Genomic DNA, 55,061 nt, shown 5'->3' with positions numbered 1-55,061 from the left:
ACCTGTCCCTGATCCCGGCCACCGTGGCGGGGCTGTTTGGCTACACTTTGCTGGGGATAGCCCTTTCAACGCTGGCCGCCCGCAGGAACAAGTCCTGGACCCTTAAGACCCTGAAACCGGAGATTGCCGTATGAGCACGCTGGAGGCGGACCAGGAACCCGTTGCGCCGCGGAAGCTCCGCCCCGGGCGGACCAACGCCACGAAGCAGAAACTGTTCGAGGCATCCATGGACCTGATCGGGGAACGCGGCGCGTCAGGGGTGACGGTGGACGAGATTGCCGCCGCGGCGGGCGTCTCCAAGGGGACTGTCTACTACAACTTCGGCAGCAAATCCGACCTGATTGCCCAGCTGTTGCGGCACGGTGTGGACATCCTCGAGGCCAGGCTGCTCAGCGTGAAGGGCGGCACCGCGGACCCGCTGGCCGGCATGGAGGCGATGATCGGCCAGGCCATGGACTTCATGGCCGAGTATCCGTCCTTCGCCCGGTTGTGGGTGGGCGAACAGTGGCGCACCCCGAGCGAATGGCAGGACACCTTCGCAGAGCTCCGGACCCGCCTGCTGCAGGTGATCGGCACGGCAATCGAGGGCGTTGCCGCGCAGTACCCGGTGGACGACACGATTTCCCGGGGAAGCCTGGAAGCTGCCGTGTTTGGTGCGTGCTTTGTGGTGGGCCTGGACCGCCAGACGTACAAACCGGAACGGAGCCGTGACCAAAGCGTTGCAGCCATCATGACAATCATGCGCGGCTACGTGCTGAAGGGACCCGATCCTCAGGGATGATTAGTCCCATGCGCCACATGGGTAACAGCGGAAAGACAGCGATCGGTGCGTTTGCCGCAGCAGCAGGGCTGCTGGTGCTGACGGCCGTCACGCTGGAGGAGGCCGCATTGCTCGCCTTCCTGGGCGCCCTGGCCGTGGGGTATCTGGCGTCCGTGGCGGAAGCCTTTGCCCGGCGCCGCTACCTTGCCCTGTTGGCAGGCGGCGCCGGAACCAGCCTGTTCATCGGCTGCAGCATTGCCTTCCTGCGCATGTGGGGGCTGGCCTTCAACCAGGACGCAGCAGCCCTGGGCAAGGCCGTGACCACCCGGGATTCGGACATCTACTTCTACCTGGCCGCGGCTTCGGGATGCGTGACCCTGCTGGTGTTGTTCTGCGCCGCGGTCTGGCCGTCCCGCCAGCGGCTCCGGCACGAGGAACCCACGCGGCCCACCGGCACTCCCAGGCCTGCCGGCACCGCCAAGGCCCGGAGCACCAGCCCGGCCCGCACCACCAAAAGGCCGGCATCCGCATCCACAACCCGGGCGCCGCAAGCCCCGGCACGTCCTGCGGCACGGCTTCCCGCAGGCGCCCGGCAGTCAACCCAGCGGACAGGCCAGCAGAAGCCGGCCCAGCGGACAGCCGCACCAAGGCCTGCCGCGCCACGTCCGTCCGGCACGCGTACGAACAGCACCGGGAAACCGGACGGCAGCAAACCCCGCCGCTGAATCCGGCAACACGCAGTCCGCGCCCGTCAGCGGAAGATGTTAAACGACTGCCAGCCCGGCCCGACGGAGCGGATACCCGTGAACTGGCTGTTGCCCAGGCTGTAGTAGACGAGCCGCCCGTCAGTGCTCTTCGCGGCAAGTCCGCGGGTCCCCGGCCCCTGGAACCCGAACGACGCGTGCGACTGGACCAGCGCATTCCAGCCTGTCCCCACCCGGCGGCGGGATTCCGCGGTGAACTTTCCGGCGCCGTCGGACCTGTACAGCAGGAGTTCGCCGGACGCCCGGGTGACCAGCAGATCCTGGCGGCGGTCATTGTCGAAGTCGGCCATGGCCAGTTTCATGCCCTGGAATCCCTGCCCGAGCCGCAGCCGCGCGCTGAGCGCCCCACCCGTGGCGTTCGGGTAGAAATACATGGCGCCATCCGCTGCGGCGCCCACCACGCCCGGGTAGCGGCTGCCACTGTGCCACTTGCCCACGGTGATGTTCATGGACTGCCAACCGGCGCTGCCCACGCGTATCGGGCTGAGGAATCCGCCGGAGAGCTTGCCGCGGTACACGGAGAGCGTCCCGGTCTTCCACTGGGCCACGGTGTCGTTCACGCCGTCGGCATTCCAGTCAGCGACGAAGCCGGCCTTCAGGCCGGACCAGCCCGGCCCGATCCGAACGCGGGTGCCGAAGCCGCCCCGGCCGTTGGCAGGATAGGACCAGAGCACGCCGCTGGAATCGGCAGCGAGCACGTCGGCCCCGCTCCTGATGGTGGGGCGGGCGGAAAAGAACTGTTCCATGGTGGCGATGGCCCGGCTCTTCATGTCCGCGGCCAGCGGAACGCCGACGAATCTCAGGTGCCACGGTTCATACGTGTAGCCGGTGATGCCGGAGTATCCCTGCGGGTAACGGACGATGAAGCCATAGCGGTGGGCGTTCGCCGCCACCCACCGCCCCCCCGGCGTGGTCCCGAAGCACGCGGTCAGGCCACAGGCGCCGCCCGCGTTGCCGATGTCCGCCGCCAGCCCGGTCTGATGCTCACTGTAGCCGGGCTTTGCCGAAATCTGGTCGGCATAGGCCTGCCCGTACATCTGCACGTAGGAGCTGTACAGGGCACTCTGGGACGCGTAGGACCGGTAGCCGCTGATGACCTCCAGCGAATGTCCTGCGGCACGCGCCCCCGCGAACAGCTGGCCCAGGGCACCTGCGACCTGCCGGCGCAGCAGGTGACCGGTGCCGTTCCAGCTGACTAGGTCTGACGGCGCGAACTGCCGGGGGTTCAGCGGGCGGGACTTGTTCACCAGGACCCACGCATGGCCGGGGTTCGACACCACCTGTGTGGACAGCGGCTCGCCGGAAGGTGCCGCGGTTGCCTGCTGTGCCCCGGCGGCAAGCATGATCAGAACAACGACGGCGGCAGCGCACCGCCGGGCACCGGCCCGCCACCGGGCGGATACGGAATTCAGCATGGCGGCCCTTCCCCACTAGACGACGCTGGGGACAAGCCTACTCGCAGTCGCAAACGCCGGCGCAAATGTGCAGGGCTAGTGTGCGCGCGGGACCTTGAAGTGCGTGAGCTTGGCGTCCTGGCCATCCAGTTCGGCCCAGGGCTTATCTGTCTCCAGCACCGTCAGCCCGCTCGTGGGAAACCGCGTGGCGGCATCCATATAGGCGTCGTGGTTGGAATCCCGCGATGCCAGATGCATGGCCAGGTCCTGCACGCCGGGCATGTGGGAGATCACCATCAGCGTGGTCACGGTGTCCGGCACATGGTTGATGACCGCAAGCATGCGCAGCGCGGAGGCGGCGTAGAGGCCGTCCTCAAGTTTCGGCGTCGGGGCTTTCTCACCGAGTTCACTGCACACCCACGTGCACGTCTGCCGTGTCCGCAGCGAACTCGAGCACAGGATGAAATCCGGGACGATGTTGTGCTTCAGCAGCCATTTGCCGGCAAGCGGAGCCTCGCGGTGGCCGCGTTCCTCCAAGGGACGCTCGTGGTCCGCTACCCCGCCCGGCCAGTCGGCCTTGGCGTGGCGCATAAGGACCAACCGCTTCTTATGGTGCGCACTCATGGCCCAAGCCTAACGCCAGCAGCCTGGCCTGGCCGGGAAGCCAGCAATCGTGCTGAGGAGGCTAGATCGAGTACTCCGGAGCGGCCCAGACAACGACCTCAGGGTGCTCGTAGAAGCGGTAGCCCTGGCCGCGGACCGTGCGGACGGTGTTGGCGAGACGGCCGAGCTTGGAGCGGAGGCGCCGGATGTGGACGTCGATGGTGCGCTCGTTCGGCACTTCTTCGGCGTTGCGCCACAGGCCCTCGAGCAGTTCGTCGCGGCCCACGGTGCGGGTGCCGTTCTCCACGAGGTAGTTGAGCAGCTCGAATTCCTTGAATGTCAGGTTCAGGGACTCGCCGTCGAGGTGCACTTCGCGGCGGGCGAGGTCGATCAGGACACCGGAGGGACGGGGATCCTGGGCCGGCTGCACGCGGGCAGTCTCGGTGCGCTGCCGGGCATTGACGGTGGGGTCACCAAAGGTGGAACGGACCACGTCGAGCGCCGAACCAGGTGCGCTGGCCGGTGCGACGGCGACGGCGGCGTAGCTCTCGGCACCGGTCACCAGCGACTGGGCGTAGGCCCGGATCTCTTGGGCAAGCTTGGCTATCGAGGTGCCGGCGGCAGCCGCGGTTTCCTCGTCAATGCCCATGTACAGGACGAACCCGCGGGCGACGTTTTCGTTCGGCACCGGGCGGACCGGGGCGGTGGCAGCCGGGGCCACAAGAGGCGTGGGCGCGGTCAACGGCGCGGCTTCCTCAGCCGGCACGGCGCGCAGCTGGCCGTACGAATTGGGGTTGTAGCCCTGCGGTGCGTAGCCCGGGGCCGCGGGAACGGCATTGGCCTGGCCTGCGGGGGCGAAAGCGGGGCGGGCGCCGAATCCCTGGCGCAGTCCCTGCGCCTGGCCTGCCTTGTTGGCGTTACGGACGGAGATGTGGACGTATCCGGATGCAACTGACATGAATGCTTACCTCAATGTGAATGGCCGTCATCGCGGCTCGAATGCTTGGGTCCCCGCAATGATTCTGGGGAGGGGCGCCCTACGCTGGGCTGGGGGCGAATGCCTAAAAACTTCGTGGGGTGGTGAAAGTTAGGCGTGCATTCGACAACAGCGCATGTCGGCAGCAACGGGTGTGCTGGGCCAGTATTCTGCGGCTGCAGGTGCTGTTGAGTTCTTGTTCACATTTGAAAGTGTGCAACGTAACAATGAAAACTTGCAAGTAACAATGGACCGAACCGTCCGCATGCTGAGACAAACGGCTCTTTTGTGTGGTAAATCACAGTTTTGCAAGTGGCCATTTTTTTGATTTATTTTCCTGAACGGACGGTCGGAAAGCTGCCCCTACAGAATCTTCTTCGATTTTTCCAGAAATACGCGCTGAATATTCAATGACATCTGAATTGCCGGAAACCAGCAGCCCCGATACGCCGATTGTCCAGCTATGACGCAGGCGGGACGGAACTTTTTTGCCCAAGCGCACGTAGCGCCCGGGGTCAAATCCGCAGGACTGCGGCGTCAGCGCCAGGTTCGGCCAGGCGCTGCGCCCTCCAGCACTAAGCTGCGCCGTCCAGCACTGATCAGCTGGACTGGCTCGAGCCGCTGGTTCCCGCTTGCGCTGTAGTCCCGCTCACCTGCACGTTCTCCGCTGCGAAGGCCGAGCCATCCTTGCCGGCCACAATCCGCACAGTGGCCCCGGAAACGATGTCGGCCACTGTCAGGTCGCCGGTGGCTGACTGCTGCCGCCTCTGCAGCAGGTTGCTCACCACCGTTTCGTCGCTGAGTGTGTAGGTGCGCGTGATGCCCCAACCGGCGCCCGCGGCGCCGTCGGCGGGAGCCTGGGCGCCGCCGGCACCCCAGCCGGCGTACGGAGTGGCGGAGGCCGGAGAGTTCGCGGCCAGGAAGTTGGGGTCGCCGCCCGGGGCGGCTGGGTTCGGTGCGGCGGCGTGCGGTGCGGCACCTGAATGCGTACCTGGGCCCTTCCAGCTCGCTAGGCTGGGATTCACAGCCCGCGCACAGGGTTGCCAAAGCGGCGGCTAAACACCAGTACGGAGAGTTGTCACATGGCCACTTCGCACTCCATGACCAACAACCTTCCCCACTTGACCCACCCGGACGGCTCCCCTATCCGCGCCCTTGTGGTTGACGACGAGCCGAGCCTCTCCGAGCTCATGAGCATGGGCCTGCGCATGGCCGGCTGGTCGGTCGCCGTCGCTGCCGACGGCCCCGAGGCCGTAAAACTCTCCAAGGAGTTCCGCCCGGACGTGCTGGTGCTTGACGTGATGCTTCCCGGGTTCGACGGCGTCGAACTCCTGGGCAGGATCCGCGCCTTCGCGCCGGAAGTCCCGGCCCTCTTCCTCACCGCCAAGGACGCGGTGCAGGACCGCATCGTAGGTCTCGCCGCGGGCGGCGACGACTACGTCACCAAGCCGTTCAGCATGGAGGAAGTCCTGCTGCGCCTGCACCGGCTGGTCCAGCGCTCCGGCGTGGCCGCCATGGATTCCGCTGAGCTCGTGGTGGGCGACCTGGTCCTGAACCTCGACACCCGCGAAGTCACCCGCGCCGGCGACGAGCTGCAACTGACCGCCACCCAGTTTGAACTGCTGCGCTATCTCGTGGAGAACCCCAAGCGTGTGGTCAGCAAGGCGCAGATCCTGGACCGGGTGTGGAACTACGACTTTGGAGGCCAGGCCAACATCGTCGAACTGTACATCTCGTACCTCCGCAAGAAGGTGGATGCCGTGCATCCGCCGATGATCCACACGGTCCGCGGCGCGGGCTACGTCATCAAACCGGCAGAGTAGGCCGTGGCAAACCTTTCCGTGGCAGTCCGTTCCCAGCGCCGAAGCTGGCTGAAGCCGGGTACCTGGCATCTGCGCACCCGCCTGGTCCTGGTGGCCATGGCGCTACTGGTGGCGATCTGCGGAGCCATCGGCCTGTTCAGCTACGCCTCGATGGACTCGTTCCTTACCCAGCAGCTGGACAAGCAGCTCACGGAGGCGGCCCGCCGGTCAAGCGACTTCGGCCGGCCGCCGTTGGCAAATCCCGACACCAGGCCCGACCCCCTGGGCGCCCGCGGCCAGCGCGTCGGCACGGTAACGGCCAGGATCGAAGACGGCACAGTCATCAGCGCCGGTTTCATTACCCCCGACGCCACGGTCGCCTCGCTGTCTGCGGACGACGACCAGGTTCTCCTGGAGCTCCGCCGCGACGGCGTACCGATCGAACGCACACTGTCCTCCGGCACCTACCGGCTGGTGGCGGCACAGGCGCCCTACGGGGATGTCATCGTCACCGGGCTGCCCCTGGCGGAAAAGCAAAACACCCTGACATCGCTCGTGTGGACCATCACGATAGTCTCGCTGGGCGGACTCGTGCTGATCGGCCTGGCGGGGACGGTGCTCATCCGCCGCACCATGAAACCGCTGGAACAGCTCTCCGAGGTGGCCACCCAGGTCTCGCGCCTGCCGCTGGACGCCGGCGAGGTGGCACTTGCCGTCCGCGTCCCGCCGTCGAACGCCCATCCCGGAACGGAAGTGGGCAGCGTGGGGCACGCCCTGAACCAGATGCTGGACAACGTCTCCAACGCGCTGGAAGCGCGGCAGGAGAGCGAAATGAAGGTGCGGCAGTTCGTGGCGGACGCCTCCCACGAGCTCCGGACACCGCTCACCGCCATCCGCGGCTACACCGAGCTGATGCGCATGACCGAAAAGTTCACCCCGGACGGCCAGCGGTCCCTTGCGCGCGTGCAGAGCCAGTCAGAGCGCATGACCGCCCTGGTGGAGGACCTCCTGCTGCTCGCCCGGCTCGATGAGGGACAGCCGCTCAAGCTCAGCGACGTTGACCTCACGCAGCTCGTCATCGAGACGGTCAGCGACGAAAAAGTCATGGCACCGGACCGGGCGTGGCACCTCGACCTTCCGGAGGAACCTGTGACAGTCCGGGGCGACGCCTCACAGCTGCACCAGGTCCTCGTGAACCTGGTCTCCAACGCCCGCAAGCACACGCCGTCCGGCACCACTGTGACCACCGGGGTGATGCGGTCCGCCGACGGCAGCGCGGTGATTTCAGTCACAGACGATGGCGCCGGCATCCCGCCCGAATTCGTGGACAAGGTGTTCGCGCGCTTCGCCCGCGCAGACGCGTCGCGGGCGACGCCGGTGCAGCCGCCCCTGACGCCGGCAGGCACCGCGGCGAAGGATTCTGCGGCCGATGGCCAAAGCGCCGGAACGGCCCTGCGTACCGCGGCAGCACAGGGAGAACGGGGGGTTGCCTCGGCGGAGGGAACCAGTGGCCTGGGCCTGTCCATTGTGCAGTCCATCGTGGAGGCGCACGGCGGCACGGTGGAGGTCACGTCCCGGCCCGGTCGGACGGAATTTGCTGTCCGGCTGCCCATGCAAGGCGCCGCGCCGGCGTCATGATGTCCGTTACCTAAATGTGACTTAATCAAAAGCCTCCTGTACGGTCGATAACGTGCGGCCGCCACTAGAGTCGCATGTCCGGATTGACGCCCAGCTCTGCCGCTTCCCGGATTCCGCTAGATCAGGCAGAGGCGGGGGAACCAGAGTCCCGGGCTTTCCGCATTAGCCCTTGGGGTGAAGCCGACACGTGCATTTTCCGTGCGGCCGGATGACCTCATCCGAACCCGACAGCTAACTCCGCAGGTGTTGAGAGGCAATCCACCATGTCTGAATTTAAGCCACAGGTGCGCCCTGAGCGCGCCTCGCATAAGTCTGGCCGCACGATTTCCCGGCACCGCGCCGACGATGCCCAGCCTAAGACTGCATTTGGCCGTTTCGCTGCTGGCCTTCCGTCCTTCGGGCGCCGGGCAGCCGTCCTGACCACCGCCGCCGCCGTACTCGTTGGCGTCGGCGCCGCAGGCCAGGCGGCAGACCAGGCCGCGCCGTCCGCGTCTTACACCTCCGCGTCTTACACATCCGCGGCCACGGCTGACGCGGGGCAGACGCTGAGCTTCGATAAAACGCTGATTTCCGCCCTCCCGGCCCCGTCCGCGGCGTCCATCGCTCCGCAGTCCGCCGACAAGGAGGCCACGGCCAAGGCTGCTGCGGCAAACAAGGCCGCCGCTGCCAAGGCGGCCGCTGCGAAGGCCGCCGCTGCCAAGACTGCCGCCACCAAGGCCGCTGCCGCACAGGCTGCCGCCGCGAAGGCCGCAGCTGCACAGGCTGCCGCCACCAAAGCCGCAGCCGCCAAGGCTGCCATCACCAAGGCCGCCGCTGCCAAGGCTGCCGCTGCCAAGGCCAGGGCCGCTGCGCCCGTGGCCCTGAACGATCCCGCCGGAGCCCAGGCCTACGCGGCCAGCAAGCTGGGGTCCTTCGGCTGGTCCGCCGACCAGATGCAGTGCCTGAAGCGGCTCTGGACCAAGGAATCGGAGTGGCGCACCACGGCCACGAACGCCAGCAGCGGTGCCTATGGCATCGTCCAGTCTCTGCCCGCCGAGAAGATGGCGAGCGCCGGGGCGGACTACCGCACCAACTACCGCACTCAGATCAACTGGGGCCTGGACTACATCAAGGAACGCTACGGCTCCCCGTGCGGTGCGCTGAACTTCCACCTCGCCAACAACTGGTACTGACCGGTTGCCGCGGCCGAACCGGTTGACGCCGCGCATTTCTGCACCGCTCTAGGGTGTCCGGTATACGGGCGAGAGGCCCCGGATCCACCAGGATCCGGGGCCTTTCTGCTGTCCCCGCCATGCCCGCGGGGCCAAAGTGGCGCAGAAATGCGAACTCCACAGCCCCCGCACAGCTTCGCCCCAAAAGCCTCATAACAGCGGAACGAGTGCGGGAACGTATCGCGCAAGTAGGCGTGCAACCGGCGCAGGCACTCCTCCAGGTCGCGTTCCTCGTTGTAGACCGGGATGGTCACGTCCAGGACCGGTACCGCGGCGGCGGTATCGATGGGGAGCCTGGTCCACAGCGGCGCACTGCCGGGAGGCACGACGCCGCACCGGCGGGTGCGGCTGTGGTCCGGAGGCCTGGTCAGTGATGGTTATGCATCCAACAGTGGCCGCCGCCGCGTGTGCCTGATGAGGGTCTGCGCCGGGGCGTGTCCGTGTGCTGGTCTTCGCGTTGTTGGCCGTGATTCTGCTTTTGCCCCCGCTCGCACCCGGCGCCGGACCCGGCAGGGCTCCACGGCGTACGCCGGCGCTGCCGCGGTTGCGGCGGCGCTCGCCGCGCCGCTGGCCTGCTCCCTCACCACCGCGGCGACCACCCATTCCGGCGCGATCGTCAGTGCCGGACCGTCCGCGACCGGAGCCCGCGGCAACCTCGCCGGACTGGGCAACTTCGGCCGCCAGGGCACTCCCGCCGGACCGGGTATCCTAGCGAATCCGGGCGCCCTGGCGAATCCGGGCACGGTTAATTCCGGCGTCCGGTTACCAGCTTGCCGCCGAACTGCCGGTCATGGCCGTCGGAGGCTTCAACGGGACCGATCCCGCCCCCACGCTGGAGGAGTTCCAGCAGCTCGTGGCGGACGGCAGGATCCATTACTTCATCGGCGGAAGCATGATGCAGGGTGAAACCGGGTCCGACGCGGCGGTGCGGATCTCGGAGTGGGTGGCGGCCAGCTTCCAGGCCCAAACCATCGGCGGCGCCACCGTGTACGACTTGTCCTGACGGGAACATGCTTTTGGACCCATGCCGTTGGCCCAGGGACAGCTGGCCCAGCGACAGGTCAGGCGCGCTACAGCCGCAGCGAGATAGCCGGGCGCCCGTCCTCACCGGTCTCCACGGACGCGGAAACGGCAGTGTAGTCCGGAATGTGCAGCACGCCGTCGGGAAGGACGCCGGTGTTCGGGCCCACCGCTACGGTCCGGATGCCGGCCGCAACTCCTGCCGCGATGCCGGCGGGAGCGTCCTCGAACACCACCGCCTCCGAGGGGTCGGCCCCCAGCAGGGACGCCCCGAGCAGGTAACCCTCCGGATGCGGCTTGCCGCGGGAGACGTTCTCGGAGGTGACAACCGCCGCCGGCATCGCCACCCCGGCCGCCGCCATCCGGACGGTGGCGAGGTCGCGGGACGCCGAGGTCACCAGTGCCACGGCGCCGGCCGGCAGGGAGTCGAGCAGCTGCAGGGCACCCCGCACCGCGACGATGCCGTCGGTCTCGGTCAGCTCCATGTGTCCCAGCTCGGCGGCCAGGGCGTGGATGTCGGCACCCTCGGGAGCGAAGCGGCGGACGGTATCCAGCGCCCGCACTCCGTGGGAGGTGCGGAGGATTTCCGCGATATCAAGGCCGTAGCGTCCGGCAAATTCTGTCCACACGCGCTCCACGATGGCCGTGGAATCCACCAGGGTGCCGTCCATGTCGAACAGGACGGCACGGGCTGTCAGCGTGATGGTGGCGGAGTCGGCAGGAAGGCTCATGGCTTCCATCCTGCCTCATCCGGTCTGCAGGCGCGCCCTTTGTGACTCAGCCGTTCGGCCGGTTGGGGAGGTACTGCACCGCCCACTTGTTGCCGTCCGGGTCGGCGAAGTAGACGAAGTGGCCCCAGTCCTGGACGTCCACGTCACTCACGTCCACGCCGTTCGCCTTGAGCTGGTCGTGGGCGGCGTTGATGTCGCTCACCACCAGCTGGAGGCTGGGTGCCGTGCCCGGAGGAGCATCGTTGAGGCCCTCCCCAATGGCGATCGAGCAGCCCGAACCAGGCGGGGTCAGCTGGACGAAGCGAATGCCATCCATGGGCCGCTCGTCATAGTCGGCGTTGAAACCGACCTTGTTGACGTAGAAGTCCTTGGCGCGGTCCACGTCGGACACGGGTACGAAGACGAGTTCAAGTTTCCAGTCCATGGTGCACAGGCTAGCCGGGGCGCCCTGCGCTCCGGAAGGCCTCCGCCGGTGAACTTTGCCGGTGGAATTAAGGTCTAACCGGCGATGCCGTAGAGCCGGTCGCCCGCGTCACCCAGGCCCGGCACGATGTAGGCCTTCTCGTTCAGCTTCTCGTCGATGGAGGCGAGGACGATGGTGACGTTGGCGTCCTTGTGTTCCTCCTCCAGTTTGGCCAGGCCCTCCGGCGCGGCCAGCAGGCAGATGCAGGTGACATCAGCGGCGCCGCGCTTGAACAGGAACTTGATGGCTTCACGCAGGGTGCCGCCTGTAGCGAGCATGGGGTCCAGGACAAAGATCTGGCGGTCGGAAAGATTCTCCGGCAGTCGCTCCGCGTAGGTGATGATATCCAGGGTTTCCTCGTCGCGGGCCATGCCCAGGAATCCCACTTCGGCGGTGGGGACCAGCTTGGTCATGCCCTCGAGCATGCCCAGCCCGGCGCGCAGGATGGGGACCACCAGCGGCGTGGGCTTGGTGAACGCGGTGCCTACCGTCTTGGCGACCGGGGTTTCGATGGTGACCGGCTGGGTGCGGACGTCGCGTGTGGCCTCGTAGGCGAGGAGCGTGACCAGCTCCTCGGTGAGCTGGCGGAAGACCGGCGAGGGGGTGTTCTTATCCCGCAGGACGGTGAGCTTGTGGGCGACCAGCGGATGGTCCACGACGAGTGTGCGCATGGGTCAAAACTATCACCCGGGGCTTGCCTCCCCGCCCCGGGTTCCGGCTCCTCCCGCGGCATCGGGAGTGCCCTGAAGGCGCTCCTTTTGCTCGGCCTTGCTGCCCTTGAGATGGGCCGGGTGCTCGAACGTGGGCGCGGGGCCGGCATGCTCCCGCCGGCGGATGACATGGAACAGCCGGTGGGCCAGGATCACCACGCCCACCCATGCCGCCCCGATCAGCCAGGCTGCCATCACGTCCGTCAGCCAGTGGTGGCCGAGGAACACACGGCTCAGTCCCATGGCGATGATGAACACCGCGCCCGCGATGATCACCCACGTCCGTGCCGAGGTCTTCCGGAACTCCAGGCACACCAGGTACACCACGATGCCGATCACCACGGTGGTGTTCAGCGTGTGCCCGCTGGGAAACGACGGTGAGAATTCAAACGGCGGGACGGCGTCAACATGGTCGGGACGGGTGCGGCCCAGCAGCGTCTTGCCCACGCTGGTGGCGGTGATCGAGACTGCCGCTGCGCCGCCCACCAGGATGAGCGGCCGCCAGCTGCGGCTGACATAGATCAGCCAGGCCACCAGGATGCTCGCCAGGATGGGCATGCCAATACCGCCGCCGATGTTCGTGAAGGCCGTAACAGCCGAGTCGAGTCCGGGGTTCCGGTATTCCTTGGCGAGCTGGAGGGCGGGTTTGTCCAGCCCCGAAACGCCGTCCTGGTCCACGACGCTGTTGTATACCTCGGCACTGAGGAGCGTCAGGGAGACCACCAGGAAGCCTCCGATGATGAGGGTGATCCACAGGGCCGCGTAGGGCCCCAGCCACCTGCCGTACCGCTCAGTCAGGGACTTCATCGTTACTCCCGGCGCTTGCGTGTGTCCAATGCTAAGTATCCTTCGAAACTATCATTGACCCATGGCCCCGGCAGATCCGCAACACCTGGAATGGATGGGCCTTGCCCTCGAAGAAGCCCGGCGGGCCCTGGCAACCGAGGACGTGCCGATTGGCGCCGTCGTGATCGGTCCGGACGGGACGGTCCTGGGTAGCGGACGCAACGAACGCGAGGCCTTCGGGGACCCCACTGCACACGCCGAGGTGGTGGCCATCCGTGAGGTTGCCGCCCGGCTGCGGGAACGCGCGGCTCTCGACGGCGGCCGGGGCGACGGCTGGCGGCTGGAGGACTGCACGCTGGTGGTGACCCTGGAACCGTGCGCCATGTGCGCCGGAGCGATCGTGCTGGCCAGGATCCACCGTGTGGTGTTCGGGGCCTGGGATGAGAAGGCCGGGGCGGCGGGCTCCGTGTTCGACATTCTGCGCGAACGCCGCCTGAACCACTGGGTGGAAGTCTATGCCGGCGTGCAGGAGGAGGAATGCGGCCTGCTGCTGCGGGAGTTCTTCGCGGCGCACCGCGCCAGCAGTTAGATGCCGGGGAACCTGTCCGGTTAGCTGCCGGCGGCGTCCAGGGCGTCGAGCCGCTCCTGGCGGGACGCTGGCGAATCCAGGCTGAAGGAGCGGAAGTCGCCCAGGTCCTCCCGGATCCACGCCTCAACCTCAGCGATGCGCTGATCGACGGCGGGCGTGCGGCCGGCAAAGAGCCAGGCCGCGATCCTTTCCTTGCCGGGATCGTACTGCCAGAGCCCGATTATGGTGCCGCGGTCAACAATGGGGTGGTCCGGGAGGTCCGCCTGCAGCGCCAGGGTGGCGTTCAGCAGCTTCCGGTCCCGGTCCGCGTCCGCAAACAGGTCCGCCGCGTTCCGGCGGTGCAGCACGAGCGAATCGGTGCCTGCCAGCAACTGGATCTGCTCCCGGTCCGGCGGACTGAAGTCCGCGAGGCGTTCGACGTCGGCTGGCAGCATCCAAAGCACGTCGCCCGCGGCGGTAGGAACCTCCACGGCCGCGACGGCGGCGAGCGCCGCTTTGGTGTCGGTGAGGGTGAAGCCTGTAAACCACTGGGATTGCTTGATGGTGGCGCCGCCCGTCCAGCCGAGGTAGCGGCGGATCAGTTCCTCGCGGGCGCCCTCCGGGCCGAGCCGGCTGGGCGGCAGGCCCCACAGCGTGTAGGCATAGCGCTGCTGGTCCAGCCTCCCGTTGACCGGGACGCGGCGGATCCGGCCGTCTGCCTGCAGCAACCCCAGCGCGGTGGGCAGCGTGGTGGCGGCCCCCTTCTTCTTGCCTTCCTCGCCCAGGCTGCGCACCGACTCCCCCAGCTCCTCCTTGAGCTGCCTGGGATCGAGCGGACCGTCGGCTTCGCCGAGTACGTGCAGGATCTGTTCCTCCAGCAGCGTGATCTCGCCGCGGTCCACGCCGAGCCGGGCCAGCACCCGGAAGGCCTCTTCAGCGCTCTTGCCAAGGCTCAGCGCCCAGTCGAAGTCCTCCCCGCCCAGCACGTAGGTGCAGCCGCGCGCGGTGGGCAGTTCGTGGATCCTGAGCTCGCGCACGTCCGTGTCCACCTGGTCCCGGCGGATTCCGGCACGGGCGAAGAGGGTCAGGTAGGGGTTGGCGCCGCCCACGGACCGCGCCCAGCCCGCCGAGGCGAGCACCTCCTGCGACGTGCGGCCTTCGAGGGTGCCGTCCAGCCCCTGCCGGTGCCAGGCCCACGCCCGGAGCAGCTCCGGGGTGAGGGCTGCGGCGGTTTCCAGGGTGGCGGCAGTCGGGACGTGGCTGGTCATTCCTCATTCTCCATCAGCAGGCGGTTGCGAGGAATGGCCACCCGCCGATGCTTCCGGCGCCACATAGCCGAGCACCTGCCGCGCCGTGGCATCCCAGCCGGGCAGGAGGTCCCGGCCGGCGACGGCCCGCCGCCGCCACTCGGCCCGCAGCGCGGCGTCCGTGAGCCAGCTGCGCAGCAGGACCGCCAGCGGCTCGGGGTCCCCCTCCCCGGGCTCAGGATCCCCGGCGTCACCGAGTTCGACGACGGCGCCAGGCAGGGTGGGCGCCGCACCTTCCGGGGCCCCCGGCGGAGTCTCTGCACCCAGTCCCAGCGCTTCCACCGCACCGGTGCCAGCCCGGACGATGACCGGCACCCCGCGGGCCACCGACTCGGTGACCGCCATGCCGAAAGCCTCCACCCTGGAGACCAGCAGGCTCAGATCAGCGGCGTACCACTGCTGCTCGAGCGGCTCGCCCGTCAGTTCGCCCGGCAGCTCGACCCGGCCGCCCAGCCCGTGCCGTTCGACCGCCGCCGCGACCTGGCGGGCGTAGTCGGGGTCCGCCGTAGCTGAACCCACGAGGACTGCCGTCCACTCCAGGTCCTGCAGCCGGGCCAGCGCACCGAGGAGAACAAGCTGGTCCTTGTTGGGCAGCAGTGCGGCCACGGCAAGCAGGCGAGGCGGCTCGGACCCGCGGGCCAGCCGGCCGCGTGCGGTTCCCGGCAGCGCCGCGCGGACGCCGTCCAGGCCGTGCCGCCGGCTGATCTCGGCCGCGGCCGAGCCGCTGGTGCAGATCACGCCGGCAGCCGCGCGGAGCGCCCGGACTTCGAGGTCCGGAAAATCGTCCAGGGGCATGTGCAGCAGGACCCACGGCGCATGGCCGGCGGCGGCAGCAGCCTCCATCGCCTCGGGGGCTCCGGACGCCACCAGACCGTCAACGATCGTGACCGTGTTGGCGGGCACCGCCCCAGCCGGGCCCCCTGCCGCGGCTCCTGAACCGAGCAAGCCGGCCAGCCGGCGTCGTTCTTCCTTGCTGCCCACCGGCCAGTGGCCGGCGACCGGCTGGATGGTTACCCCGGCTCCCAGTTGCTCGAGGCCCTGCACCAGCGCGGCGTTGTAGACGTTGCCGCCGGAGTTGTGGCGGATGTTCGCCGGTACCAGGAGCCGGATTGACGGTGGGGGCTGCATGGCGGCCTCAGCGGCGCTCGAACTCGGCGCCCTGGGACTCGGCGGCCCGGGACTCGGGGGCCTCGAACTCGAGGGCATAGCTCGCCCAGGCGTCGGGGTTTTCCCGCAGGGTGACGTCCAGGCCGGCGAGTTCCCGGCCGTCCTTGTCCTCCCGCAGGCGCTCTGCGACGCCACCGGCAATGTACTGCGCCAGCGCCTCGGTGGTGCTCAGTTTCCCGGCGAAGTCCGGGTGGTCGTCCAGGTTGCGGTAATTGAGCCCGGCCAGCACCTCTTCGATCATGCTGCCGGCAGCGCCGATGTCCAACACGATGGCGTCGTCATTGAGGGCACGACGGCGGAACGTCACCTCCGCCACGAAGGTGGCGCCGTGCAGGCCCTGGGCAGGCCCGAACGCCTCTCGGGGAAGGCTGTGGGCAATCATGAAGTGGCGGCGAACGGTCAGGCTGAACAATGGTTACCTCGCTGTTTCGGTGGTGGGACTCTGGCGGTCTTCGGTCAGGGGATCATCAGCGCCCGGGTACTCAATCACATGGCACAGCGCCTCGAGCCGGCCGCCGGACAGGTCCTGGACCACGCCGGGCAGTTCGGCGAACGCCGAGGCACCGGTGAGAAAGGCGTCGAACACCGGATCAGCCAGCAGGGACACGGCGAGGTCCAGCCGGTCGGCGTTGGTCCGGCGGTGCCTGCGGGCCCGTGCGACGGCGCCCACCTGGCTTGCCCGGATGGACAGCCTGCGGGCGTGGAAGTCCTCGCCAAGCGGGATCGTGATTTTCCGGTCGGCGTACCAGGACATCTCGATGATGTCGCCCTCATCCCCGACGAGCTTCAGGCTGCGCTCCAACCCGCCTTCGGACGCGGAGCAGTGGAACACAATGTCGCAGTCCGGCAGCGCGTCGTCCGGATGCGCGAAGTCCACTCCCAGCGCTTCGGCGAGGTCCTTGCGGCCGGGGTCCAGGTCGACCAGCTGGAGCCGCGCCAGGGGAAACGTGCGCAGCAGCGTGGCCACCATGCCGCCCACCAGCCCGGCGCCGATCACGGCGACGCGGTCGCCCAGCCTCGGCCCCGCCTCCCAAAGGGCGTTCACGGCCGTCTCCACCGTGCCGGCGAGGACCGCGCGGCGGGGAGGAACGCCGTCGGGAACCCTGGTGAGCGCCGACACCGGCACCACATAGCGGTCCTGATGCGGGTACAGGCAGAACACGGTCTGCCCTACCCAGTCATCCGGGCCCTGCTCCACCACCCCCACAGACAGGTAGCCGAACTTCACGGGCGAAGGGAACGAGCCCTCCTGGTGCGGGGCGCGCATCTCCTCGGCGACGCAGGGCGGAACGGCGGCCTGGTGGACCACGAGCTCGGTGCCCTTGCTGATGCCCGAGTACAGCGAGCGCACCAGGGCCTCCTCCGGGCCGGGGGCGGGCAAGGCCTCGCTGCGCAGTTCACCCCGGCCGGGGCCCACGGTCCAGTATGCGGTTGCTTTGGTCTGCTGCTGGGAAGTAGTCATCTTGCTTATGAATCTACTGCCCGGCCCCGATTTCCGGGAAGATGCCTCCCGGCGTGGCCGCTCCGAACGCCGGGCCACCCACTGTATTCGCCGGCGAAAGGCATGCCGTTTTGGGGATGCGGGCCATGCTCCGGTACCCTATTCAGGTTGGTGACGTGTCCGAGCGGCCGAAGGTGCAACACTCGAAATGTTGTTTGGTGTAAAAGCCAACGTGGGTTCAAATCCCACCGTCACCGCCACGTAGCAAAGGCGTCTGGATCGTTGATTTCTCAACGGACCGGGCGCCTTTTGCTTTTGCCCGCCTACTCTCTCCGCTGCGTGGCGGCTGCCGGGCCACTCCCGTGCCCGGGGCGGCGGCCCGCTCATTCCCCGGTTCACAGAGCGGGCCACCTACCGAAGCCGTAGATCCAGGAGACCCGTTACGGCGACGGTAGCGGGATAATACCGCCGCCGGCTTGGGAAAAGGTGGCGCCGATTTGAAACCTAAGCAAGCTTTCCATTAGTTTTGACAGCGACGCTCCGTGTTCCCCCATATGCGGAGCGGTTGCCTAGAAGAACCCCGCTGCACTCCGGTGCAGCGGGGTTCTTCGCTGTGCATGCCAACAGCTGGTGGCTGCTACTCGGAGCCGGACTTCTGTTCCCGGTCGAGGATGTTCTTCTTGATCTCGTCCAGTTTCTCCTTGATGACCCGCTCCGCATCCGAAATGGTCTTTCCCGCGCTGCTCAGCGGATCCAGCTGCACATACACCTCGTGTGCCGCCGGCAGGTCGTACTCATCCTTCAGGTGCGTGCCGCCGCCCACCCCGTCCAGGGTCAAGTACACCTGGGCGTCGGTGCGGGCGATTCCTGCGATCCGGCCGAACACCACGGTGAAATCGTTCGGCTGAAAGCTCACCGTCTGTCCGACGTGGCTGCGGTCAAGCTCCCCCGCCGTCACGGCCTTCTCATACTGGCTTCCGCTGTAGTTCATCGCTACTCCTCAATCTGGGCGTCGTGACTTACGCCAGCAGTCTATGGCGGACGGGCGGCACGCGCTTGAATGGTGGCAGATCTTTTCGCGGGCAGGAGGCTCACATGAACGCCAGGGGCACCGGGAGCACGGACTACGCCTTCTTTACGGTCTGGCGGGTGGCCGGCAGCGCGGACGAGGTTGCCGAGATCCTCGGCGACCCCGTCGGACTCGCCCGCTGGTGGCCGTCCGTGTACCTCCGGGTGGACCCCATCCATCCGGGCCAGGAGAACGGTATGGGGCGGATGGCCAGGCTCCGCACCAAGGGCTGGCTCCCCTACACGCTCCGCTGGACCCTGACCGTCACGGAACCCATCAGCAGCAGGGGTATGGCAATCCGGGCAACCGGCGACCTGGACGGGACCGGGCGCTGGACGTTCGAGCAGGACGGGCCGGAAGTCCTGGTCACCTACGACTGGCGGGTCACTGCCACCAAGCCGCTGCTGAGGCGGCTCAGCTGGCTGCTGAAGCCCGGCTTCGAGGCCAACCACCGCTGGGCAATGGCCCGCGGGCAAGAGAGCCTGGCGCTGGAGCTGCGCCGCCGCCGTGCGGGCTCCAGCACGCATTCCGTCCCCGCACCACCGCCGCCCACGTTCCCGCGGGTGGCGGGGCGTGGGCGGCGGCTGGACTTGCGGGCCCGTGGCTAGGCGTTAACCAGTACGGGCTCCGGCGGTGCCTGGTGCCGGCTGGCCTTCGGCTTGGCGAACCTTAGGTACAGCGACGGGACCACGAACAGGTTGAGCAGCGTGGACGTCACCAGCCCGCCGAGGATCACCAGGGCCATGGGATGTTCAATCTCATGCCCGGGGATGTTCCCCAGGACCACCAGCGGCACCAGGGCAAGCCCGGTGGCCAGGGTGGTCATGAGGATCGGCGAGAGGCGTTCCCCGGCGCCCCGCAGCACCAGTTCGGGGCCGAACTTTTCACCCTCGTATTTCTCCAGGTGCTGGCAGTGGTTGATGAGCAGGATGCCGTTCCTGGCCGCGATGCCCATGACCGTCAGGAAGCCCACAATGGACCCCAGTGACAGGACGCCTCCGCCCATGAAGGCGGCAAACACCCCGCCCACCAAGGCAATCGGGAGTGTGAGGATCACCAGCGTCGCCAGCCGCCAGCTTCCGAAGGCGACCTGCAGGAGCAGGTAGATCACGGCCAGCGCCCCGATGGCGAGTGTCAGCAGGGTGTTGGTTGCCGCCTGGCGCTCCTGGAACTCACCCAGGATCTGCGTACGGAAGCCCGGGGGAAGCTCCACTTTCTTGAGCCCCTCCTCCATGGCCGCAACCACGGTACCCAGCGTGCCTTCCTTCACGTTGGCCTGGATATCGATCCGCCTCGAGTGTGCATCGCGCTGGATGACATTCGGGGTCGGCTTGACCTGGACGCTCGCCACATCGGACAGCAGGATCTTCTTCCCGCTCGGTGTGTCGATCGGCAGGTTCTGGATGCTGGTGATGTCCGAACGAACCTCCGGCGGGCTCCAGACCTGGACGTCGTAGGCCTTGCCGCCCCGGTAGACGTCGCCGACTTCCTCGCCGGCCACCATGGTTGCCGCAGCCCGGCGGACGTCGCCCGGCTTCAGCCCGTAGCTCTGGGCCTTGGCCAGGTCAACCTCGATATTGATCTGAGGAATGTCCTTTTGCAGGGCCGTCTGGACGTCAATGGCTCCCTCGGTGGCGTCAAAGATGGAATGGATTTCCGCCGCCTTTGAGCGCAGGAGCGCCAGGTCATCCCCGTAAAGCCGGACGACGACGGCGTTGCTGGCTCCGGTGAGAACCTCGCGGATTCTCTCCTTCAGGTAGGTCTGGACATCGCGGACGATACCCGGATAGCCATCCACCACTTCATGGATTGACTTCAGTGTCTGGTCATAGTCCACCGCGGGATCGATGCTGATCCAGTTCTCACCGAAGTACACACCCACGACCTCATCTGCGTTGAATGCCTGCCCGATGTGGGAGCCGCAGTTCCGGACACCCGGAATCGTGAGCAGTTCCTCGCAGGCCTTCTGGCTGACGCGGTACTCCTCCGTGACCGACGTGCCCGGCTGGGTCAGCCAGTGCATTAGGAAGTCGCGCTCCTTGAAGTCAGGCAGCAGCGACTGCCCGAGCAGCGGTGCGGTGATGGCACCGATGGCCGCCATGGCCCCGAAGGTCGCGTACCCCGCCACGGGCCGCTTCACCATCCGGCTCAGGACCGCGCGGTAGCCGCGTTTGAGCACCCTCACCAGAGGCGGTTCCTGTTCCTTCAGGGGAACCTTCCGCATGAAGATCAGCGCCAGTGCGGGGGTAACGGTCAGCGCCACGAGCATCGACGCCAGCACCGCCAGGGTGTAAGAGATGGCCAGCGGCCTGAAGAAGGCCCCGGTCAGTCCCTGCAGGAAGAAGATCGGCACCGCCGCGGCGATGATGATCAGCGTGGCGTAGATGATCGGTCCGCGGACCTCCAGGGAGGCCTCCAGGACCACCGAGGCCGTGGACCGTGTCCCGCCCTCCGCGCGGTGCTGCCGGAGTCTTCGGATGATGTTCTCGATGTCGATGATCGCATCATCCACCACCACCCCGACGGCAATCACCAGCCCCGCCAGGACCATGGTGTTCACCGAGGCACCCGTGAGGTAGAGGACGGATGCCGTCGTCACCAGCGACAGCGGGATGGCGATCAGGCTGATCAGCGCCGTCCGCCACTGGAAGAGGAAGGCGCCCAGTACCAGCACCACGAGGATGCAGCCCAGCATCAGCGCGCGGCTGAGGTTGTTCAGGGACTCCTCGATGAAGGTGGCCGGACGGAAGATCTCCGTATCGACCGCGATGCCGCTGAGCCCTGGCTCCATCTGTTCCAGCGCTGCTTCCACACCCCGGGTGACTTCCAGGGTGTTGCCCCAGGGAAGTTTCTCGACGATGAGCATCAGGCCTTGGCCCTGGTTGATCACGGCGTCGCCAATGAGCGGCTGGTGGTCCTCCACGACGTTGGCCACGTCACCAAGCCGGAGCGGTTTCCCGTTCTTCTCCTCGATGGTGATCTGTGCGAGGTCTTTCGGTGTCGTGATCGGCAGCACGTGCTGGATGCTGAGCCGCTGGTTGGGCGTCTCGATGTGGCCGCCGGTGCCGATGACGGAACCCGGTGAATACTGGAGCAGGCCGGCGTCGAGCGCGTTGGCCGTGACCTCCATCACCTGGTTCAGGCTGACATCGTTGGCCTTCAGCTTCTCCGGAATGGCCTGCACCTGCAGCATCTGCAGACGCTCACCCCAGATGGCCACGTTGGCCACGCCGGGAACCCGCAGCAGGTGGGCGCGGATCTTCCAGTACGTGATCATGGACATTTCCATGAGCGAACGCTGGTCCGAGGTCAGCCCGATCTTCATGACCCGACTGGTGGACGACAGCGGTTGCAGCATCACCGGCGGCGCCGCCCAGGTGGGCAGCGACGGCGTGACGGTGGCGATACGCTCCGAAACCAGCTGGCGGGCCTTGAGCAGGTCCGCCCCCGGAGCGAAGATCAGCACGATTGAGGAGAGCTGCTCCACAGACTTGGAGCGGATCTCGTCCAGCCCTTCGACGCCGTTGAGGGCGTCTTCGAGCGGAACGGTCACCAGCTGCTCCACCTCGGCGGCGGTCAGGCCAATGGCGATGGTCTGGATCTCCACCTTCGGCGGCGCGAATTCGGGAAAGACGTCCACCGAGGCCGTGCTGAGCTGGACGCCGCCGAACGCCATCATTGCCACCGCGATGGCCACCACCAAGGCGCGGAATTTCAGGCTGAACCCGACGATCCGGCGCATGTCAGTGACCCTTAGTGCCGAATTCGGCGCCGAACAGTTCCGCGGCACCAACGGTGACAACATCGGTTCCTGCAGCCGGACCGGACCGGAGCTGCACGTTGTTGTCGGCGATCTTGTCCACCGTCACCGCGGCCCGGATGTAGGTCCGCGGCTCGGGATTGGTGTAGACCCAGGTCTTGCCGTTGGCGTCGTAGACCAGGGCGCCGTAGGGCACCTGGAGGGGACTGCCTTTGCCCTTGGTCACCTTGACCGTGGTGATTCCGAGACGTTCCACTGCCTTGTCGGTCAGTGTCAGCTTGTTCAGGTCCGGGCCGGCTTTCTCCATGGTCGACGCTGCCTGCCCGGCGGGTGTCGCGGCGGTTTTTACCGTGGCGCATCCGGAGAGGCCGATCGATGCTGCGCAGACCAGCACCAGAACAGAACGCCAGCCCCCAAAATCACTATTGCTTTTCATGACAATTCCGACCTCTCTGCCAGAACCGGTCCGTTGTTAATCACCAATGAACTCCCCCAGTCCGTGTTGGTGCGTGGACCAACGCGCAGGAAGAGGATCGGCAGAATAAAGAGGGTCAGGAGGGCAGTGGTAATAAGCCCGCCCCACACAACCAGCGCCAGCGGAAGGAGCATGCTTCCGCCGACCGGCCCGCCGAGCAGCACCAGCGGCACCAGTGCCAGTCCGGTGATCACGGTGGTCAGAACAGTTGGCAGCAGCCGCTCTCCAGCCGCCTGCCGCATGAGGTGCGCCGGCGAGTCCGCCGGGGCACGGGACTGCAGCGACTGGTACGTTCCCATCAGCATGATCACGTCCCGGATTGCCAGGGCGAGCACTGCCGCCAGGGCCACCAGAACGTACACAGAGCCGAAACCGCCTGCCAGGTCGGCGGCGAGGATGCCGCCGGACAGCGCTACCGGAAGCAGCACGAAGACGAGGGCAGCGAGCCGCCAGTTGCCCAGGACCGTCAGTAGCAGGACCAGGATGCCGGCTGCCGCCGCCAGGGCGAGCCACCAGATAAACGCGCCGGCGGCTTCCTTTTCGGCGTACTGCGGCGGGATCTCAGCGTGGTACTCCACCGGGAACTGCATTCCCTTGATGGCGGCCTGGACGTCCTTGGTCACGTCACCGAGGTTGCGACCCTGGATGTTGGCCACGACGTCGATGCGCCTGGAGGTGTCGTCATGGTGGATCACGGTCTGGTTGGGGCGGAGCGTGACCGTGGCCACGTCACCCAGCCGGACCTGCCCGCCTTCAGGCTTGTCGACCATCATGTCGGTAACGCTGCTCAGGCTGTTGCGCGTGGATTCCGTACCCTTGACGATCACCTGGAAGACCTTTTGCTGCTCGAACAGGTACCCGACTTCGATGCCCTGCAGGACGGTCGCAGCTGCCCGCCTGACGTCGCCGGGCTTGATGCCCTGCTTCTGCGCCTTGGCGAGGTCAACCTCGATTTCCGCTACCGGCTGGTCTACCGTGACCTCCACCTGCGGCTCGACAACGCCGGCCGTACGTGACAGGATCCCGCGGATCTCCTCTGCTTTCTGGCGGAGGATGTCCAGGTCCACACCGTAAACGCGCACCCGGAACTGGCGGTTGTCGATTTCGCTGGCAGCAGCAACCTGCTGCTCCGGGTAGGTGGTCACCTTCGCCGTCAGGCCCGGGTATCCCTCAACAATCTCCCGCACCTCTGAGCGCACCCTGCTGACGTTGACGCCGTCCTCCATGGTCACCCAGAGCTCGCCTGCATTGACGTCAGCGGAGCTATCGGAGGTAATGGCACGTCCCACATGGCCGCCCACGGAGGAGACTCCGCGGATTCCGCTGAGCTCTTCGCTGGCGTTGGTCATGACCCTGTTCATCACGTCGGCCCCTGTGCTGGCCCCCGCCGCCCATTCCACGAGCAGGGTCCGGTCGGGAACAGAGGCCACTACGGGAAGTTCCTTCGTGGCTCCCGGGACGATCGCCAGCGCGGCGATGGCCATGGCAGCCGCCGCAAGGGCGAACACCGTGGCAACCGTTCCAGTGAAGGCCCGCGCCGAGCGCTCATAGCCGAGCCGGGCTTTGCGGACCATCGAAAGGCTGCGCCGGGGCCGCATGCGACCCCGCAGCAGCAGGCTCGCCAGGGCAGGCGTGACAGTCAGCGCAATCAGCATCGCCACGGCGGTAGCCAACAGGTAGGACAGCACCAGAGGCTTCAGGAACGCACCTTCCACGCCCTGAACGAACAGCGCCGGAGCAAGTGCGAGCAGCGCGGTGAGCCCGGCGAAGAGGACAGGAACGCGGGACCGCTGCAGCCCGTGGGCAAGCAGTGCTTCGCGCGATACCCGGTCATCGGCCGATTCCCGCCGGAAGCTGTGCAGGTCCGTGATGACGTCGCCAATAACCACGAGGAGGGCAAGGACCAGACCGGCGAACGCCATGATGTTCAGGACCGCGCCTTGGAACTGCAGCACCAGCGCCGCAGCCATGGCCGCCACGGAAATGGAAACGAGGGCCAGCACGGCGTACCGCCAGGAGCGGAATGCGATGCCGATCGCCGCAGTGACCACCAGGAGGCTGACCAGCAGGGCAAGGCCCAGGCTGCCGACGGCGGACTCAACAAATGAGGCCGGGCGAAACACGGTGGAGTCCACGGTGATGCCGGAAAGGCCAGGACGCAGGCCGTCCAGCACCGCCTCAACACCCTTCGTCACGTCCGCGACGCTCGTATCCGGGAACTTCTCGATGACCAGCAGCAAGCCCGGCGACTTGCCAGTCACGGCGTCGCCGATCAGCGGCTGGTGGTCTTCGCTCAGGGTGGTGACGTCGGCCAACGTCAGCGACTTGTCAGCGGCACCCTCCACGCTGACTTTGCCGAGGTCTGCCGGTGTCCGGATCGGAAGCACGTGCTGGATACCGATGCGCTGGTTGGCGGACTCAAGGAAGCCGCCCGTGCCCGGGGTTGATGCTTCCAGGAAGCTCAAAGGCGACACCCACACCGCATTTCCGGCAGTCTCCACCACCTGGTTAAGGGTGACGTTCTTCGCCCGCAGCTGCTTCGGGTCCACCTGAACCTGCAGCTGCTGTTCGCGCTGGCCATAGATGGAGACGTTTGCCACCCCCGGGACACCCATCAGTGCGGGCTTGACGTCCCAGCGGGCCAGGACGGACATGTCGATTGGTGAGACGTCCTGGGAAGTCATCTGCACCATCATGACGCGGCTCGTCGAGGAGAGCGGCTGCATCAGTACCGGCGGAGACGACACGTTGGGCAGCGCGAAAGCCTGCGTCAGCCGCTCTGCCACGAGCTGCCGGGCGCGCAGGATGTCGGTGCCAGGCTCAAAAACCATTTCAATCGAGGAGAGGCCAGGGACTGACTTCGAACGTATTTCGTCGAGCCAGGCAACCCCGTTCAGCAGGTCGGCCTCCATAGGAGAGGTAATAAGCTGTTCGACCTCCACGGCCGACAGGCCCAGTGCCTCGGTTTGAATCTCCACATGCGGCGGAGAGAACTCTGGAAGGTTATCCACTGGCATTGACGGCAGGGTGGTTAATCCGAACCCCAGAATGCCGGCAGCAGCGGCTAAAACAATCAATCTAAACTTAAGACTCCAGCGGACAAGCCAACCGGTCATAACCTCAGCCCCCATCGTTATTGGCTTCGGCGGCGTTGCCGGAAACCAATGACTGATGCGCCTCTTCAGGAACGTCCGCAGCGGCGTTGCCGCGGACGAGTGCCGAGCTGTCTCCCCTCAACCCTGCGCATCCCCCTTACCGAAGGACACTTCTGGCCACGGAAATGAATGATGGACCGCGGCCAGACGATGAGCATATTTTCTTACCGGCTTTTCCTTGCCGGCGTTTCGATTCCTGCAAGGTGTGGACAAGCGAGACCAAGATCAGTTTGGCACAGCGAAATCTGCATATCAACGCAACAATTTCCCTTGAACGAGCAAATTTTGCGCTAGGCAATTCGGTAATCGTTGCATCTCGCTCGGCACAAACGGTCCCAACCCGAACCAAGGGAGTCCCCGCGTGCAGGTCACAATCCTGCCATTAATTTGCCCGTCCGCCGCGCCGTCGTTGACTCCGGCAGTCATGCCCGCAATGTTAGAGCCATGAGGCCTCAGCGAATCACCAACGGACTATTAGGCACGACGGCGGCTGCCGCACTGGCTCTGCTGCTCACCGCTTGCGGACCAAGCCAGCCCGCCACCCAGGGGACCACCGAACTGGCAACCGGCACAGCCACCCCGAGCACGCAGGCGGCCCCCGCAACATCCGCACCGCCGTCGTCCTCTGCTTCACCTACTCAGCCGCGGCCGGCTTCGCCAACTTCGAGTTCAGGGGCACCGCAGTCCACCGCCGCCGGCACCCAGCTGTGCAAGGCATCCGGGCTGAAGGCCACCACGGATGCCACCGGCGGCGGCGCCGCCGGCAGTGTCTACATGGAGCTGATCCTCACCAACAGCGGCCAGACCGCCTGCCACCTCAAGGGTTTCGCAGGCGTGTCCCTGACCGCCGGACCCAACGGCCAGCCAATCGGCGCCCCGGCCCAGCGCGACACCTCCGTCGCCGTCCAGGATGTCCTGCTGGCACCCGGAAAGTCGGGCACCGCGGTGCTCCGTTACACGCAGGCAGGGAACTACCCGGACTGCAAGAAGACCGCTGCCGCCGGATTCCGGATCTACCCTCCGGAGGACACCGCATCGCTCTTCGTGGCCCGGCCTTCGGATGCCTGCAGCAATGCCTCCATTGAGCTCCTGAGCATCGGCGCATTCCAGGCCCGCTGACGCAAAGCTTGCCCCGGGCAGCGTGCCCTGCTCCAAGCCTGTTCGGGCCCTGACTCCGTAAGTACACTTACGATTACGTCGGGGCCCTGGGTGGCAGCACCAGGCCTGCCGCGGGAACGCCCCGCGGCAAAGACGCAGGCCAAAGGCAGGTTGAGACACGTGACGTCACTCTGGTTGGACCGTACCGACACTTTCACCAGCGACCCTTTCACCCCCGGCGAAACCTTTGACACCGTGGTGGTGGGTGCGGGATTGACCGGCCTGACCACGGCGCTGCTGCTGGCCCGCTCCGGCCAGGACGTACTTGTCCTGGAGGCCCGCGGGCTGGGCGCCGTGGCAACCGGCAACACCACCGCCAAAGTCACCCTGCTGCAGGGCACCGTGCTGTCCGCCCTCCGGCAGCAGTACCCCCAGAAGGTGGTGGACGCGTACGTCTCAGGCAACCGGGAGGGCCAGGCGTGGCTGCTGCGGTACCTCGAGCAGCGCAGTGTGCCGTTCCAGGTGCGCGATGCCTACACTTACGCCACCACGCCGCAGGGCACGGAAGCCGTCCGCGGGGAACTTGTCGCAGCCCTCGCCGCCGATCTGGAAGTGGACTACGTCCGGGACGCGGGGCTGCCGTTTCCTGTGCGGGGAGCCGTGCGACTTCGCAACCAGGCCCAGATCAACCCCATGGATGTGCTCACTGCTTTGGCGGAGGACGTCCGTAGCCACGGCGGCAGGATTGTCACCGGGGAGCGGGTCCGGAACGTCACCGGCGCGGGGCCGTCAACCGTCCACGTGGACCGCGGATCGGTCCAGGCCGACTCGGTGGTGCTGGCCACGGGCAGCCCGATTCTGAACCGCGGCCTCTACTTCGCCAAGCTCAAGCCGAACCGCTCCTACGCCGCAGCCCTGGAGCTGACCGGAGATGCGGCACCGCCGGAAGGCATGTACCTGTCCGTCGAGCAGCCCGTGCGTTCCATCCGGGACTACCCCGCGGATGGCCGGAATCTGCTCCTCGTGGGCGGCAACGGGCACCCGGTGGGAAAGGCGCGCTCGGAACAGGCGCACCTGGAGGACGTCCTGTCCTGGGCGCGGCAGCACTTCCCTGTTGCCGCCGTCACCCACACCTGGTCCGCGCAGGATTACCAGGCCACCAACCTCATGCCGTTCTTCGGCAAGCTCCCCCGCGGCCGCGGGCGCATCTTCTTCGCCACCGGCTATAACAAGTGGGGCATGACCAACGCGGTGGCCGCTTCCCTGGGCATCGCCGCGGACATCCTCGGCGGCCAGCTGCCGTGGGCCAACACTATCCACCGCCGGGTGACATCCCCTCCGGGCGCAGCCTCGGCCGTGACCCTGAACGCCGGAGTGGCCGCCACGCTGGCAAAGGACTGGGGCAGGCTGAGAAAGCTGCCACCCTCGGACGGCGCAGTACCGGCCGAGGGCGCGGGCACTGTGGCGCTGCGGGACCGGAAGCCCGTGGGCACGTCCACTGTTAACGGAACGACGTGCAGCCTGTCCGCCGTCTGCACGCACCTGGGCGGAATCCTGCACTGGAACGACAACGAGAAATCCTGGGACTGCCCGCTGCACGGCTCCCGGTTCAGCAGCGACGGGCAGGTCCTTGAGGGGCCGGCCACGCGCGACCTTCCCCCGGCCGGGTAGGGCCGACCTGATGTTCCTCTACGTGTCAGTACCTTGAGGCATGATGGAGGCATGCAGTCGCAGGAGCCCGCCGGCAATTCCGGCGGCACGTCCGCCGGGGACTCCATGGGCCAGTTCGGCCGGCCCACCAGGGAGTGGTTCCTCGGTGCATTCTCCGAGCCCACCCCCGCCCAGCAGGGTGCCTGGAATGCGATTTCATCGGGTTCACACGCCCTGGTGGTGGCCCCCACCGGCTCCGGCAAAACCCTCGCGGCGTTCCTCTGGGCGCTGGACCGGCTCCTGGTGTCCGGATCGTCAGCACCCGCCGGCGCCTTGCCTGCCCCCGCCGTGCCGCCCGACGCTGAAGTGCTGCCCGGGCTAGACGAACCCTCCACCGGGGCCAAACCCAGACAGCCTCGGGCACGGAAGCCCAAGCGGAAAACCCGGGTACTGTACATCTCCCCGCTCAAGGCGCTTGGCGTCGACGTCGAACGCAACCTCCGGTCCCCGCTCATCGGCATTACCCAGACCGCCAAACGGCTGGACCTGCCGGCTCCCCTGATCACCGTCGGAGTCCGGTCCGGCGACACCCCCGCCTCCGACCGCCGCGCCCTGCTCAGCAACCCGCCGGACATCCTGATCACCACCCCCGAGTCCCTCTTCCTGATGCTCACCTCCAGGGCGCGGGAAACGCTCAGCGAGGTGGACACCGTCATCGTGGACGAGGTCCACGCCGTGGCCGGCACCAAGCGAGGTGCGCACCTGGCCGTCTCGCTCGAGCGGCTTGACGCATTGCTCGCTGCCCCTGCGCAGCGGATCGGGCTCTCGGCCACCGTCGAGCCGCGGGGACTCGTGGCGCAGTTCCTGGCCGGTTCGGCACCCGTGGAGATCGTCGCCCCGCCCTCGAAGAAGAACTGGGACCTCACCGTATCTGTCCCCGTGGAGGACATGTCCGATCTCCAGGGCGCCGCCGGAGCCTTCGATTCCGGGCCGGCCTCCGGCCTGCAGCCGCAGGCCTCCATCTGGCCGCATGTGGAGGAAAAGATCGTGGACCTGGTGCTGGCCAACCAGTCCACCATCGTCTTTGCCAACTCGCGCCGGCTTGCCGAACGCCTGACCGCGCGCCTCAACGAAATCCACGCGGAACGCCAACTCCTGACGGTGGGCGGAGGCTGGGACGATCCCGCTCCACCCCCGCCCGGCGGCGTTCCGGCGTCCACCGCCACACCCGCGCACATGATGGCGCAGGCGGGAGCCACCGCGGGGGCCGAGCCGCTGCTGGCCCGGGCCCACCACGGCTCCGTGTCCAAGGACCAGCGTGCCCTGATCGAGGACGACCTCAAGTCCGGCCGGCTGCGCTGCGTGGTGGCCACGTCATCGCTGGAACTCGGCATCGACATGGGTGCCGTGGACCTCGTGGTGCAGGTCGAATCGCCGCCGTCGGTGGCCAGCGGGCTGCAGCGCGTGGGCCGCGCCGGGCACCAGGTGGGCGAGATCTCGCAGGGCTACCTGTTCCCCAAGCACCGGGCGGACCTCGTGCACACCGCCATCACCGTTGAGCGCATGCTGGACGGCAAGATCGAGCGGCTGAGCGTGCCGGCCAACCCCCTGGACATCCTGGCCCAGCAGACTGTGGCGGCAACCGCGCTGGGCAGCATCGACGTGGAGGAATGGTTCTCCACCGTCCGCCGCTCCGCCCCGTTCGCCACGCTCCCCCGGTCCGCCTTCGAGGCCACGCTGGACCTGCTGGCCGGCCGCTACCCCTCGGATGAATTCGCCGAGCTCCGGCCCCGGATCGTCTGGGACCGCAACGCCGGGACCATCGAGGGCAGGCCCGGTGCCCAGCGGCTGGCCGTCACGTCCGGCGGCACTATCCCGGACCGCGGGCTGTTCGGTGTCTACATCATCGGCACGGAGACCGAGGGGTCGGCCTCGCCGGCCGGAGCGGGTGACGGCAAAGGCCCGGGCACGGCCCCTGCCAAGGGCGGCCGGCGGGTGGGCGAGCTCGACGAGGAGATGGTCTACGAATCCCGCGTCGGCGACATCTTCGCGCTGGGCGCCACCAGCTGGAAGATCGAGGACATCACGCACGACCGCGTGCTGGTCTCCCCCGCCTTCGGCCAGCCCGGCAAACTTCCCTTCTGGAAGGGCGATTCGCTGGGACGGCCCGTGGACCTGGGCCGCGCCCTCGGCGCGTTCGTCCGCGAACTGTCGGCGTCCGACGTCGGCCCCGCCACCGAACGCTGCAAGGCCAGCGGCCTTGACGACTTCGCCGCGAACAACCTCCTGCAGTACCTGTCCGAACAAAAGCTGGCCACGGAGGTGGTCCCCAGCGACACCACCCTCGTGGTGGAGCGCTTCCACGACGAACTCGGCGACTGGCGGGTCATTCTGCACAGCCCGTTCGGCATGCCGGTCCACGCGCCCTGGGCCCTGGCCGTGGGGCAGCGGCTGCACCAGCGGTATGGCGTGGACGGGTCCGCCATGGCGGCCGACGACGGCATCGTGCTCCGCGTGCCGATGATGGAGGACGAGCCTCCCGGCGCCGAGTTGTTCCTGTTCGACCCCGAGGAGCTGGAGCAGATTGTCACCGCCGAGGTGGGTGGCAGTGCCCTGTTCGCTTCCCGCTTCCGCGAGTGTGCCGCGCGGGCCCTGCTGCTGCCGCGGCAGACACCCGGCAAACGGCAGCCGCTGTGGCAGCAGCGGCAGCGGTCCGCCCAGCTGCTGGATGTCGCCCGGAAATTCCCGTCGTTCCCGATCGTGCTGGAGACCGTCCGCGAATGCCTGCAGGATGTGTACGACCTGCCGGCCCTGAAGGATATCGCCGCCTCGGTTGAACGGCGCGAACTCCGGATTGTCCAGACCACCACCCAGCAGCCGTCCCCGTTCGCCAAGTCCCTGCTGTTCGGCTACGTGGCGCAGTTTCTTTACGAAGGCGATTCCCCGCTCGCCGAACGCCGGGCGGCTGCGCTGGCGCTCGACTCCACTCTGCTCAACGAACTCCTGGGGCGGGTGGAGCTGCGCGAACTACTGGACGCCCGGGTCATCGACGCCACAGAACGCGAGCTGCAGCGCCTTGTGCCTGACCGGAAAGTCCGGGGCATGGAGGGGGTGGCCGATCTTCTCCGGCTGCTCGGACCGCTGGACGCCGGGGAAGTCGCCGCCAGGCTCGCCCCTTTGACTGGGCCCGCCGAGACCGAAACCGCGTTCGTTGAGCCCGTCGAAACCGCGTTGGTTGAGCCCGCCGAAACCCCTCTGGCTGAGCCCGCCGAGGCCGCGGAAGCACAGGCATCAACGGCCGAGGCCGCTGCCCACCTCGCCGCCCTCCAGCGGGCGAACCGGGCCATCAAGGTCACCATTGCCGGCGTCGAACGCTTCGCCGCGGTGGAAGACGCCGCCAGGCTGCGCGACGCCATCGGCGTCCCCCTGCCCATGGGCGTCCCCCTCGCCTTCATCGAGCCGGTGGCGGACCCGCTGGGCGACCTCGTCTCGCGCTATGCCCGCACCCATGGCCCGTTCACCGCCACCGAAGCGGCAGCCAGGCTGGGACTTGGTGCCGCCGTCGTGGGAACCGCCCTGAAGCGGCTCGCGGCCGACGGCCGCGTGGTGGAAGGCGAATTCCGGCCCCACGCCGAATCCGCTGCCGGCGGACGCGCCGCTGCCATGTCCGAGGCAGATTCCGGTTCCGGCCTTGACCCCGTCGCCGAAGCGGCGGCTGCGTCGGCCGCCGCTTCAGCCACCGTGGCCCTGGCCGGCAGCGAATGGTGCGACGCCGAAGTCCTCCGCAAGCTCCGACGGCGCTCGCTCGCCGCACTGCGGGCAGAGGTGGAGCCCGTGGACGTTACCGCCTATGGCAGGTTCCTGCCGGCCTGGCAGCATGTCTGCACGCCGGGCGCCGGACGGGGACAGCCGGCACTGCGCGGGCTGGACGGCATCATCACCGCCGTGGACCAGCTCTCCGGCATGCCCATACCCGCCTCCGCCTGGGAACCGCTGGTGCTTGCCGGCCGGGTGTCCAACTACCAGCCCGCCATGCTGGACGAGCTCATGGCCGCCGGCGAGGTCCTCTGGTCTGGCGCCGGCTCGCTGCCGGGCAACGACGGCTGGATCAGCCTGCACCTGGCGGATTCGATGGAGCTGACGCTGAATCCGGCCCCTGACTTTGAACCGGGTGATGCCCAGCGCCGGCTGCTGGACCACCTGCTGGCCAACGGCGGCGGCTACTTTTTCCGGCAGCTGACGGACATTGCCGGCGGCATGGACGCGGTGCTGGGCGACCAGGACGTCGTGTCCGCCATCTGGGACCTTGCCTGGGCCGGCCGGATCACCGGGGACACGTTCGCCCCGGTCCGGGCCCTGATCGCGGGCGGACACACAGCCCACCGGCAGGTCGCGCGCGCCCCACGGGCCCGGGCCCCGCGCCTCAGCCGGCTGGGACGCTCGCACGGCACGGGCCTGCTCGGTTCGCCCGGGCTTTCCGGCGGGCGCTACGGATCAGTCGGCGGCGCGGTCCCCACTCCGCCGCTCGCGGCCGGGCGCTGGTCCGCGCTGCCCACACCCGAGCTCGATCCCACCATCCACGCCCGTGCCACCGCGGAGCTGCTCCTTGACAGGTACGGGGTGGTCACGCGCGGATCAGTCATGGCCGAGAACATCCTGGGCGGATTCGGGCTCATGTACAAGGTCCTGGCCCGGCTGGAGGAGGCCGGACGGTGCCGGCGGGGGTACTTCATCGAACACCTCGGTGCTGCCCAGTTCGCCGTGCCCGCTACCGTCGACCGGCTGCGCTCGTATACCGAGGACGCCCAACTGACCAAGCCGGAACCCGTGGCGCTGGCCTTGGCGGCAACAGACCCGGCCAACCCCTACGGCGCCGCCCTGCCGTGGCCCGCCGGCAACGTCGAAGCCGGCAGCGGGCACCGCCCGGGGCGGAAGGCCGGTGCGCTGGTGGTGCTGGTCGACGGCGCGCTGGCGCTGTACGTCGAACGGGGCGGGAAGACGCTGCTGGTCTTTACGGAGGACGAATCCGTTCTCGCCGCCGCTGCCGGAGCCCTCGTGGACGTGGTGAAGCGCGGGGCAGTGGACAAGCTCGTCATGGAAAAGGTCAACGGCCACGGCATCCTCGACACCCCTGCGGCACTGGCACTGACTGCTGCCGGCGCATACTCCACACCGAAGGGGCTGAGGATCCGTGCCTGAAGGCGACTCCGTCTGGCGCGCCGCCAACCAACTGCACACTGCCCTCGCCGGCCAGAAACTTCTCGCGTCCGATTTCCGCGTGCCCCGCTTCGCCACCCTGAACCTGGCCGGCTGGACCATGGAGGAGGTTGTCCCCCGCGGCAAGCACCTGCTGATGCGGCTCGCCGGCCCGGACCACGAGCGGCTGACCATCCACTCGCACCTGAAAATGGAGGGCAGCTGGCAGATCTACCCGCCAGGAGGCAGGTGGCGGAAGCCGGGATTCACGGCCCGGTGCGTGCTCCGCACGGCTGTTGCCGACGCCGTCGGATTTTCCCTTGGCCTGCTGGAGGTGATCAAGACCGGCGAAGAGGACAAGGCTGTGGGATTCCTGGGCCCGGACCTGCTGGGCCCGGACTGGGACCCGGCCGAGGCCGAGCGCCGCGTGGCGGCGAGGCCCGAGGTGCCGGTTGGGGTGGCCCTCCTGGACCAGAGCAACCTCGCCGGCATCGGGAACATCTACCGCTGCGAGGTATGCTTCCTGGCCGGCATCCACCCGGCGACGCCTGTTGCTGCCGTGACCGACTGGCCCGCGATCTTTGCCGCCGCCAAGCAGTTGCTCGAGGCGAACCTCGGACCGGGCCGGCGGACAACACTGCTCAACGCCCGTGGTACTCCGGTGGGCCGGGCTGCCGGCCGTCCCGGCTACTGGGTGTACCGGCGCGAGCACCAGCCGTGCCTGCGCTGCCGGACCCCCATCCGGCACGGCGTGCTGGGCAAGAGCGTGCCGGGCAACAGCGTCCGGGGCGGCCAAGCCGGGATAGTCACGGAGGAACGCGACATCTACTTCTGTCCCAAGTGCCAGCCGCTGCTGGGCGCGCCCGAAACCTGACAACCGCGCCGCGGGACAAGCAAACAGCCGAAGGACGCGGAACCGGCCGGGGGACGCGCACATGCGGGCGTCCCCACACTGGTAGCGCGTCGCGGGGAAGGATGCGCGTCCCCCGGGAAGATGCCCGTCAGGGAACGGCGACCGGCGCCCCGGACCCGCCCTTGCGGTCCCCGGCCGCTGGATCGGCGGGCTGGTCCCCGGGCTTCGAACGAGCGGCCTGATCTCCTGCCGGCACCCGGGCCGGAACCATGAAGTACGGCAGCAAGAGCTGGACCAGAGGGCCGATCGCCAGGGCATAAACCACGGTCCCCACGCCGACCGAACCGCCGAGGAGCCAGCCTGCGCCGAGCACCACAACCTCGATCAGTGTCCGCGAGAGGCGTACCGACCAGCCGCTGCGCCGTGCCAGGCCGGTCATGAGCCCGTCGCGGGCCCCCGGGCCGAAGCGGGCGCCGATGTAGCACGCGGAGGCGATCCCGTTGAGCAGCACCGCGCCGGCCAGCATCGCGATCTGGCCGCCGAGGTGGGAGAACGCCGGGATCAGGGCGAGCCCGACGTCGGCAAAGACCCCCACGAGGACGGCATTGCACAGTGTGCCGAAGCCCGGCCGCTGCCGTAGCGGAATCCACAGCAGAAGCACCAGGAAACTGACGATGATGACCACCACGCCGATGCTCAGCCCGGTCTTGCCGGCAACGCCCTGGTGGAACACGTCCCACGGGTCGAGTCCGAGCCCGGCCCGGATAAACAGGGCCAGGGATATGCCATACATGGCCAGGCCGGTGAAGAGCTGTGCAAGTCTGCGGATCATCATTGAACCATCCTGCGGCAGAACTGGCCTTGTTTTCCATGGCCAGTTTGAGATACTGGCCTGATGTCCGGCTCCCTCAACCCCACCGCCCTTGCCCGTCTCCTGGGCCAGTGGCACCGCGGGAACGCTCCCGCCTACCGCGAACTGGCCGACGTCGTGCGCCTTTTGGTGCTTGACGGGCGCATCCCGCTGGGCACCGCGCTGCCCAGCGAGCGGACGCTGTCCGCCGCCCTTGCCGTCAGCCGCACCACGGTGACCGCGGCATATTCCAGCCTCCGCGACCAGGGGTTCCTGAGCAGCGGCCAAGGCACGCGCAGCCGCACGTGCCTGCCGCGGACCGCATACGCGGCCGGCCAGGGGCGGGACGAGGGTGCGGGCTTGTCGGGGGCGCCGGGCCTTGCTGTTCCCGATGGCGTCATCGACCTCGCGTATGCGTCGCTCCCGGCCAGCGGCGAGGCGGTCCATCAGGCGTTCGCCGCTGCCCTCACGGAACTGCCCGCCCTGCTGCCCGGCTTCGGCTACGACGCCCTGGGCGTCCCGGCCCTCCGGGAGGCGATCGCCGGCCACTATGCCAACGCCGGCGTGCCCACCACGGCCGCGCAGATCCTGGTGACATCCGGCGCGCAGCATGCGCTCAACATCGTGCTGCGGGCGCTCGTGGGGAAGCAGGACAAGGTCCTCGTGGAGCAGCCGACCTATCCGAACGCGCTCGATGCCATCCGCGCCACGGGCTGCCGCATGGTGCCGGTGCCCCTTCCGCCGGCGTCGGAGCGGGGCTGGGATCTGGACTCGATCGAGCCTGCCCTCCTGCAGCAGCGGCCCCGCATGGCCTACACGGTTCCGGATTTCCACAACCCCACCGGCCGGCTGATGCCCGACGCCCAGCGCCGCCGGCTGGTCCGCGCCGCCGCAGCGTCGGGCACTGTCCTGGTGGTGGATGAGACCCTCCGTGAGCTGAACCTCGACGGCGGCACAGCGGCTCCGCTGGCATCGTTCAGTCCGTCCGTGGTGTCCATCGGATCGCTCAGCAAGTCACACTGGGCGGGAATGCGCACGGGCTGGATCCGCGCCTCGGAAAGCCTCATTCAGCGGTTCGCGGCCGTCCGGACCACGATGGATCTTGGCGGCCCGGTGGTGGAGCAGCTTGCGGCGGCCCACCTGGTGCGGAACCTGGCCGGTCCGCTGCCTGCCCGGCTGTGCGCGCTCCGCGAGAACCGCTCCGCACTGCTGGAACTGCTCAAGGCCCACCTGCCGCGGTGGGAGGCGGAAAGGCCCAACGGCGGCCTGGCCGTCTGGTGCCGGTTGCCGTCACCCAGCAGCACTGCACTGACCGTCATAGCCCCGGAACTCGGCATCCGCCTCGCTGCCGGCCCGCGTTTCGGCGTGGGCGGGGTGTTTGAAAACTTCCTCCGCATTCCGTTCACACTGCCCCCGGACCAGCTGGAGACCGCAGTCCTCGCGCTGCGGGCCGCCCAGGACAGGCTGGACGCCGCGCCGCAGCTAAGGCGGACCCTCCGGGATTCCCCCGCGGCCGCCATCGCCTGATCAGGGAGTGCGGGCGGTGGACGACGGGTTCCGCTCGTTCCGCGATTCGCAGGTGGCCGCTGCAACTGGCGGCCACCGCGCCCTGGGCCTGGCCTACAGGACCTGGGCACTCGACCACGAGGCCCCATGCCGCCTGATGTTCGGCGGCGCAACGGCGGCCTACAGTGAGTTCACGCCGAGCCCCGCCTGACACCCCGGCGCGGTCCGGAACTACGCGTAGACCTTTTCGAGGAATGCACCCCACGCTTTTGCCGTGGTCTCGGAATCGCCGCTGCCGCTGAAGTCATGCACCGTCATGCCCACCGGCGCGCCGAACGCATTGCGGCCAAAGAACCGATACATGGCGTCCGCGGTCCGCAGGCCCAGGAAGTTTTCGTTGGAGAAGTCCACCTGCCCGCTCAGCCGCCCGACGCCGTCGACCTCCACATTGAGAGCGTCCCCCTGGGAGGCGCCCTCCACGCCGAGGGCCATCTTGAGCCGCACGAAGCCGTCCGGCGTCTGCGAGCCGGCGGGGGCCTGGATGTCCGTGAAAACGACGGGCTGGCCGTCGAAGTGCTTCAGGTATTGGCCCAGCGTGTGAAGGTAGAACTCCGTGTGCTTGCTGGCGCCGTCGTACTGCTCGTCCCAGTTGTCCGCGAAGATGCCGCTGTGGACGTAGTGGAGCCTTGCCCGCCCGCCGTCCAACGGCTCCAGGACATGCTCCAGCTGGTTGAACCAGCCGTCCGGGCCGTCCATGCGCGACACCAGATGCTGCGGATATTCCTCCACGGTTTTGACGTCCGGCCACTGGTCCGTGGGAAACATCCAGCCCGGAGTGCCCTTGGTTACGGCCTCCCAGACCCGTTCCGGGGTGCCCGGCAGCTCGGTGTCAAAAACAATCTCGAATTTCCTGTCATCAGTCATTGTCCTGCTCCTTGGCTGGAATGTTTTTTGGATGGGTCTTGTGCTATCGGCTTGAGTGCGGGGTGAAGCGCGACGACAAGCCGGTGCTTCCGTCCCCCCGCGCCGCCATGGTGGTACTGGTCCACAAGCCGCGTGACCGCCACGCCGAGATCCTCGGCGAAAGCCGCACGGTCAGCGGCGGTGCGGAAGGTGATCTCGCCGTCGATCGCGAACGTGGCAAGTTTCTGCCGCGCGGCGGCAGCACCGGCGATAAGCTTCCCCACTTCCTGGACCATGCGGCCGGCGAGCGCCAGCAGCCAGAAGGCGGAGAAGCGGTCCGCGAAACGGCGCGGATCCGGCGCCACCGACTGCAGCGCCACCGGGGAGATGAGGTAGGACGCCGCCGTGGCCCGCAGCACACGTTCGGTGACGTTGCCCTTGCGGCGCTCCTCCACCAGCTCGACGAGGCCGTGCCGCTCCAGTGCCTTGAGGTGGTAGTTCACCTTCTGCCGCGGCAGCCCCACCTTCGCGGCGAGCTGCGTTGCCGAGCCCGGCTCCGCCAGTTCCTGTAGGATGCGGGTCCGGATGGGATCCAGCGAAGCCTCTGCCGCCGCCGGGTCCTCGATCACTTCGATGTCCAACATGGCTCAAGTATCCCTACCGACAATTTTATTTGTCAAGAACTTTTTTCCCGTCCGTGACCGCTTCGATGGTCCCCTGCGCACTCGACGTGGGGCATCGTCTAGCGCGGCAGGGAACCGTCGAAACGGGGGCAGGAGGGGGCAAAGTAGAATGGACCGGTGATGCAATCCCCCCTTCCCGTGCGCGACGGCGTGAACGCCACCCGTCTGCGCCTCCCGGACGAGGGCCCCTGGACCACCGCAATGGACTACATGATGCACCGCTGGGGGCACATTGACCCGCAGGGCATCGAGGACCGGTTCGACGCCGGCGAGATCGTGGGCGAGGGCGGCATCCCCCTGCACCGCGGCACCAGGCTCGAGGACCACACCTTCATCTGGTACTACCGCACGCTCCCGCCGGAAACCCGCCTCCCCGTCGAGCTGAACATCCTGCATCAGGACGAGCACATCCTGGTGGTGGACAAGCCGCACTTCCTGCCCACCACGCCCGGGGGCACGTACATCCAGGAATCCGCGCTGGTCCGGCTCCGGAACCAGCTGGACCTCCCGGACCTGATCCCGATGCACCGCCTGGACCGCATGACCGCGGGCATCCTCCTGCTCTCCACCAACCCGGAGACCCGCGGCAAGTACCAGGTGCTGTTCGAGAAGCGCCAGGTCCAGAAGGAATACGAGTGCGTGTCCGCCGCTGAACCGGCTGCCGGGCATCCCGTCGTCGACTTCCCGGTGGTGGTTTGCAACCGGATGACGAAGTCCCGCAGCTACCTTCTGGCGGAGGTGATCGACGGCGAGCCGAATGCGGAGACCCGCATCGACCTGCTGCGGACGTTCGACGCCGAAACTTCCGACGGCGGTTCGCCCGCCACCTGTTCCCGCGGGCTCTACCGGCTTGAACCGCACTCCGGGAAAACCCACCAGCTTCGGGTGCACATGGCCTCACTGGGCCTGGGCATCCTGCACGATTCGTTCTACCCCGAGCTGCTGGACAAGGCCCCGGACGACTACACCAAGCCACTCCAGCTGCTGGCACGCGGCATCCGTTTCGTGGACCCCATCACCAAAGAGCCCGTCGAGTACCGCAGCCGCCTCGAGCTGAGCGAAGTCCGCTAGCCAGGCCGAGGTACGCTACTCAGCACCTTCAAGGACATCCCGGAAGACCGCCACGGTTTCCGGGCTGAAGAGCACGAACTCCACCAGCTCGACGCCGTCCTCGCCGCCTTCGGCAGAACGGCGGGCGGCGTACGACCGGACGGCATCAAAGGCCACCTGCGCCACCTGGCGGGCGTCCCAGCCGTAGACCCCGGCGCTCACTGCGGGAAAAGCCAGCGACCGGACACCCAGGCCCTCGGCAACACGCAGGCTCTCGGTGAAGCAGGACGCCAGCAAGGCCGGATTGGTCTGCCCGGCGCGGCGGTTGGGCCCGACCGTGTGGATGACCCAGCGCGCCGGCAACCCGAACCCGGGGGTGGCCACGGCAGCGCCCACCGGCAGCCCGTCCTGGAGCGTCGTTGCCCGTAGCTCGCGGCACGCGGCCAGCAGTTCCGGCCCCGCCGCCCGGTGGATCGCCCCGTCCACGCCACCGCCACCCAGCAGCGAAGAGTTGGCCGCATTCACCACCGCGTCAACCGGCCGTTCGGTGATGTCACCCTCAACGATCTCAATCCGCATGCAGCCAGTGTGGCATTGTGCCCCCGGTCAGGCGTAGGGGTCCTGTCCGGCGGACGTTATTCCACGGCGGTCCGGGCGGGGCGCTCTGGTTCCGGGTGCGGTACGTTGAGCAAATGGACTTCGGCAACCCGGACACCTGGAGCACGGCGATCTACTTCTGGATCATTCCCGCTGTCCTCGGTGATGCCATCTTTCCGCCGATACCCTCCGAGATGGTGCTGATCACGGGCGGTGCCCTGTCAGCGGCGGGACGCGCCAACCTCTTCCTGGTCGGTTTCCTGTCCGCCACGGCCTCCTGGCTGGGCGACATGGTGGTGTTCCAACTGTTCAAGCGCCGGCTGAGCCACATCCTTGACCGCTGGGCGTGGGGCCGAAAAATCCATCACGGCATCCACGAAGCCATCGCCAAGGCGGGCCGGTCCTCCGCCTACGGCACCATCATCGGTGCGCGGTTCATCCCCGGGGGCCGGCTCGCCACGTCCGCCGCCGCGGGCATCGCCGACGTCTCCACCCGGGGGTTCAGCCTGTGTGCCGGGCTGGGAGCTGTGCTGTGGGCGACCTGGCTCGTCGGACTGGGCTACTTCACGGGCTCCGCCACGCGGCTGCCCTTCTGGGCGAGTTCGCTCATCGGTGCGGCCGCCGGCTTGGTGATCGGCGCCGTCGTAGGTCTGATCGCCACCCGCCGGCGCGGCGACCGCTCCCCCGTGGACGAACCGGGCGGAACCCCCGATTCCGGCGCTTAAGGTCCGGGCGTCTAAGCGTTAGACGGGCGCCCAGCGGCCGCGGCTGCGGCGGAGCAAAGAAAGCGAGCCTGTCAGCGCAACGCGTTCGACGGCGTCGCGCATCACGGCTGCCGACTCCCTGGCCGCGCTGTTCTCACTGTTGTATTCGGTGGCCTCCACCAGGAACCGCAGGTTCAGCTGCGGCACGCCGCCGGCCAGGTCCAGCTGGTGCGACTCCACGTGGTGCCGCGATCCCAGCGCCGCCACAGCGGTGTCCATTACGGCTTCCGGAGGGTTGCCCGGCCTCAGCCCGGTGATCTTGAGTCTGGTCTGGAAGGACGGCATCATCCCACCCTAGCGCCCGGCGCAGGACATAGCGCGAACGGACATTTAAAGCCCCAAATTCGTGGCTCCGGGGGGCCTCAACTGTGCGTTCGCGCCGGGAGCTAGGCCCCCGCATCCGGACAGTTGCGTTTTGTCTGGAGCGAGCCTATCTTGGCAGGAAGGGGCGCGATTATGCACGAACTCTCCATCACGCAGGGCCTTGTCGACGCCGTTCTCAACCGCACAGGCGAACGGACGGTCACGGCGGTCAACCTGAGGATCGGTCCCCTTTCCGGCGTACTAGCTGATGCCGTGCGCTTTTGTTTTGACGTGGCAGCGGCCGGCACCCCGCTGGCCGGCGCACAGCTGCAGATCGAGGAGCCGCAAGGCCGCGGCCGGTGCCGCAGCTGCCAGGACGAATTCACCCTGAGCGATCTCATTCTGCTTTGCCCTTGCGGAAGCGCGGACGTCGAAGTCCTCAGCGGCCGCGAGCTGATGCTGATGTCAGTGGAGGTGGCATAGGACATGTGTACAACATGCGGTTGCGGCGACGAGGCCGGAACCCGCATTTCAAATCTCGCAGGCGAACTGCAGGCACCCGGCCCCGGCCACCAGCACAGCCACACAGATGAGCACGGGCGCACCTACACCCACGAGCACCCGGACTCCCATGCGCACACCCACGTCCATGCCGACTCCCATGACCACCACCCCGGGCACTCGGACGGGCACCACCATGCGGCACCGGGCACGGAGACCGTCGTGCTCGAACAGAACCTGCTGGCCAAGAACGACCTGCTGGCCGCCACCAACCGCGGCTGGCTCGCCGGCCGCGGAGTCCGCGCCTTCAATGTCATGAGTTCACCCGGTGCCGGCAAGACCACCCTCTTGGTCCGCACCCTGGCCGAACTCGGCGGGCGCCTGAAGGCAGGCGTCATCGAAGGGGACCAGGAGACGTCCCTCGACGCTGACCGCATCCGCGCCACCGGGCGACCGGTCATCCAGATCAACACCGGGGCCGGCTGCCATCTCGACGCCGACATGCTGCGGCACGGCCTCGATGCGCTGTCCCCGGAGCCGGGTTCCACGGTCTTCATCGAAAATGTGGGCAACCTCGTCTGCCCCGCGCTTTTTGACCTCGGCGAAACAGCCAAGGTGGTGATCGTCTCGGTAACGGAAGGTGATGACAAACCCCAGAAATACCCGCACATGTTCATGGCAGCCGACCTCGTGATCGTCAACAAGTCGGACCTGCTCCCCTACGTCGAATTCAACGTCGACGAGTGCCTGCGCCGCATCCGGCAGATCAATCCGCGGGCCGAATTCCTCACGTTGTCCGCCACCACCGGCGAAGGCCTCGCCGGCTGGTACGGCTGGCTCGACGGCGCCGCCTCCCCGGCGGCGGCGCCAACCCCCGGGGCAGCCCGGCCAGAACCCCTGGCCGGCTCCCTGACAGAAGCACACTGAGCTCCGCAAGGGGCCACTGAAAGAGGCAACGATGCCTACGGAAACTTCCCTTAAGGCCGAAGAAGCCCTCATCCACGTGCTGTGGATCAACGCAGGGCTCAGTTGTGACGGCGACTCGGTGGCGCTGACCGCGGCCACCCAGCCGAGCGTCGAGGAGATCGCCCTCGGGGCGCTGCCCGGCCTGCCGAAGATCGCCATGCACTGGCCGCTGATCGACTTCGAATGCGGCCCGCAGGAGGGGGCCGACGATTTCCTGGAATGGTTCCGCAAGGCGGACCGGGGCGAACTGGAACCGTTCGTGCTGGTGGTCGAGGGATCCATCCCCAACGAGAAACTCCACGACCCCGGCGGCTACTGGTGCGGGTTCGGCAACGACCTGGAGACCGGCCAGCCGATTACCACCAGCGAATGGCTGGACCGCCTGGCTCCGAAGGCCACCGCCATCATCGCCGCCGGAACCTGCGCCACCTACGGCGGCATCCACGCTATGGCGGGCAATCCGACCGGTGCCATGGGCGTGCCGGACTACCTCGGCTACGACTGGAAGTCCAAGGCAGGCATTCCCATTGTGTGCGTGCCCGGATGCCCGATCCAGCCTGACAACCTCTCCGAAACCATGACGTACCTGCTGTACCAGGCCACCGGCCAGGCACCGATGATTCCCCTGGACGAGGCACTGCGTCCCACCTGGCTGTTCGGCAAGACGGTCCACGAGGGCTGCGACCGGGCCGGCTACTACGAGCAGGGTGACTTCGCCACCGAGTACGGTTCCCCCAAGTGCATCGTCAAGCTCGGCTGCTGGGGTCCCGTGGTGAAGTGCAACGTGCCCAAGCGCGGCTGGATGAACGGCATCGGCGGTTGCCCCAACGTCGGCGGCATCTGCATCGGCTGCACCATGCCGGGCTTCCCGGACAAGTTCATGCCCTTCATGGATGAGCCTCCCGGCGGAAAGCTTTCCACCAGCACCATCCGGCCCTACGGCTCCGCCATCCGGACCCTGAGGGGCATCACGACGCACACGCTGGACCAGGAGCCCAAGTGGCGCCGGCCCGGACCCGAGCTCCTCACCGGGGCCCGGCGCACCTGGTAACCCACCCACTTCCAGACAGGCGAAGACAATGACGTCCACAATTCCCATGGGTTCCGGAAGCGGAACGGGCAACAACAACCTGGTGGAGATGAACTGGGACCCCATCACCAGGATCGTCGGCAGCCTCGGCATCTACACCAAGATCGATTTCGAGAACAACCAGGTCGTGGAATGCAAGAGCACTTCCTCGATCTTCCGCGGCTATTCCCTCTTCATGAAAGGCAAGGACCCGAGGGACGCCCACTTCATCACCAGCCGCATCTGCGGGATCTGCGGCGACAACCACGCCACCTGCTCCTGCTATACGCAAAACATGGCCTACGGCGTCAAGCCCCCGAGCCTGGGCGAATGGATCGTCAACATGGGCGAAGCCGCCGAGTACATGTTCGACCACAACATCTTCCAGGAAAACCTGGTGGGCGTGGACTACTGCGAAAAGATGGTCTCCGAGACCAACCCCGGTGTCCTGGCCAAGGCCGAGAACACCAGGGCCCCGCACGAGGCCGACCACGGCTACCGCACCATAGCCGACATAATGCGCTCGTTGAATCCCTTCACCGGTGAGTTCTACCGCGAAGCACTGCAGGTCAGTCGCCTCACCCGCGAAATGTTCTGCCTCATGGAGGGCCGCCACGTGCACCCCTCCACGCTCTATCCGGGCGGGGTGGGGACGGTGGCCACCATCCAGCTGATGACGGACTACATCACCCGGCTCATGCGCTACGTCGAGTTCATGAAAAAGGTCGTCCCGATGCACGATGACCTGTTCGACTTCTTCTACGAGGCGCTGCCGGGCTACGAACAGGTGGGGCTGCGGCGCACGCTGCTGGGCTGCTGGGGATCGCTGCAGGACCCCGACTACTGCAACTTCGAGTACAAGGACATGACCGAGTGGGGCCGGAAGATGTTCGTCACCCCGGGCGTGGTGGTGGACGGCCAGCTGGTCACCACCGACCTGGTGCGGATCAACCTGGGCCTGCGGATCATGCTCGGCTCCTCGTACTACGAGGACTGGGAAGACCAGGAAATGTTCGTCACCCACGATCCCCTGGGCAACCCCGTGGACCGCAGGCACCCCTGGAACCAGCACACCAACCCGCGGCCCCAGAAACGCGACCTTTCGGACAAGTACAGCTGGGTCATGTCCCCGCGCTGGTTCGACGGCCAGGACAACCTCGCCCTGGACACCGGCGGCGGCCCGCTGGCACGGCTCTGGGCCACGGCGCTCGCCGGACTCGTGGACATCGGCTACATCAAGGCCACCGGCAGGAGTGTCCAGATCAACCTGCCGAAAACCGCGCTGAAGGGACCCGTCACCTTCGAGTGGAACATCCCGCAGTGGAGCAACACGCTGGAGCGCAACCGGGCGCGCACCTACTTCCAGGCCTACGCCGCGGCGGCCGCGCTGCACTTCGCGGAAAAGGCCCTAGAGGAAATCCGGGCCGGGCGCACCAAGACGTGGGAAACCTTCGAGGTCCCCGAGGAAGGCATCGGCTGCGGCTTCACCGAAGCGGTCCGCGGGGTCCTGTCCCACCACATGGTGATCCGCGACGGCAAGATCGCCAACTACCACCCCTATCCGCCCACCCCCTGGAACGCCAGCCCCACGGATTCCAATGGCGTGGCCGGCCCCTACGAGGATGCGGTTCAGGGGCAGCCGATCTTCGAGGAGAACGACCGCGAGCACTTTAAGGGCATAGACATCATGCGCACTGTCCGCAGCTTCGACCCCTGCCTGCCTTGCGGTGTACACATGTACCTGGGCAACGGGCAGGCGCTGGACCTGCTGCACTCCCCCACCCAGACGCTGACCGGCGAGTAGGCCATGCTCGGCGGGGACAGGCCACCGCTGCAGAACGGTGACCAAATCGGCACACTCCTCGACGCCCTCGGCGCCGGCGGGGCGGTGGCCCGCGGCCGTGCCGAGGACCTGGTCCGGCAGGTGACAGACCTCTACGGCGCCGGACTGCAGCGGATCATGGAGATCCTGGAGGCCCAGGGAAAGCTCGACGACGACACGCTGGAAGCGCTGACCGCTGACAGCCTGGTGGCCGGCCTCCTGGTCATCCACGGGCTGCACCCTCAGTCGATGGAGGCACGCGTGGCGGCGGCACTGGACAGCGTCCGGCCCTACCTGGGCTCCCACGGCGGCGACGTGGAACTGGAGGGCGTCAGCCCCGACGGCGTGGTGCGGCTCAAGCTGCTGGGCACTTGCCAGGGCTGCCCGTCGTCGTCCGTCACCCTCAAGTACGCCGTTGAGGAGGCCATCCAGAACGCAGCGCCCGAAGTGACGGCCATCGACGTCGTCGAGGCGGAAAAGCAGCCGGGTGCACCGGCGCTGATTCCGGTGGACTCGCTGCTGGTCCGGGTAAACAATCCGGCGGGCGGCACGCCCGCGGAATCCTGGCACGACATGTCCGGCGGCACGTGGGAACCCGTACCGGAGGTCGCCGGGCTGGAACCCGGCGAGGTGGCAGGTTTCCTCGTGGGCGGCTACCCGGTGCTGGCCTGCCGTACCGGGCAGGACATCTACGCGTACCGCGACTACTGCCCCCGCTGCACCGGCTCGATGGCCGGCGCCGTGCTGCAGCGCGCTCTCGCGGCACCGGCTGGCGGAGGCCTGCTGACCTGCCCCACCTGCCGCGGCCACTTTGACGTCCGGCGCGCCGGCATGTGCCTCGAGGACAAGAACCTGCACCTTGAGCCGCTTCCGCTGCTGGTCCGGAACGGAGTGATGTCCGTGGCGGTCCCGACGGTGTCCGTGCAGTCTGCAGCGTTGCCGGTTTCACCCGCGCTTTCACCCGCGCCGGTGGCCTCGGCAGAGGTGACGCCGGTGCAAGCGCTCCCCCTGGTGACGCCGACAGGGCTGCAGGCGGTCCGCGAATCGGCCGAGCCGGTGCAGGCACCGGCACCAGTATCTGCGCCGGCTACCGTATCCGTGCCGGCGGCCGCGGTGGCCACACCTGCGCCGTCTGCCGTCATGGCCCCGGAGCTGCAGGGAGCTGCGGGGGCAGGACCGCTGAAATGAACATGGAGAGCGGAGGAGGTACAGGGCGCGGCACGGGGACCGGACAGGCCAGCGGCGCCTTGCCGGTGGCCTTACTGCGGCGGATTTCCGCGAACCGGCCCGCTCCCGCCGCCGGGGAATGCTGCGAAATGTGCGGCGAACCGATTCCCGATGCACACCAGCACGTGGTGGACCTGGAGAGCCACGCGATGATGTGCACCTGCCGGCCCTGCTACCTCCTCTTCACCGACGCGACCGCCCACCTGCGCTACCGCTCGGTACCGGACAGATACCTCTCGTTCCCGGACTTCGATCTGGGCCCTGGGCAGTGGGACGAACTGGAAATTCCGGTGGGCCTCGCATTCTTCTTCCGCAGCTCCAAACTCGGCCGCACGGTGGCGTTTTACCCCGGCCCGGCCGGGGCCACGGAATCGGAACTGCCGCTCGCCGCCTGGGACGGCGTGCTGGCCCGCAACCCTGCCCTCGGCCTCGCAGCGCCGGACACCGAGGCGCTGCTGATCCGCGGCCCGGGTCCGGGCAGGCCGGTCGCGGACTGCCATCTCGTTCCGGTGGACGCCTGCTACGAGCTGGTGGGCCGGCTGCGCCGCCTCTGGCGGGGGTTCGACGGCGGCCAGGAGGCGCGCGATGAACTCACCGCTTTCTTCGACCGGATCACCCGCCGCAGTGTTCCGGCACCGGCAGACCCCGGCAGCGGGGAATCCGGCAGCGCAACGTCCAGCAGGGTGTCCAGCAGGACGTCCGGCACGGGAGGCTTCCGGTGACCGAACTGTCCTTCGCCGTGCTGGAGATCCGGCCCGAACCCTACGCAGCCGCCCCGCAACTGACGGCCAGGCTGCAGGTAGCGGAAGGCACCGGTGCCGTGGTGCACGCGGTGGCGCTGCGCTGCCAGGTCCGGATCCTGCCGCAGCGCCGCGGCTACGCCCCCGAGGAGGAGACCGGCCTGCTGGACCTCTTCGGCGGCCGCGGGCGCTGGCCCACCACCCTCAAGTCCTTCGTCTGGATGCAATGCAGCACCATGGTGCAGGGTTTCACGGGCAGCACCGAGGTGGACCTCCCGCTGCCCTGCACGTTTGATTTCGACGTTGCCGCAGCCAAATACCTCCATGCCCTGCACGAGGGCGAGATACCGCTGGAGCTGCTGTTCTCCGGCACGGTGTTCACCCGGGGGCAGACGGGTTTCACCGTGGAACAGGTGCCATGGGACCTTGAGGCGTCCTACCGGCTGCCCGTCGCCGCCTGGCGCAGCCTGATGGACCAGTATTTCCCCAACGCCGGATGGATCCGCCTGGACCGCGACGTCGTGGCAGCACTCGCCCAGTACAGGTCCTCCCGGGGCCTCACGTCCTGGGAAGCCACGGTGGAGAAGCTGCTCGTCCAGGCCACCGCCGATGTGTCCGGGGAGCGGCCATGAACACCAGCCTGGCCCTTGCCCGGGCCGTCGCCGATGCCGTCCTCTACGAGGGCTACCTGCTCTACCCCTACCGTGCCTCCGCCCAGAAGAACCAATCCCGCTGGCAGTTCGGGATCCTAGGTCCCCCGGGCGCCGCGGATGACGGTTACGGGGAGGAACCGTCCATGTCCGCCGACTGCCTGCTTGCCCCGGGGGCCCAGGCCAGGCTTGAAATCCACTTCCGCTTCCTGCAGCTGCAGTCGCGGGCGGTCGAAAAAGCGGACGACGGCGGCTTCACTCCCGCTGACAGCCTCACCGTGGGCAGCGCGAACTGGCTGAGCTGGGACGAGGCCGTTGAGCAGGAGGCGACGTTCGGGCCGTTCTCCGTCGCCCAGCTCCGGGCCGGACAGGTCCTGCCCGTGGAAGTCCCGGAGGGACTCGACGTCGAAGAACTCAAGAACGACGCCGGGAGGCCGGCAGGCCGGCTGGTGCGCCGGCGTCGTGCGCTCCAAGGCGAACTGCGGATACAGGCCACCGAAGATTCCCCCGGCCTCCTGCGGCTCAGCATCGCCGCGGCCAACACGGCCCGGCCCCTCCCGGGGGCCGGAAACCGGCACGATGCCACCGCGGTCTCCTTCATCGGCGCGCACCTGCTGCTCGCCGTGCGGGACGGGGATTTCGTCTCGCTGCTCGACCCGCCGGCATGGGCACAGTCCTCGGCAGGGCTGTGTTCGCAGCACCGCTGCTGGCCCGTGCTGGCCGGCCCCGAAGGCCAGACCGACGTGCTGCTGATCTCGCCCATCATTCTCTACGACCACCCCGCCGTCGCCCCGGAAAGTTCGGTCGCACTGTACGACTCCACAGAGATCGACGAGATCCTCACCCTGCGGGTGCTGGCGCTGACCGACGAGGAGAAAGCCGAGGCGCGGTCGACGGATCCGCGGGCCGCGGCGGTTATCGACCGTTGCGAGGCGATGTCGCCGGAGGACCTCCAGCAGCTGCACGGCGCCCTGCGGAACCCATACGGCTTCGCCGCGGATCCCGCCGACGCATGGACCGCAGCCGGTCAGGACGTTCCCTGGTGGAATCCTGCGGCGGAGGCCAGCGTCCGGCCGGACGAGGACGCCGTCATGATTGACGGCGTCGCAGTGGCGCGCGGCAGCCGCGTGCGCGTGCACCCGAAGCGGCGCGCCGACGCGCAGGACCTGTTCTTCGGCGGTCAGACCGGGCGGGTCACCAGCGTGCACTTCGACGTCGACGGCAGCACCCACGTCGGGCTCGTCCTTGAGCAGGATCCGGCGGCCGACCTCCATGAGGGCTACAGCCGGTCCTTCTACTACGCGCCCGACGAACTGGAACCGCTGGAGGGAAAGGAAAACCCGCAATGAAGGCAATAGGAATGGCCACTGTTTCCGTGCTGGCGGCGATGGCCCTCTGGGGCATCTACGCCGGGATCCGCGCAGTTCCGGATATCCGGCGGTACATGAAAGTGCGGCGGATGTGACCGCCGTCGGCAGCGCAGGGACAGCCCGGCAAGGCTCCGGCGAGCGCACGGGCCGCATCCTCGTGGCCGGCGTCGGGAACATGTTCCTGCACGACGACGGCTTCGGCCCAGAGGTGGCCCGGCACCTCGCCGCCCACCCGCAGCCGCTGGACCCCGGGGCCCGCGTGGTGGACTACGGCATTCGCGGCATGCATCTGGCCTACGACCTGCTCGCCGGCGTCGACATCCTGGTCCTTGTGGACACGGTGCCCGCGGACGGGAACTCGGTCCCCGGAAGCATCCGTGTGCTGCAGGTCAGCGCGGCGGACCTGGACGGTAGGGCCCTGCTCGATCCCCACGGCATCGACCCGGCGGCCGTGCTCGGCAGGCTGCAGTCCATGGGCGGCAGCCTGCCTGCCACGTTTGTGGTGGGCTGTGTCCCCGCAGACCTGTCCGAGGGCATCGGTCTCTCGCCAGCGGTGGCCGCGGCGGTGTCCGAGGCTGCCGGTGCCGTCGAGTCCCTGCTCGGCCAGCAGTCCTCCACTCCAAGCTAAGGCGGTGTCTGTCCATGTGCCTCGGAATACCCGGCAGGGTCGTTGAACTCCTCGAGGGCTACGGCGGCCAGCTCGCACTCATCGACGTGGCCGGAGTGCAGCGGAAGATCAACATCGGGCTGCTTGATGAGGGCCCCCTCGAACCCGGCACCTGGGTTCTGATCCACATGGGCTTCGCACTGGAACGCGTGGACGCCGCGGGCGCCGAACAGGCCATGGAAGGACTGGAACTGATGGGCCGCCCGGCGGACACCGCCGACGGGCGGCCGGCACAACCACCCCAAGGAGGGCAGCATGTCACCCACAAACCAGCCTGATCGCGACGACAAGGAACAGGGCACCGCACCGGGCACGGCACGGGCTTTCGGCAGCGAGCCGCCGCTGAAGGAACCCGCCCAGCCCGGAGCGGACGAAACCCCGGAAGACGCCGCGCCGGCACCGGCCGGGGTCGGCGTCAGCACCACGCGCAGGGGCGAGGACGTCATCAAGGAAGAGGGTTCGGAGCCTGGGCGCGAGCACACAGGAACCGACGAATCTCCTGCCGGCAGGCCAACCGGCGAGTCCTCCGCCCGCGATGCCACCTCCGTCAAGAGCCCCGAACATCCCGACAGCGCGGCGCCGCAGTCGCCTTAGCCATCGGGGGCCTTAGCAGCCGGGGCTAGTGTTCGAGCGCTATGGCCGCGCCGCGGTGTTCGACGCCGCTGTTGGCGATCAGAAGGTGCCGCGCTGTAAAGTGCTTCAGCTGCTGGAGCTGGTGCGCCGAGAGGCGGTCACACACCCAGTCCCAGTGCAGTGAGACCACGTCGCCCACGGCCAGGCCCTGCACGAAACCGGTTCCATTCACGGCAAACTTGGCCGACTCCACCACTGGTTCGCCGATGTCCAGGGCTGTGCCGTCCCATACCAGCGGCCGGGACCGCACGACGGCGTCATCCCCGGAGATCGCGAGCACCTGGCCCCAGCGGATCCGGCATCTGTCCAGCACGTTCAGCGCGGTGGCGTGCCGGCGTTCGTCGCGCAGCAGGCCCAGCCAAGGGTAGATCTCGAACACGTGGAAACTGTGGTGCGGGACGCCGCCCGCCAGCACGCCTTCCACCAGATGTGGGAACTGCCGGCCGGTGCGCGCCCGGAACCGATCCTCCATGGAATTGCCGATGTTCGTGATGCCGACGGAATCCAGCAGGCTGTTGCCCACCCAGTAAGCCTCCACCACACGGGCGTCCAGCGGGTCGGCAATGCCGTGTGATCCCGCAATCAGTTCGAGGTAGGGCCAGGCACCGGCAAAACCCCTGGCCAGTTCGCGGAGCCCCTGGTCGGTGACCCCGGACTGCCCGTACTGCAGCAGGGCGTCACTGTCCGGCGGCCCGCAGCTGCCCCGCGAATTGGGCGGATAGGCATAGCGGACAAACAACTGGGCACCATCGATAACCATCCCGTGGCCACCTTCTGCGAGCGTCCTCTGAAAGTAGCACCGGGCCATGGCCCGGACAAGGGACGGCCCGCAGCCCTTCCCCTTCGGTAAGGCGGGCAGGGCGTTGACAGCCCTGCCCTCGAAGCGGATGCTGTGAGGACCCACTCGCAGGGAGTCAACGATGACAGCTGCAGACCTCAACCGCCGCGCCGCCCTACAGGTGTTCATGGCAGGCGGCTCCGCCGCCCTGCTGGCAGGATGCGGCGCATCCGGCACCGCCCCGCCGTCGTCCCCTCCGGGCAGCACCAACAGCATCAGCCTCACGGACCAGCGCGGCAAGACCCTGTCCTTTGCCCGGCCCGTGGCCCGGGTGGTGACCATCCCCATGCCGTCGGCGTCCCTGCTGGTAGCCGTTGACCGCAGCGCCGACCATCTCGCGGCCATGCACAAGGCCTCCTGGGTGGCCATGCGCGACGGCATCATGGGCGCCATGTTTCCCGCCGCCCTGGACCTCCCGCACGACATCGCCACCCAGGACTTCACCGCCAACGTTGAGAGCGTTCGGGCCCTCAACCCGGACGTGGTGGTCCAGTGGTCGGACGGGGAGCTCGTCGAGCCCCTGGAGAAGGCCGGGCTGCAGGTGCTGGGGCTGAAAAACTCCGGCACGCAGGAGGATGTGGATACCTGGGTCACCATGTTCGCCGCCATGCTCGGCAAGCCCGAACGGGCCACAGAGCTCAAGACCCGCAGCGACGGGGAACTTGACGAGGTCAAGTCCCTGGCGGCAGGGCGCGCGTCCAAGGGCCCGAGTATCCTGTATTTCAACCGCTTCACAGGCGGGCTCAAGGTCGCCGGCGCCAACAGCTACAACGACTTCTACATCAAGCTGGTGGGCGGCTCCAACCCGCCCACCGGCAAGGATCCGCTGACCGGGGCCGGCATGGTGGGCGTGGACATCGAGCAGGTGCTGCGCTGGGACCCCGAGGTCATCCTGCTGGGCAACTTCGACGCCGCCATGCCGCGGGACATCTACTCGGACCCGGTGTGGCAGAACGTGGCCGCGGTCCGTGCGAAGCGCGTGTACAAGGTCCCGCTGGGCGGTTACCGCTGGGATCCGCCCGGGCAGGAGTCGCCGCTGATGTGGCACTGGCTGGGCGACATCGCCTTCCCGCAGCAGAAGTCGACGGTGCGGGACAAGGCGACCGACTACTTCAGGTTCCTGTACAACCACGAACTCACGGACCGTGAACTGGACCAGATCCTCTGGACCGCGGAGAACGGGCAATCCGCCAACTACAGTCAGTTCAATGCTTGAGGAGACCGGTTTCCTGCGCCTGCGAAAGCGGCGCCCCGGCGGCCAAGGTCCGGACAAGCAGGGTCCGGCTGGATCCCGGCACCGGCCGGCGCACCCGGCAATGCCGCGGGCAGGCCCGCCGTCTGCCGCGGCTGAGGCGGGCGAACGAAAGGCGACAGAACGACGGCGGGAACCCGCCGTCGTCGTACCCATTGCCCTTTCTGCCTGTTTCCTTGCCGCGGTGGCGGTGGTGGCACTGGCGCTGGGACGCTACAACGTGCCGCTGGACCACGTGGTCCAAATCCTGACCGCACAGCTCGCGCCGGTCCCGGTTCACGCGAGCGCCACCGAACAAAATGTTGTCCTACTGGTGCGGCTGCCGCGGGTGCTGCTCGCACTGCTGGTGGGCGGCGGCCTGGCCATCGGCGGCGCAGCGCTGCAGGCCATTTTCCGCAACCCCCTGGTCAGCCCCGAGATCATCGGCGTCTCCGCCGGCGCGTCCTTCGGCGGTGCCCTGGCGCTGCTGCTCGGCCTGGGCCCGTTCCTCCTGGTGGGCGGCTCCTTCGCGTGCGGGCTGCTGGCCCTCGGAACCCTGTTCCTGATCACCTCGGGCCGTGCGGGGACGCCGATGCTCATGATCGTGCTCGGCGGCGTGGTCACGGGGTCCTTCTTCTCCGCCCTGGTTTCCCTGGTGACCTACATTGCGGACCCCAACACCACACTGCCCGCCATCGTCTTCTGGCTGCTGGGCAGCGTGTCCACGGCCACCTTCGCCAAAGTGGCGGTGGCCCTCATACCGGTCCTGGGCGGAGCCGCCGTCCTCGTGGCCCTGCGCTGGCGGATCAACGTGCTGTCACTCGGCGACGAGGACGCGGCGGCTCTGGGCGTGCGCCCGCGCCCGCTCCGGTGGGTGGTGCTCGTGTCCGTGGCACTGATCGTGGCCGGTGCGGTGGCGGTCAGTGGCGCCGTCAGCTGGGTTGGCCTGGTGATCCCCCACCTTGCCCGGATGTGGGTGGGCCCGGACCACCGTGTCCTGCTGCCCGTGTCCTTCCTGCTGGGTGGCGCCTACATCGTCCTGGTGGACACCATCGCCCGCACAGCCACCGCCGGAGAGATCCCGCTCGGCGTCCTCACGGCCCTGATCGGCGCACCGGTCTTTTTCCTGCTCCTGCGCCGAAACCGCGAGAAGGTCTGGGACAGTGCTTGAACTCGACGGCGTGGGCTTCGGCTATTCGCCCCGGGACTGGGTGTTCCGCGGCGTCAGCTTCCGCGTCCCGCCGGGAACGGCCACCGCCGTACTGGGCCCAAACGGCAGCGGCAAGACCACGCTGGTGCGCTGTGCCGCGGGACTGCTGGACCCACAGGAGGGAACGGTCCGGCTGAGCGAGAGCGCCGGCTACGTCCCGCAGGCGCACGGCAGCGCCTTTGCCTACCGGGCACTGGACATGGTCCTGATGGGGCGCGCCCGGCACATTGGAGTGTTCCGGACCCCCGGGCCCTCCGACCATGCGGCAGCGCTGGAGGCGATGGAGCGGGTCGGCGCGGCCGGACTGTGGGACCGGCGTTTCCCCACTCTCAGCGGCGGCGAGCAGCAGCTGGTCCTGATCGCCCGGGCCATTGCCGCCGGCTCGCCCGTCCTGGTGCTGGACGAGCCCGCCACCGGCCTCGACCTCAAGAACCAGGCCCGCGTCCTGACGCTGCTGCGCGAACTGATGGCGGACGGAATGGCCCTGCTCCTCAGCACCCACCATCCCGACCACGCCCTGCACCTCGCCGACCGCGTGGTCCTGCTGGGGCGGTCCGGTGTGCGGACCGGCGCTGCCGCGGAACTCCTGACCGACGCGCAGCTGTCGGACCTTTACGGAGTGCGCGTGAGCACCGTGGCCTATTCGGACGACGGCGACGGCTTCCCCAGCAGCACGCCCCGCCGGACCATCGTGGTGCACTACGGCAGTTGACGCTCCCTCAGATCTTGTCGCTTCAGGCCGAACGCTTCCTCAACGAGTGAGGAAGCGTTCGGCGAGAAGAGACCAAATGAACTGGTCCCCGATAGTTGGACCTGGTTAGTAAGGCCTAGGCTGCAAGGGCCTGGCTTCGGTATTGTATCGGGCTCAAGCCGTTGAGCTTCGT

55 protein-coding genes, 1 tRNA gene and 1 riboswitch (1 of these 57 running past the window's edge) are annotated in these 55,061 nt (G+C 67.8%); of the genes, 33 read left to right on the top strand and 23 right to left on the bottom strand.

Annotated features, from left to right (window positions below):
• The 3 genes in view from AC5RWD_RS19105 to AC5RWD_RS19095 are tightly spaced (at most 17 nt apart) and all read left to right on the top strand, a layout consistent with a single transcriptional unit that may run on beyond the window.
• A protein-coding gene (locus tag AC5RWD_RS19105; protein ID WP_494021520.1) for a YhgE/Pip family protein crosses the window boundary here: on the top strand, positions 1-134 show its final stretch. It extends 1,903 nt beyond the left edge of the window; 134 of the gene's 2,037 nt are visible here — the last part of the coding sequence; the start codon falls outside the window, past its left edge; it ends in the stop codon at positions 132-134.
• On the top strand, positions 131-781 hold the full coding sequence (locus AC5RWD_RS19100) for a TetR/AcrR family transcriptional regulator (protein WP_494021519.1): 651 nt from the start codon (positions 131-133) through the stop codon (positions 779-781). Before AC5RWD_RS19105 ends, AC5RWD_RS19100 begins: the two co-directional genes overlap by 4 nt.
• A 17-nt stretch (positions 782-798) precedes the next feature.
• Positions 799-1,485, top strand: coding sequence for a hypothetical protein (locus AC5RWD_RS19095; protein WP_494021518.1), 687 nt, complete (start codon positions 799-801; stop codon positions 1,483-1,485).
• 26 nt (positions 1,486-1,511) lie between these two features.
• On the opposite strand, the gene AC5RWD_RS19090 is transcribed toward AC5RWD_RS19095, so the two are convergent.
• The 5 genes from AC5RWD_RS19090 to AC5RWD_RS19070 all read right to left on the bottom strand — a co-directional run bounded on the left by AC5RWD_RS19090 (position 1,512) and on the right by AC5RWD_RS19070 (position 5,522).
• Complete coding sequence (locus AC5RWD_RS19090; RefSeq protein ID WP_494021517.1) at positions 1,512-2,939, bottom strand: D-alanyl-D-alanine carboxypeptidase family protein; 1,428 nt, start codon at positions 2,937-2,939, stop codon at positions 1,512-1,514.
• Between the two features lie 75 nt (positions 2,940-3,014).
• On the bottom strand, positions 3,015-3,542 hold the full coding sequence (locus AC5RWD_RS19085; protein WP_494021516.1) for a SixA phosphatase family protein: 528 nt from the start codon (positions 3,540-3,542) through the stop codon (positions 3,015-3,017).
• Positions 3,543-3,603: 61 nt separating this feature from the next.
• The gene (locus AC5RWD_RS19080) at positions 3,604-4,479 is read right to left on the bottom strand and encodes a winged helix-turn-helix domain-containing protein (RefSeq protein ID WP_494021515.1); all 876 of its coding nucleotides are present in this window, start codon (positions 4,477-4,479) and stop codon (positions 3,604-3,606) included.
• Positions 4,480-4,795: 316 nt separating this feature from the next.
• Positions 4,796-4,999, bottom strand: coding sequence for a hypothetical protein (locus tag AC5RWD_RS19075; RefSeq protein ID WP_494021514.1), 204 nt, complete (start codon positions 4,997-4,999; stop codon positions 4,796-4,798).
• Positions 5,000-5,096: 97 nt separating this feature from the next.
• The gene (locus tag AC5RWD_RS19070) at positions 5,097-5,522 is read right to left on the bottom strand and encodes a hypothetical protein (protein WP_494021513.1); all 426 of its coding nucleotides are present in this window, start codon (positions 5,520-5,522) and stop codon (positions 5,097-5,099) included.
• A 57-nt stretch (positions 5,523-5,579) separates the two neighbouring features.
• On the opposite strand from AC5RWD_RS19070, the gene AC5RWD_RS19065 reads away from it, so the two are divergent.
• From AC5RWD_RS19065 to AC5RWD_RS19050, 4 genes are all read left to right on the top strand, one after another.
• Positions 5,580-6,320 (top strand): response regulator transcription factor, encoded by a 741-nt coding sequence (locus tag AC5RWD_RS19065; protein WP_494021512.1) that lies wholly within the window; start codon positions 5,580-5,582, stop codon positions 6,318-6,320.
• Between the two features lie 3 nt (positions 6,321-6,323).
• On the top strand, positions 6,324-7,937 hold the full coding sequence (locus AC5RWD_RS19060; protein ID WP_494021511.1) for a sensor histidine kinase: 1,614 nt from the start codon (positions 6,324-6,326) through the stop codon (positions 7,935-7,937).
• Between the two features lie 94 nt (positions 7,938-8,031).
• Positions 8,032-8,195, top strand: a riboswitch (cyclic di-AMP (ydaO/yuaA leader).
• Positions 8,196-8,200: 5 nt separating this feature from the next.
• Positions 8,201-9,109 carry an aggregation-promoting factor C-terminal-like domain-containing protein gene (locus tag AC5RWD_RS19055; protein ID WP_494021510.1) on the top strand — a complete coding sequence of 303 codons (909 nt, stop codon included), beginning with the start codon at positions 8,201-8,203 and terminating at the stop codon, positions 9,107-9,109.
• Between the two features lie 829 nt (positions 9,110-9,938).
• Complete coding sequence (locus AC5RWD_RS19050) at positions 9,939-10,151, top strand: mannosyltransferase YkcB-related protein (RefSeq protein WP_494021509.1); 213 nt, start codon at positions 9,939-9,941, stop codon at positions 10,149-10,151.
• Positions 10,152-10,218: 67 nt separating this feature from the next.
• Here AC5RWD_RS19050 and AC5RWD_RS19045 read toward each other — a convergent pair whose 3' ends face one another.
• From AC5RWD_RS19045 to AC5RWD_RS19030, 4 genes are all read right to left on the bottom strand, one after another.
• Positions 10,219-10,899 carry an HAD-IA family hydrolase gene (locus tag AC5RWD_RS19045; RefSeq protein WP_494021508.1) on the bottom strand — a complete coding sequence of 227 codons (681 nt, stop codon included), beginning with the start codon at positions 10,897-10,899 and terminating at the stop codon, positions 10,219-10,221.
• Between the two features lie 46 nt (positions 10,900-10,945).
• Positions 10,946-11,323, bottom strand: a complete 378-nt coding sequence (locus AC5RWD_RS19040) for a VOC family protein (protein ID WP_494021507.1) — start codon at positions 11,321-11,323, stop codon at positions 10,946-10,948.
• Positions 11,324-11,397: 74 nt separating this feature from the next.
• Positions 11,398-12,033: a uracil phosphoribosyltransferase gene (upp, locus tag AC5RWD_RS19035; RefSeq protein WP_494021506.1), complete on the bottom strand. Its 636-nt coding sequence runs from the start codon at positions 12,031-12,033 to the stop codon at positions 11,398-11,400.
• A gap of 12 nt (positions 12,034-12,045) precedes the next feature.
• Entirely contained in the window at positions 12,046-12,879 is an 834-nt protein-coding gene (locus AC5RWD_RS19030; protein ID WP_494021505.1) for a phosphatase PAP2 family protein, read from the bottom strand.
• Positions 12,880-12,940: 61 nt separating this feature from the next.
• Between AC5RWD_RS19030 and AC5RWD_RS19025 the strand changes: the two genes are divergently transcribed.
• Positions 12,941-13,447: a nucleoside deaminase gene (locus AC5RWD_RS19025; protein WP_494021504.1), complete on the top strand. Its 507-nt coding sequence runs from the start codon at positions 12,941-12,943 to the stop codon at positions 13,445-13,447.
• Between the two features lie 20 nt (positions 13,448-13,467).
• Here the strand turns inward: AC5RWD_RS19025 and AC5RWD_RS19020 are convergent, their stop codons facing one another.
• From AC5RWD_RS19020 to AC5RWD_RS19005, 4 genes are read right to left on the bottom strand one after another with little or no spacing between them, the layout of a single operon-like run.
• Entirely contained in the window at positions 13,468-14,694 is a 1,227-nt protein-coding gene (locus AC5RWD_RS19020; protein WP_494021503.1) for a DNA glycosylase AlkZ-like family protein, read from the bottom strand.
• Between the two features lie 3 nt (positions 14,695-14,697).
• Complete coding sequence (locus AC5RWD_RS19015; RefSeq protein WP_494021502.1) at positions 14,698-15,861, bottom strand: glycosyltransferase family 4 protein; 1,164 nt, start codon at positions 15,859-15,861, stop codon at positions 14,698-14,700.
• Between the two features lie 7 nt (positions 15,862-15,868).
• Positions 15,869-16,312 carry a 6-pyruvoyl trahydropterin synthase family protein gene (locus AC5RWD_RS19010; RefSeq protein WP_494021501.1) on the bottom strand — a complete coding sequence of 148 codons (444 nt, stop codon included), beginning with the start codon at positions 16,310-16,312 and terminating at the stop codon, positions 15,869-15,871.
• A gap of 3 nt (positions 16,313-16,315) precedes the next feature.
• Positions 16,316-17,362, bottom strand: a complete 1,047-nt coding sequence (locus AC5RWD_RS19005) for a zinc-dependent alcohol dehydrogenase (RefSeq protein WP_494021500.1) — start codon at positions 17,360-17,362, stop codon at positions 16,316-16,318.
• A 149-nt stretch (positions 17,363-17,511) separates the two neighbouring features.
• Here AC5RWD_RS19005 and AC5RWD_RS19000 point away from each other — a divergent pair.
• Positions 17,512-17,601, top strand: a tRNA-Ser gene (locus AC5RWD_RS19000).
• 377 nt (positions 17,602-17,978) lie between these two features.
• On the opposite strand, the gene AC5RWD_RS18995 is transcribed toward AC5RWD_RS19000, so the two are convergent.
• Complete coding sequence (locus tag AC5RWD_RS18995; RefSeq protein ID WP_494021499.1) at positions 17,979-18,332, bottom strand: hypothetical protein; 354 nt, start codon at positions 18,330-18,332, stop codon at positions 17,979-17,981.
• Positions 18,333-18,436: 104 nt separating this feature from the next.
• Here AC5RWD_RS18995 and AC5RWD_RS18990 point away from each other — a divergent pair, with 104 nt between their 5' ends.
• Positions 18,437-19,018 carry an SRPBCC family protein gene (locus AC5RWD_RS18990; RefSeq protein ID WP_494021498.1) on the top strand — a complete coding sequence of 194 codons (582 nt, stop codon included), beginning with the start codon at positions 18,437-18,439 and terminating at the stop codon, positions 19,016-19,018.
• Here the strand turns inward: AC5RWD_RS18990 and AC5RWD_RS18985 are convergent.
• The 3 genes from AC5RWD_RS18985 to AC5RWD_RS18975 are packed head-to-tail and all read right to left on the bottom strand — an operon-like array spanning position 19,015 to position 25,761.
• Complete coding sequence (locus AC5RWD_RS18985; protein WP_494021497.1) at positions 19,015-22,152, bottom strand: efflux RND transporter permease subunit; 3,138 nt, start codon at positions 22,150-22,152, stop codon at positions 19,015-19,017. The genes AC5RWD_RS18990 and AC5RWD_RS18985 overlap by 4 nt on opposite strands.
• A gap of 1 nt (position 22,153) precedes the next feature.
• Positions 22,154-22,606 carry a hypothetical protein gene (locus AC5RWD_RS18980; RefSeq protein ID WP_494021496.1) on the bottom strand — a complete coding sequence of 151 codons (453 nt, stop codon included), beginning with the start codon at positions 22,604-22,606 and terminating at the stop codon, positions 22,154-22,156.
• Positions 22,603-25,761: an efflux RND transporter permease subunit gene (locus AC5RWD_RS18975; protein WP_494021495.1), complete on the bottom strand. Its 3,159-nt coding sequence runs from the start codon at positions 25,759-25,761 to the stop codon at positions 22,603-22,605. Before AC5RWD_RS18975 ends, AC5RWD_RS18980 begins: the two co-directional genes overlap by 4 nt.
• 483 nt (positions 25,762-26,244) lie before the next feature.
• Between AC5RWD_RS18975 and AC5RWD_RS18970 the strand changes: the two genes are divergently transcribed.
• The 4 genes from AC5RWD_RS18970 to AC5RWD_RS18955 all read left to right on the top strand — a co-directional run bounded on the left by AC5RWD_RS18970 (position 26,245) and on the right by AC5RWD_RS18955 (position 34,618).
• Positions 26,245-26,919 (top strand): DUF4232 domain-containing protein, encoded by a 675-nt coding sequence (locus AC5RWD_RS18970; RefSeq protein ID WP_494021494.1) that lies wholly within the window; start codon positions 26,245-26,247, stop codon positions 26,917-26,919.
• A 159-nt stretch (positions 26,920-27,078) separates the two neighbouring features.
• Positions 27,079-28,569: an FAD-dependent oxidoreductase gene (locus tag AC5RWD_RS18965; protein ID WP_494021493.1), complete on the top strand. Its 1,491-nt coding sequence runs from the start codon at positions 27,079-27,081 to the stop codon at positions 28,567-28,569.
• Positions 28,570-28,620: 51 nt separating this feature from the next.
• Entirely contained in the window at positions 28,621-33,747 is a 5,127-nt protein-coding gene (locus AC5RWD_RS18960) for an Lhr family helicase (RefSeq protein ID WP_494021492.1), read from the top strand.
• Positions 33,740-34,618, top strand: coding sequence for an Fpg/Nei family DNA glycosylase (locus AC5RWD_RS18955; protein WP_494021491.1), 879 nt, complete (start codon positions 33,740-33,742; stop codon positions 34,616-34,618). Before AC5RWD_RS18960 ends, AC5RWD_RS18955 begins: the two co-directional genes overlap by 8 nt.
• 127 nt (positions 34,619-34,745) lie before the next feature.
• Here the strand turns inward: AC5RWD_RS18955 and yczE are convergent, their stop codons facing one another.
• Positions 34,746-35,432 (bottom strand): membrane protein YczE, encoded by a 687-nt coding sequence (yczE, locus tag AC5RWD_RS18950; protein WP_494021490.1) that lies wholly within the window; start codon positions 35,430-35,432, stop codon positions 34,746-34,748.
• Between the two features lie 60 nt (positions 35,433-35,492).
• Between yczE and yczR the strand changes: the two genes are divergently transcribed.
• Both yczR and AC5RWD_RS18940 read left to right on the top strand, forming a co-directional pair.
• A complete protein-coding gene (gene yczR / locus AC5RWD_RS18945) occupies positions 35,493-36,974 on the top strand; it encodes a MocR-like transcription factor YczR (protein WP_494021489.1) in 1,482 nt (493 codons plus the stop codon).
• A gap of 16 nt (positions 36,975-36,990) precedes the next feature.
• Positions 36,991-37,164, top strand: coding sequence for a hypothetical protein (locus tag AC5RWD_RS18940; RefSeq protein WP_494021488.1), 174 nt, complete (start codon positions 36,991-36,993; stop codon positions 37,162-37,164).
• A gap of 20 nt (positions 37,165-37,184) precedes the next feature.
• On the opposite strand, the gene AC5RWD_RS18935 is transcribed toward AC5RWD_RS18940, so the two are convergent.
• Complete coding sequence (locus AC5RWD_RS18935; protein WP_494021487.1) at positions 37,185-37,877, bottom strand: SRPBCC family protein; 693 nt, start codon at positions 37,875-37,877, stop codon at positions 37,185-37,187.
• Positions 37,874-38,500 (bottom strand): helix-turn-helix domain-containing protein, encoded by a 627-nt coding sequence (locus AC5RWD_RS18930; RefSeq protein ID WP_494021486.1) that lies wholly within the window; start codon positions 38,498-38,500, stop codon positions 37,874-37,876. The genes AC5RWD_RS18935 and AC5RWD_RS18930 overlap by 4 nt, the downstream gene beginning before the upstream one ends.
• A gap of 159 nt (positions 38,501-38,659) precedes the next feature.
• On the opposite strand from AC5RWD_RS18930, the gene AC5RWD_RS18925 reads away from it, so the two are divergent.
• Positions 38,660-39,610, top strand: coding sequence for an RluA family pseudouridine synthase (locus AC5RWD_RS18925; protein WP_494021525.1), 951 nt, complete (start codon positions 38,660-38,662; stop codon positions 39,608-39,610).
• 15 nt (positions 39,611-39,625) lie between these two features.
• Here AC5RWD_RS18925 and AC5RWD_RS18920 read toward each other — a convergent pair whose 3' ends face one another.
• A complete protein-coding gene (locus AC5RWD_RS18920) occupies positions 39,626-40,168 on the bottom strand; it encodes an O-acetyl-ADP-ribose deacetylase (RefSeq protein ID WP_494021485.1) in 543 nt (180 codons plus the stop codon).
• 113 nt (positions 40,169-40,281) lie between these two features.
• Here AC5RWD_RS18920 and AC5RWD_RS18915 point away from each other — a divergent pair, with 113 nt between their 5' ends.
• On the top strand, positions 40,282-40,911 hold the full coding sequence (locus AC5RWD_RS18915; protein WP_494021484.1) for a DedA family protein: 630 nt from the start codon (positions 40,282-40,284) through the stop codon (positions 40,909-40,911).
• Between the two features lie 18 nt (positions 40,912-40,929).
• Here AC5RWD_RS18915 and AC5RWD_RS18910 read toward each other — a convergent pair whose 3' ends face one another.
• On the bottom strand, positions 40,930-41,235 hold the full coding sequence (locus AC5RWD_RS18910; RefSeq protein WP_494021483.1) for a hypothetical protein: 306 nt from the start codon (positions 41,233-41,235) through the stop codon (positions 40,930-40,932).
• 171 nt (positions 41,236-41,406) lie between these two features.
• Between AC5RWD_RS18910 and AC5RWD_RS18905 the strand changes: the two genes are divergently transcribed.
• From AC5RWD_RS18905 to AC5RWD_RS18850, 12 genes are read left to right on the top strand one after another with little or no spacing between them, the layout of a single operon-like run.
• On the top strand, positions 41,407-41,736 hold the full coding sequence (locus AC5RWD_RS18905; RefSeq protein ID WP_494021482.1) for a hydrogenase maturation nickel metallochaperone HypA/HybF: 330 nt from the start codon (positions 41,407-41,409) through the stop codon (positions 41,734-41,736).
• A gap of 3 nt (positions 41,737-41,739) precedes the next feature.
• Positions 41,740-42,681 carry a hydrogenase nickel incorporation protein HypB gene (gene hypB / locus AC5RWD_RS18900; RefSeq protein ID WP_494021481.1) on the top strand — a complete coding sequence of 314 codons (942 nt, stop codon included), beginning with the start codon at positions 41,740-41,742 and terminating at the stop codon, positions 42,679-42,681.
• Positions 42,682-42,712: 31 nt separating this feature from the next.
• Positions 42,713-43,771: an NADH-quinone oxidoreductase subunit B family protein gene (locus AC5RWD_RS18895; RefSeq protein ID WP_190604541.1), complete on the top strand. Its 1,059-nt coding sequence runs from the start codon at positions 42,713-42,715 to the stop codon at positions 43,769-43,771.
• A 28-nt stretch (positions 43,772-43,799) separates the two neighbouring features.
• A complete protein-coding gene (locus AC5RWD_RS18890; protein ID WP_494021480.1) occupies positions 43,800-45,593 on the top strand; it encodes a nickel-dependent hydrogenase large subunit in 1,794 nt (597 codons plus the stop codon).
• Between the two features lie 3 nt (positions 45,594-45,596).
• Positions 45,597-46,799: a NifU family protein gene (locus tag AC5RWD_RS18885; RefSeq protein ID WP_494021479.1), complete on the top strand. Its 1,203-nt coding sequence runs from the start codon at positions 45,597-45,599 to the stop codon at positions 46,797-46,799.
• Entirely contained in the window at positions 46,796-47,560 is a 765-nt protein-coding gene (locus AC5RWD_RS18880) for a DUF5947 family protein (RefSeq protein ID WP_494021478.1), read from the top strand. Before AC5RWD_RS18885 ends, AC5RWD_RS18880 begins: the two co-directional genes overlap by 4 nt.
• Entirely contained in the window at positions 47,557-48,210 is a 654-nt protein-coding gene (locus tag AC5RWD_RS18875) for a DUF6084 family protein (RefSeq protein WP_494021477.1), read from the top strand. Before AC5RWD_RS18880 ends, AC5RWD_RS18875 begins: the two co-directional genes overlap by 4 nt.
• Positions 48,207-49,577 (top strand): hypothetical protein, encoded by a 1,371-nt coding sequence (locus AC5RWD_RS18870; protein ID WP_494021476.1) that lies wholly within the window; start codon positions 48,207-48,209, stop codon positions 49,575-49,577. Before AC5RWD_RS18875 ends, AC5RWD_RS18870 begins: the two co-directional genes overlap by 4 nt.
• Positions 49,574-49,693, top strand: coding sequence for a DUF6893 family small protein (locus AC5RWD_RS18865; RefSeq protein ID WP_373460082.1), 120 nt, complete (start codon positions 49,574-49,576; stop codon positions 49,691-49,693). The genes AC5RWD_RS18870 and AC5RWD_RS18865 overlap by 4 nt, the downstream gene beginning before the upstream one ends.
• A complete protein-coding gene (locus AC5RWD_RS18860) occupies positions 49,690-50,226 on the top strand; it encodes a hydrogenase maturation protease (RefSeq protein WP_494021475.1) in 537 nt (178 codons plus the stop codon). Before AC5RWD_RS18865 ends, AC5RWD_RS18860 begins: the two co-directional genes overlap by 4 nt.
• Before the next feature lie 14 nt (positions 50,227-50,240).
• Positions 50,241-50,543: a HypC/HybG/HupF family hydrogenase formation chaperone gene (locus tag AC5RWD_RS18855; RefSeq protein ID WP_494021474.1), complete on the top strand. Its 303-nt coding sequence runs from the start codon at positions 50,241-50,243 to the stop codon at positions 50,541-50,543.
• Entirely contained in the window at positions 50,521-50,859 is a 339-nt protein-coding gene (locus tag AC5RWD_RS18850; protein WP_494021473.1) for a hypothetical protein, read from the top strand. Before AC5RWD_RS18855 ends, AC5RWD_RS18850 begins: the two co-directional genes overlap by 23 nt.
• Before the next feature lie 25 nt (positions 50,860-50,884).
• On the opposite strand, the gene AC5RWD_RS18845 is transcribed toward AC5RWD_RS18850, so the two are convergent.
• Positions 50,885-51,658, bottom strand: a complete 774-nt coding sequence (locus tag AC5RWD_RS18845; protein ID WP_494021472.1) for a DUF6390 family protein — start codon at positions 51,656-51,658, stop codon at positions 50,885-50,887.
• Between the two features lie 160 nt (positions 51,659-51,818).
• Here AC5RWD_RS18845 and AC5RWD_RS18840 point away from each other — a divergent pair, with 160 nt between their 5' ends.
• Genes AC5RWD_RS18840 through AC5RWD_RS18830 form a run of 3 tightly spaced genes read left to right on the top strand, consistent with a single transcriptional unit; the run spans position 51,819 to position 54,889 of the window.
• Positions 51,819-52,952, top strand: coding sequence for an ABC transporter substrate-binding protein (locus tag AC5RWD_RS18840; RefSeq protein ID WP_494021471.1), 1,134 nt, complete (start codon positions 51,819-51,821; stop codon positions 52,950-52,952).
• A complete protein-coding gene (locus AC5RWD_RS18835; protein WP_494021470.1) occupies positions 52,945-54,138 on the top strand; it encodes a FecCD family ABC transporter permease in 1,194 nt (397 codons plus the stop codon). Before AC5RWD_RS18840 ends, AC5RWD_RS18835 begins: the two co-directional genes overlap by 8 nt.
• On the top strand, positions 54,131-54,889 hold the full coding sequence (locus AC5RWD_RS18830; RefSeq protein WP_494021469.1) for an ABC transporter ATP-binding protein: 759 nt from the start codon (positions 54,131-54,133) through the stop codon (positions 54,887-54,889). The genes AC5RWD_RS18835 and AC5RWD_RS18830 overlap by 8 nt, the downstream gene beginning before the upstream one ends.
• The last annotated feature ends 172 nt before the right edge of the window (positions 54,890-55,061 follow it).

This window comes from Arthrobacter sp. CMU6 (genome assembly GCF_059090205.1).
The sequence above is the reverse complement of the archived record's forward strand: the minus strand, read 5'-3'. Positions and strand labels throughout refer to the sequence as shown.

What these genes read in the sequence shown, in the direction of transcription:
- AC5RWD_RS19100 (WP_494021519.1), top strand. Translation starts at nt 131, where the DNA reads ATGAGCACGCTGGAGGCGGACCAGGAACCCGTTGCGCCGCGGAAGCTC.
- AC5RWD_RS19095 (WP_494021518.1), top strand. Translation starts at nt 799, where the DNA reads ATGGGTAACAGCGGAAAGACAGCGATCGGTGCGTTTGCCGCAGCAGCA.
- AC5RWD_RS19090 (WP_494021517.1), bottom strand. Translation starts at nt 2,939, where the DNA reads ATGCTGAATTCCGTATCCGCCCGGTGGCGGGCCGGTGCCCGGCGGTGC.
- AC5RWD_RS19085 (WP_494021516.1), bottom strand. Translation starts at nt 3,542, where the DNA reads ATGAGTGCGCACCATAAGAAGCGGTTGGTCCTTATGCGCCACGCCAAG.
- AC5RWD_RS19080 (WP_494021515.1), bottom strand. Translation starts at nt 4,479, where the DNA reads ATGTCAGTTGCATCCGGATACGTCCACATCTCCGTCCGTAACGCCAAC.
- AC5RWD_RS19065 (WP_494021512.1), top strand. Translation starts at nt 5,580, where the DNA reads ATGGCCACTTCGCACTCCATGACCAACAACCTTCCCCACTTGACCCAC.
- AC5RWD_RS19055 (WP_494021510.1), top strand. Translation starts at nt 8,201, where the DNA reads ATGTCTGAATTTAAGCCACAGGTGCGCCCTGAGCGCGCCTCGCATAAG.
- AC5RWD_RS19050 (WP_494021509.1), top strand. Translation starts at nt 9,939, where the DNA reads ATGGCCGTCGGAGGCTTCAACGGGACCGATCCCGCCCCCACGCTGGAG.
- AC5RWD_RS19045 (WP_494021508.1), bottom strand. Translation starts at nt 10,899, where the DNA reads ATGAGCCTTCCTGCCGACTCCGCCACCATCACGCTGACAGCCCGTGCC.
- AC5RWD_RS19040 (WP_494021507.1), bottom strand. Translation starts at nt 11,323, where the DNA reads ATGGACTGGAAACTTGAACTCGTCTTCGTACCCGTGTCCGACGTGGAC.
- upp (WP_494021506.1), bottom strand. Translation starts at nt 12,033, where the DNA reads ATGCGCACACTCGTCGTGGACCATCCGCTGGTCGCCCACAAGCTCACC.
- AC5RWD_RS19030 (WP_494021505.1), bottom strand. Translation starts at nt 12,879, where the DNA reads ATGAAGTCCCTGACTGAGCGGTACGGCAGGTGGCTGGGGCCCTACGCG.
- AC5RWD_RS19025 (WP_494021504.1), top strand. Translation starts at nt 12,941, where the DNA reads ATGGCCCCGGCAGATCCGCAACACCTGGAATGGATGGGCCTTGCCCTC.
- AC5RWD_RS19020 (WP_494021503.1), bottom strand. Translation starts at nt 14,694, where the DNA reads ATGACCAGCCACGTCCCGACTGCCGCCACCCTGGAAACCGCCGCAGCC.
- AC5RWD_RS19015 (WP_494021502.1), bottom strand. Translation starts at nt 15,861, where the DNA reads ATGCAGCCCCCACCGTCAATCCGGCTCCTGGTACCGGCGAACATCCGC.
- AC5RWD_RS19005 (WP_494021500.1), bottom strand. Translation starts at nt 17,362, where the DNA reads ATGACTACTTCCCAGCAGCAGACCAAAGCAACCGCATACTGGACCGTG.
- AC5RWD_RS18995 (WP_494021499.1), bottom strand. Translation starts at nt 18,332, where the DNA reads ATGAACTACAGCGGAAGCCAGTATGAGAAGGCCGTGACGGCGGGGGAG.
- AC5RWD_RS18990 (WP_494021498.1), top strand. Translation starts at nt 18,437, where the DNA reads ATGAACGCCAGGGGCACCGGGAGCACGGACTACGCCTTCTTTACGGTC.
- AC5RWD_RS18985 (WP_494021497.1), bottom strand. Translation starts at nt 22,152, where the DNA reads ATGCGCCGGATCGTCGGGTTCAGCCTGAAATTCCGCGCCTTGGTGGTG.
- AC5RWD_RS18980 (WP_494021496.1), bottom strand. Translation starts at nt 22,606, where the DNA reads ATGAAAAGCAATAGTGATTTTGGGGGCTGGCGTTCTGTTCTGGTGCTG.
- AC5RWD_RS18975 (WP_494021495.1), bottom strand. Translation starts at nt 25,761, where the DNA reads ATGACCGGTTGGCTTGTCCGCTGGAGTCTTAAGTTTAGATTGATTGTT.
- AC5RWD_RS18970 (WP_494021494.1), top strand. Translation starts at nt 26,245, where the DNA reads ATGAGGCCTCAGCGAATCACCAACGGACTATTAGGCACGACGGCGGCT.
- AC5RWD_RS18960 (WP_494021492.1), top strand. Translation starts at nt 28,621, where the DNA reads ATGCAGTCGCAGGAGCCCGCCGGCAATTCCGGCGGCACGTCCGCCGGG.
- yczE (WP_494021490.1), bottom strand. Translation starts at nt 35,432, where the DNA reads ATGATGATCCGCAGACTTGCACAGCTCTTCACCGGCCTGGCCATGTAT.
- yczR (WP_494021489.1), top strand. Translation starts at nt 35,493, where the DNA reads ATGTCCGGCTCCCTCAACCCCACCGCCCTTGCCCGTCTCCTGGGCCAG.
- AC5RWD_RS18935 (WP_494021487.1), bottom strand. Translation starts at nt 37,877, where the DNA reads ATGACTGATGACAGGAAATTCGAGATTGTTTTTGACACCGAGCTGCCG.
- AC5RWD_RS18930 (WP_494021486.1), bottom strand. Translation starts at nt 38,500, where the DNA reads ATGTTGGACATCGAAGTGATCGAGGACCCGGCGGCGGCAGAGGCTTCG.
- AC5RWD_RS18925 (WP_494021525.1), top strand. Translation starts at nt 38,660, where the DNA reads ATGCAATCCCCCCTTCCCGTGCGCGACGGCGTGAACGCCACCCGTCTG.
- AC5RWD_RS18920 (WP_494021485.1), bottom strand. Translation starts at nt 40,168, where the DNA reads ATGCGGATTGAGATCGTTGAGGGTGACATCACCGAACGGCCGGTTGAC.
- AC5RWD_RS18915 (WP_494021484.1), top strand. Translation starts at nt 40,282, where the DNA reads ATGGACTTCGGCAACCCGGACACCTGGAGCACGGCGATCTACTTCTGG.
- AC5RWD_RS18910 (WP_494021483.1), bottom strand. Translation starts at nt 41,235, where the DNA reads ATGCCGTCCTTCCAGACCAGACTCAAGATCACCGGGCTGAGGCCGGGC.
- AC5RWD_RS18905 (WP_494021482.1), top strand. Translation starts at nt 41,407, where the DNA reads ATGCACGAACTCTCCATCACGCAGGGCCTTGTCGACGCCGTTCTCAAC.
- hypB (WP_494021481.1), top strand. Translation starts at nt 41,740, where the DNA reads ATGTGTACAACATGCGGTTGCGGCGACGAGGCCGGAACCCGCATTTCA.
- AC5RWD_RS18895 (WP_190604541.1), top strand. Translation starts at nt 42,713, where the DNA reads ATGCCTACGGAAACTTCCCTTAAGGCCGAAGAAGCCCTCATCCACGTG.
- AC5RWD_RS18890 (WP_494021480.1), top strand. Translation starts at nt 43,800, where the DNA reads ATGACGTCCACAATTCCCATGGGTTCCGGAAGCGGAACGGGCAACAAC.
- AC5RWD_RS18885 (WP_494021479.1), top strand. Translation starts at nt 45,597, where the DNA reads ATGCTCGGCGGGGACAGGCCACCGCTGCAGAACGGTGACCAAATCGGC.
- AC5RWD_RS18880 (WP_494021478.1), top strand. Translation starts at nt 46,796, where the DNA reads ATGAACATGGAGAGCGGAGGAGGTACAGGGCGCGGCACGGGGACCGGA.
- AC5RWD_RS18870 (WP_494021476.1), top strand. Translation starts at nt 48,207, where the DNA reads ATGAACACCAGCCTGGCCCTTGCCCGGGCCGTCGCCGATGCCGTCCTC.
- AC5RWD_RS18865 (WP_373460082.1), top strand. Translation starts at nt 49,574, where the DNA reads ATGAAGGCAATAGGAATGGCCACTGTTTCCGTGCTGGCGGCGATGGCC.
- AC5RWD_RS18855 (WP_494021474.1), top strand. Translation starts at nt 50,241, where the DNA reads ATGTGCCTCGGAATACCCGGCAGGGTCGTTGAACTCCTCGAGGGCTAC.
- AC5RWD_RS18850 (WP_494021473.1), top strand. Translation starts at nt 50,521, where the DNA reads ATGTCACCCACAAACCAGCCTGATCGCGACGACAAGGAACAGGGCACC.
- AC5RWD_RS18845 (WP_494021472.1), bottom strand. Translation starts at nt 51,658, where the DNA reads ATGGTTATCGATGGTGCCCAGTTGTTTGTCCGCTATGCCTATCCGCCC.
- AC5RWD_RS18840 (WP_494021471.1), top strand. Translation starts at nt 51,819, where the DNA reads ATGACAGCTGCAGACCTCAACCGCCGCGCCGCCCTACAGGTGTTCATG.
- AC5RWD_RS18835 (WP_494021470.1), top strand. Translation starts at nt 52,945, where the DNA reads ATGCTTGAGGAGACCGGTTTCCTGCGCCTGCGAAAGCGGCGCCCCGGC.